General features: G+C 43.6%; 45 protein-coding genes, 3 pseudogenes and 1 riboswitch (1 of these 49 running past the window's edge). Of the genes and pseudogenes, 26 read left to right on the top strand and 22 right to left on the bottom strand.

Annotated features, from left to right (window positions below; all coding sequences use genetic code 11):
* The 14 genes from M2470_RS13480 to M2470_RS13415 all read right to left on the bottom strand — a co-directional run.
* Nucleotides 1–869, bottom strand: the beginning of a protein-coding gene (locus M2470_RS13480; protein WP_280745521.1) for a glycoside hydrolase family 2 TIM barrel-domain containing protein. Its footprint begins 1,582 nt before the window's first position; 869 of the gene's 2,451 nt are visible here — the first part of the coding sequence; the start codon lies at nt 867–869; the stop codon falls past the left edge of the window.
* A 6-nt stretch (nt 870–875) separates the two neighbouring features.
* Nucleotides 876–2,786 carry a GH116 family glycosyl hydrolase gene (locus tag M2470_RS13475; protein ID WP_280745520.1) on the bottom strand — a complete coding sequence of 637 codons (1,911 nt, stop codon included), beginning with the start codon at nt 2,784–2,786 and terminating at the stop codon, nt 876–878.
* Nucleotides 2,787–2,807: 21 nt separating this feature from the next.
* Nucleotides 2,808–4,802 carry a hypothetical protein gene (locus M2470_RS13470; protein WP_280745519.1) on the bottom strand — a complete coding sequence of 665 codons (1,995 nt, stop codon included), beginning with the start codon at nt 4,800–4,802 and terminating at the stop codon, nt 2,808–2,810.
* Nucleotides 4,803–4,830: 28 nt separating this feature from the next.
* Entirely contained in the window at nt 4,831–7,161 is a 2,331-nt protein-coding gene (locus tag M2470_RS13465; RefSeq protein ID WP_280745518.1) for a glycosyl hydrolase family 65 protein, read from the bottom strand.
* A 14-nt stretch (nt 7,162–7,175) separates the two neighbouring features.
* Nucleotides 7,176–8,315 (bottom strand): glycoside hydrolase family 88 protein, encoded by a 1,140-nt coding sequence (locus M2470_RS13460; RefSeq protein ID WP_280745517.1) that lies wholly within the window; start codon nt 8,313–8,315, stop codon nt 7,176–7,178.
* Between the two features lie 209 nt (nt 8,316–8,524).
* Nucleotides 8,525–9,766 (bottom strand): MFS transporter, encoded by a 1,242-nt coding sequence (locus tag M2470_RS13455; RefSeq protein WP_280745516.1) that lies wholly within the window; start codon nt 9,764–9,766, stop codon nt 8,525–8,527.
* Nucleotides 9,767–9,770: 4 nt separating this feature from the next.
* Nucleotides 9,771–10,559, bottom strand: coding sequence for a polysaccharide deacetylase family protein (locus tag M2470_RS13450; protein ID WP_280745515.1), 789 nt, complete (start codon nt 10,557–10,559; stop codon nt 9,771–9,773).
* 71 nt (nt 10,560–10,630) lie between these two features.
* Nucleotides 10,631–12,577 carry a heparinase II/III family protein gene (locus M2470_RS13445; protein ID WP_280745514.1) on the bottom strand — a complete coding sequence of 649 codons (1,947 nt, stop codon included), beginning with the start codon at nt 12,575–12,577 and terminating at the stop codon, nt 10,631–10,633.
* A 33-nt stretch (nt 12,578–12,610) separates the two neighbouring features.
* A complete protein-coding gene (locus M2470_RS13440) occupies nt 12,611–14,809 on the bottom strand; it encodes a hypothetical protein (protein ID WP_280745513.1) in 2,199 nt (732 codons plus the stop codon).
* A 21-nt stretch (nt 14,810–14,830) separates the two neighbouring features.
* Nucleotides 14,831–16,699 (bottom strand): alpha/beta fold hydrolase, encoded by a 1,869-nt coding sequence (locus M2470_RS13435; RefSeq protein ID WP_280745512.1) that lies wholly within the window; start codon nt 16,697–16,699, stop codon nt 14,831–14,833.
* Nucleotides 16,700–16,769: 70 nt separating this feature from the next.
* Entirely contained in the window at nt 16,770–18,281 is a 1,512-nt protein-coding gene (locus tag M2470_RS13430; protein WP_280745511.1) for a RagB/SusD family nutrient uptake outer membrane protein, read from the bottom strand.
* Nucleotides 18,282–18,302: 21 nt separating this feature from the next.
* A complete protein-coding gene (locus tag M2470_RS13425) occupies nt 18,303–21,587 on the bottom strand; it encodes a TonB-dependent receptor (protein ID WP_280745510.1) in 3,285 nt (1,094 codons plus the stop codon).
* 186 nt (nt 21,588–21,773) lie between these two features.
* On the bottom strand, nt 21,774–22,982 hold the full coding sequence (locus tag M2470_RS13420; protein WP_280745509.1) for a FecR family protein: 1,209 nt from the start codon (nt 22,980–22,982) through the stop codon (nt 21,774–21,776).
* Between the two features lie 15 nt (nt 22,983–22,997).
* Entirely contained in the window at nt 22,998–23,255 is a 258-nt protein-coding gene (locus tag M2470_RS13415; RefSeq protein WP_280745508.1) for a sigma-70 family RNA polymerase sigma factor, read from the bottom strand.
* A gap of 440 nt (nt 23,256–23,695) precedes the next feature.
* Nucleotides 23,696–23,756: riboswitch (Fluoride riboswitch) on the top strand.
* Between the two features lie 168 nt (nt 23,757–23,924).
* Between M2470_RS13415 and M2470_RS13410 the strand changes: the two genes are divergently transcribed.
* The 9 genes from M2470_RS13410 (at nt 23,925) to M2470_RS13370 (ending at nt 33,488) form a co-directional block, all read left to right on the top strand.
* Nucleotides 23,925–25,175: a cation:proton antiporter gene (locus M2470_RS13410; RefSeq protein ID WP_280745507.1), complete on the top strand. Its 1,251-nt coding sequence runs from the start codon at nt 23,925–23,927 to the stop codon at nt 25,173–25,175.
* 12 nt (nt 25,176–25,187) lie between these two features.
* Nucleotides 25,188–25,532, top strand: a complete 345-nt coding sequence (locus tag M2470_RS13405; protein WP_280745506.1) for a DUF190 domain-containing protein — start codon at nt 25,188–25,190, stop codon at nt 25,530–25,532.
* Nucleotides 25,533–25,542: 10 nt separating this feature from the next.
* Nucleotides 25,543–27,951, top strand: a complete 2,409-nt coding sequence (locus M2470_RS13400) for a TonB-dependent receptor (protein ID WP_280745505.1) — start codon at nt 25,543–25,545, stop codon at nt 27,949–27,951.
* A gap of 12 nt (nt 27,952–27,963) precedes the next feature.
* Entirely contained in the window at nt 27,964–29,247 is a 1,284-nt protein-coding gene (eno, locus tag M2470_RS13395) for a phosphopyruvate hydratase (protein ID WP_280745504.1), read from the top strand.
* 15 nt (nt 29,248–29,262) lie between these two features.
* Nucleotides 29,263–30,093, top strand: coding sequence for an RteC domain-containing protein (locus M2470_RS13390; RefSeq protein ID WP_280745503.1), 831 nt, complete (start codon nt 29,263–29,265; stop codon nt 30,091–30,093).
* Between the two features lie 317 nt (nt 30,094–30,410).
* Nucleotides 30,411–30,992, top strand: a complete 582-nt coding sequence (locus tag M2470_RS13385; protein ID WP_280745502.1) for a dihydrofolate reductase family protein — start codon at nt 30,411–30,413, stop codon at nt 30,990–30,992.
* Between the two features lie 387 nt (nt 30,993–31,379).
* A complete protein-coding gene (locus M2470_RS13380) occupies nt 31,380–31,772 on the top strand; it encodes a helix-turn-helix domain-containing protein (protein WP_280745501.1) in 393 nt (130 codons plus the stop codon).
* A gap of 40 nt (nt 31,773–31,812) precedes the next feature.
* Nucleotides 31,813–32,088 (top strand): helix-turn-helix domain-containing protein, encoded by a 276-nt coding sequence (locus M2470_RS13375; RefSeq protein ID WP_280745584.1) that lies wholly within the window; start codon nt 31,813–31,815, stop codon nt 32,086–32,088.
* A gap of 140 nt (nt 32,089–32,228) precedes the next feature.
* Nucleotides 32,229–33,488: a DUF3883 domain-containing protein gene (locus tag M2470_RS13370; protein ID WP_280745500.1), complete on the top strand. Its 1,260-nt coding sequence runs from the start codon at nt 32,229–32,231 to the stop codon at nt 33,486–33,488.
* A 128-nt stretch (nt 33,489–33,616) separates the two neighbouring features.
* Here M2470_RS13370 and M2470_RS13365 read toward each other — a convergent pair whose 3' ends face one another.
* Complete coding sequence (locus M2470_RS13365; protein ID WP_280745499.1) at nt 33,617–35,728, bottom strand: type IA DNA topoisomerase; 2,112 nt, start codon at nt 35,726–35,728, stop codon at nt 33,617–33,619.
* A gap of 33 nt (nt 35,729–35,761) precedes the next feature.
* Nucleotides 35,762–37,318: a DUF3945 domain-containing protein gene (locus M2470_RS13360; protein ID WP_280745498.1), complete on the bottom strand. Its 1,557-nt coding sequence runs from the start codon at nt 37,316–37,318 to the stop codon at nt 35,762–35,764.
* Between the two features lie 217 nt (nt 37,319–37,535).
* Between M2470_RS13360 and M2470_RS13355 the strand changes: the two genes are divergently transcribed.
* Genes M2470_RS13355 through M2470_RS13345 form a run of 3 tightly spaced genes read left to right on the top strand, consistent with a single transcriptional unit; the run spans nt 37,536 to nt 40,109 of the window.
* A complete protein-coding gene (locus tag M2470_RS13355) occupies nt 37,536–38,339 on the top strand; it encodes a TIGR02391 family protein (protein WP_280745497.1) in 804 nt (267 codons plus the stop codon).
* A gap of 3 nt (nt 38,340–38,342) precedes the next feature.
* Complete coding sequence (locus tag M2470_RS13350; RefSeq protein WP_280745496.1) at nt 38,343–39,173, top strand: hypothetical protein; 831 nt, start codon at nt 38,343–38,345, stop codon at nt 39,171–39,173.
* 3 nt (nt 39,174–39,176) lie between these two features.
* On the top strand, nt 39,177–40,109 hold the full coding sequence (locus tag M2470_RS13345; RefSeq protein ID WP_280745495.1) for a hypothetical protein: 933 nt from the start codon (nt 39,177–39,179) through the stop codon (nt 40,107–40,109).
* A 59-nt stretch (nt 40,110–40,168) separates the two neighbouring features.
* Here the strand turns inward: M2470_RS13345 and M2470_RS13340 are convergent.
* Nucleotides 40,169–41,470, bottom strand: a pseudogene (locus M2470_RS13340) (TraM recognition domain-containing protein); the annotation flags it as partial.
* Between the two features lie 115 nt (nt 41,471–41,585).
* Nucleotides 41,586–43,397 carry a reverse transcriptase domain-containing protein gene (locus tag M2470_RS13335; protein ID WP_280745494.1) on the bottom strand — a complete coding sequence of 604 codons (1,812 nt, stop codon included), beginning with the start codon at nt 43,395–43,397 and terminating at the stop codon, nt 41,586–41,588.
* Nucleotides 43,398–43,724: 327 nt separating this feature from the next.
* On the opposite strand from M2470_RS13335, the gene M2470_RS13330 reads away from it, so the two are divergent.
* The gene (locus M2470_RS13330) at nt 43,725–43,850 is read left to right on the top strand and encodes a hypothetical protein (RefSeq protein ID WP_280745493.1); all 126 of its coding nucleotides are present in this window, start codon (nt 43,725–43,727) and stop codon (nt 43,848–43,850) included.
* A 142-nt stretch (nt 43,851–43,992) separates the two neighbouring features.
* Here the strand turns inward: M2470_RS13330 and M2470_RS13325 are convergent.
* The 4 genes and pseudogenes from M2470_RS13325 to M2470_RS13310 form a co-directional block, all read right to left on the bottom strand.
* Nucleotides 43,993–44,697, bottom strand: a pseudogene (locus M2470_RS13325) (YWFCY domain-containing protein); the annotation flags it as partial.
* A 61-nt stretch (nt 44,698–44,758) separates the two neighbouring features.
* The gene (gene mobB, locus M2470_RS13320) at nt 44,759–46,012 is read right to left on the bottom strand and encodes a conjugal transfer protein MobB (protein ID WP_280745492.1); all 1,254 of its coding nucleotides are present in this window, start codon (nt 46,010–46,012) and stop codon (nt 44,759–44,761) included.
* A gap of 3 nt (nt 46,013–46,015) precedes the next feature.
* On the bottom strand, nt 46,016–46,456 hold the full coding sequence (gene mobA, locus M2470_RS13315; protein WP_280745491.1) for a conjugal transfer protein MobA: 441 nt from the start codon (nt 46,454–46,456) through the stop codon (nt 46,016–46,018).
* Between the two features lie 430 nt (nt 46,457–46,886).
* Nucleotides 46,887–47,162, bottom strand: coding sequence for a hypothetical protein (locus M2470_RS13310; protein WP_280745490.1), 276 nt, complete (start codon nt 47,160–47,162; stop codon nt 46,887–46,889).
* Nucleotides 47,163–47,226: 64 nt separating this feature from the next.
* On the opposite strand from M2470_RS13310, the gene M2470_RS13305 reads away from it, so the two are divergent.
* The 13 genes and pseudogenes from M2470_RS13305 to traN form a co-directional block, all read left to right on the top strand.
* Nucleotides 47,227–47,982 (top strand): ParA family protein, encoded by a 756-nt coding sequence (locus tag M2470_RS13305; RefSeq protein WP_280745489.1) that lies wholly within the window; start codon nt 47,227–47,229, stop codon nt 47,980–47,982.
* Between the two features lie 7 nt (nt 47,983–47,989).
* Complete coding sequence (locus M2470_RS13300; protein ID WP_280745488.1) at nt 47,990–48,454, top strand: DUF3408 domain-containing protein; 465 nt, start codon at nt 47,990–47,992, stop codon at nt 48,452–48,454.
* A 3-nt stretch (nt 48,455–48,457) separates the two neighbouring features.
* A complete protein-coding gene (locus tag M2470_RS13295; RefSeq protein WP_280745487.1) occupies nt 48,458–49,192 on the top strand; it encodes a hypothetical protein in 735 nt (244 codons plus the stop codon).
* A 153-nt stretch (nt 49,193–49,345) separates the two neighbouring features.
* A complete protein-coding gene (locus tag M2470_RS13290; RefSeq protein WP_118165395.1) occupies nt 49,346–49,648 on the top strand; it encodes a DUF4134 domain-containing protein in 303 nt (100 codons plus the stop codon).
* A gap of 22 nt (nt 49,649–49,670) precedes the next feature.
* Complete coding sequence (locus M2470_RS13285; protein WP_280745486.1) at nt 49,671–50,006, top strand: DUF4133 domain-containing protein; 336 nt, start codon at nt 49,671–49,673, stop codon at nt 50,004–50,006.
* Complete coding sequence (locus M2470_RS13280; protein ID WP_280745485.1) at nt 49,999–52,500, top strand: TraG family conjugative transposon ATPase; 2,502 nt, start codon at nt 49,999–50,001, stop codon at nt 52,498–52,500. The genes M2470_RS13285 and M2470_RS13280 overlap by 8 nt, the downstream gene beginning before the upstream one ends.
* A 12-nt stretch (nt 52,501–52,512) precedes the next feature.
* Nucleotides 52,513–52,827 (top strand): DUF3876 domain-containing protein, encoded by a 315-nt coding sequence (locus M2470_RS13275; protein WP_280745484.1) that lies wholly within the window; start codon nt 52,513–52,515, stop codon nt 52,825–52,827.
* Nucleotides 52,828–52,882: 55 nt separating this feature from the next.
* Nucleotides 52,883–53,503 carry a DUF4141 domain-containing protein gene (locus M2470_RS13270; protein ID WP_280745483.1) on the top strand — a complete coding sequence of 207 codons (621 nt, stop codon included), beginning with the start codon at nt 52,883–52,885 and terminating at the stop codon, nt 53,501–53,503.
* 3 nt (nt 53,504–53,506) lie between these two features.
* Complete coding sequence (traJ, locus tag M2470_RS13265) at nt 53,507–54,508, top strand: conjugative transposon protein TraJ (RefSeq protein ID WP_280745482.1); 1,002 nt, start codon at nt 53,507–53,509, stop codon at nt 54,506–54,508.
* A gap of 42 nt (nt 54,509–54,550) precedes the next feature.
* On the top strand, nt 54,551–55,174 hold the full coding sequence (traK, locus tag M2470_RS13260) for a conjugative transposon protein TraK (protein WP_280745481.1): 624 nt from the start codon (nt 54,551–54,553) through the stop codon (nt 55,172–55,174).
* 4 nt (nt 55,175–55,178) lie between these two features.
* Nucleotides 55,179–55,454, top strand: coding sequence for a TraL conjugative transposon family protein (locus M2470_RS13255; RefSeq protein WP_280745480.1), 276 nt, complete (start codon nt 55,179–55,181; stop codon nt 55,452–55,454).
* Nucleotides 55,438–56,826 carry a conjugative transposon protein TraM gene (gene traM / locus M2470_RS13250; RefSeq protein WP_280745479.1) on the top strand — a complete coding sequence of 463 codons (1,389 nt, stop codon included), beginning with the start codon at nt 55,438–55,440 and terminating at the stop codon, nt 56,824–56,826. The genes M2470_RS13255 and traM overlap by 17 nt, the downstream gene beginning before the upstream one ends.
* Nucleotides 56,827–56,899: 73 nt before the next feature.
* A pseudogene (traN, locus tag M2470_RS13245) lies at nt 56,900–57,583 on the top strand (conjugative transposon protein TraN); the annotation flags it as partial.
* Nucleotides 57,584–57,671 lie beyond the last annotated feature (88 nt).

The raw sequence follows: 57,671 nt of genomic DNA, 5'->3' as shown, positions 1-57,671 counted from the left end.
TTCACTTCAGCAGTATATAATGCCGGAGAATCAGGCGACCAAAGCTTTGGCTGATTTACAAAGAGGGAAAGAACCGGATTAACAGCACTTCCCGAAGAACAACTTATTTTCTCTTCAGCCGAGCCTACTATTTCTCCGGCTTGGTTCAGTATAGAAGCCTGTATTACTACTTCTGATGCCGCATCAGCTCCATTCCGAATAGAGACAGCTACATCCACTTGGGATTGCTTTGCGTCTACCAGAGGTGTCGTTACAAACACTCCCCACGGTTCGATATAGACAGGTTGGCTAACCGATAACCATATATGGCGATACAAACCGGCTCCCGGATACCAACGGCTATTATCACCTGTGTTGAAGGTTTTTATTGCTAGTATATTTTCCTTACCGGCAGGGTTCAGATAGGGTGTCAGATTATAACTAAACGGCGTATATCCGTTGGGGTGAAAACCTAAATGATGTCCGTTCAGCCAGACATCCGACAAGACAGATACCCCGTCAAAGCAAATAAAAACGGTTTTCCCCGCATCTTCTCGTTCAAGAGTAAAGCGTTTACGATACCAACCGGTTCCTCCATCGATATTACCGGTAGAGGTTGAGTCTTTTGTTCCTTTCACAAAAGGGCCGATATGCCTGTCGTCCTGAACAAGAGATGGTTCTATATTCCAGTCGTGGGGGATGCTTAGCTCCCGCCAGTCCGAATCATCGAAATCAACTTTTTCGGCATTGGCTATATCTCCTTTTTTGAATTTCCAGCCGGAATCTAATAAATGTTCACCTATGCTCTGTGTGTCTGTCTGCCCTCCAAACTGACAAGATGCAAGAAGAATAGCCATAAACAAATAGATTGTTGGTTTGAAAATATTCATAATCGTCTATTTTACAGGTTTACGAAGCGGAGGATACGGAATTCCATAATGCCCCGTAACAGCCGCTAATAGAAAATAATAATTATCAGCCAGATAATTGTAGCCACAAGGTGCTCCGCCTTTGGTTCGCCAGTCTACACTTTGCAGATATCCAGGGAAAAGTCCGGAGTGGGTAGGCTCACGTTCAAAGGTAGCCAACATAGAGAACAGGATATGATCCGCCTCTTCCCGCATGCCTGTATGATACAATGCCTGTATGAAGTGATAGGCTGTTTGTCCGCACAATCCGCCATTTTCATAACGTCCCCAGCGGGTCATTTCTTCCCATGTGCCCCGGTCGGCTGGGTCAACAGATATTAGGGGGCCGGGAACGCCATATACAAAATCATATCCTTCTTCCTTTAGTTTAGCAAGCATTTTCTCTAAAATAGACTTCGCTAACGATTTTTCCACCAATCCCTGATTAATAGCCATACCGTTTATAAAGGTAAACATATAATCGTGCATGCGTCCGTCTTCACTAATCCATCCGGCATATACGCCTGTTTTAGGATTAAAAAAAGTGGGATGAAATGCCTTTTTGAACAAAGATAGTTGTTTGTCGATAGCTTGTACATCTTTCTTTAATTCCAGTATATCAAAAACTTCCCGCATATTGCGTAGGGCACGATATGCCAGTATATTTACATATGCATCTTTATGACCGAAAGCAAAATCGTCCCACCAGTTCAGGCTGCTGCGTCGTTCACTAAAGAAATTACCATGATACGAGGATTCAAATATTCCGTCCTTATCTACATCGGTATCAATAACCGAACGAACTACGCGTTGCAAGCTTGATTGATGTTGACGGATAAAATCCCAGTCGTTTGTTGTTATCAGATAGTCATACAAGGATATAAGGACTACTTCTGTACTTTCCTGTCCGTAATCCTTCATGCGTCCAGACTCCTGTATCCGTTCGGTAAAGCTACGATGCAATGCTCGTTTTAAGGCATCCAGCATAGATTCGGCACCTGGCAGGGCAGGGGTGAAGACCAACATATCAGCCTTAAAGCTCATTGCCAGATGTGCAACCCCGTTGAGCAACAAATTATCCCCCATCGCTTGTTGTAAAGGATTAACCGGAAAGGCATTCTGCCAACAACGCTTCAGCCCATTAAAACGATCGGCAGAGAAGTCGCAACCTTCTATTTGAGGATAATTCTCATCCAGAACTGTAAATGTAATTTTAGCTTCTATGAGTGTTTCAGTAGTATGAAAGGAAAGGATAACAGAGCCTTTATGGTATGCACGAAAACCGGAGTGTGCCCCTCGGTTGAATGGGCCTAATGCCAAGCCGGCATTGGTATCATCAGGAACGATATGCTCCTGCATATAGATGGATTTATCTGTTGATTCCACTTTTACCAATCCGTAATCGGGGAAATGCAAGATGGCCGGAAGTTGATGTGAAACTTTAATGATCTTCGGTTTATAAAAGGATACCGGTCTGTCGTATTGTTCGGAAGGAGCTTGTTCGGAAGGCAAAGCCCATACGGTTACAGGAGATATATCGGGAGCTGTACAGATTTTGTAGAACTCACCGCTTAGCCCATCCGTAGCTTGTAATTCAAAAGAGCGTTCATTTATAGCCCGGATGCTGATCTTGTCTTTATCCGTATTTCCAACCGTACACCCGCCCATTCCGGGACGTAGCAATGACTTGTCTAACAGTCTCCTGCTTCTTCCGCCCGATTCAATACAAAAATACGCCATATCTGATGTGTTCTTAACACAGGCTAAGGCATAATAGGGAGAGGTATAGGTGACAAAATCACCCGATTCGTCTACCTTTAATGCTCTGTCATTATCTATTTGTGCATGCAAACAGTATGTCGCACACAAAAGGAATGCTATATGTAATATGTATTTCATATTTAAACTGTTTAGAGTTTGTTAGATCTTATCTACCAATATAATAACCGGCCTTTCACTTACATCTACCGTTACAGTCTGATTATTAATGGAAAGTTCTTTCTTACTTCCGTATTCCAGTTTGTCAATGAGGGATACTTGTGTAGCAGAGTCCGCATTATTGCTTAGCTCCAACTTGTACTTATTTACGGTTGTACCATCAGATGTCGGACACCAAAGTACATATGCTCCTTGTCCTGTTTCGGGATGACGATAGCGATACACCCAAACCTTATCATTTCCGGATGTATATTCATCATGGAATAACATTCCTGTAAGTGCTGTTTTCAGTGTTTTTACATAATACCAGGAAGGCTTGAATTCATTGTCAATTGTAATAAAGCCGCTACTACCATATACTCCGTGTGTATAATTCCTTAAGTCGTTGGCCAGGAACATCTGCAAGCGTTCAAAGCCGGCAGCTGATCCTATCAGGAATGCACGAACCAACCATTGCCCCTGAATTTCATTCATTGTAATCTTATCAGGATACAGCTTGTGCCCAAAGGCCGCTGATTGGTAGGTTGTTTCATCCGTATCCCATCCAAACTCTGTCAGCCATAGTTCTACATGAGGCAAATTCTCGTTACGCCAATGTACCAGCTTTTCCAACTTTTCCTTCATTCGGTCTGCTTCCGGACTTACACCATAGGCGTCTTCTTTCGAGTGTTGCTTACCCATTGTATTGCAGTAATGATGAACATTTATTACATCCGCAGGGAACGAACCATCTCTGTAATAGTCGGACCATAGCTTCATCGCCTGTATATAACTTAACGAAAGTTCGGCTAAACCTCCGAACGAAAATTTAATATTCGGATCGGCAGCTTTTACACCAAAACCCGGTCCCAGCTCTCCCATATGCCCGTCATAAGATGCACTGCAATAAGCGGCAAACTGATAGGGGGTGAAGTGTCCGGCAGGGTTGTCCCACCAGCGGTTTCCTTCGTTCCAGTTTTCATAATAGCGGATCAATCCCAAACCGCTTTTCTTGGGGGCTACTTCTGTGGTACGCAGCAGATGATCGGGCACTTTTGCATGTCCATACCGGGCTACAAACTGAAACGAATAATCAGCCATAATCTTATACGATGCCGGATCGGAAGGATCTCCTCCGAAATTGGGAATACATTCGCGTTGGTTCTTTTCGTCTACATGCCGATGTATACAGGGCATACATTCGATCCCCATATCCAGCATTTTCTTATAATAGGTATCACTATTGCCGTCAGACGGATGATATTTATTGCCTAAAGTAGGTATAGGGTCCCATGATATAGGAGTACTAAGGTCTGTTACCCCATTCCATCCCCAGGCCCGGTATTCGCGGACATTCCCTACGGCTTCATGTACTTTGTCAGGAGTATTAATATACGAATTCATGCCAATATACTGATCCATCGGTACATTGAAGGGCATAAATTGGGTTTTGGCTTTTGCCGGAGGCATTTCTTCCAGCGGATACCCCATAAGTACAACTTCTGTAACCGCCAGATCATAGTTTTCAGGGAAATATCCTTCTTCTTTGTGTACAAGAGTGGGATGTTTTTGAATCTGAAGAAAACGTGTCTCATACGGGCAGTCTACCTTTATCCATTTATCTTCATTTTGCAGAGTAACCGATAAGGAATCACTCCAGTTAAACGGCTCTCCGGATGATATTCTCAGTCTACCACCTTTTACCCGGTGGCTTCCGCTTGCATCATAGATCCAGACGGATTCAACCCTGTATTTCCGTTGCAGGTCGATAACAAGTCCGGCCGGCCAGTAAGTAAGCATGCCGTATGTATCCCAACGAGTTTTGGGTGTTCCGTTAATATCCTGCTCGTCAAACCAGTTCATAAAGACTCCCGAACCAGATTCATCAATCACCATATCCTCGGTTATCGGAATTATCTTTGATTCCGGTTGAGAGCAGGATATCCACATAGAGGATGATAAAATAACTAATGCACAAACTGCTATCCTCCAAAACATAATTGTTTTATTCCCAGTATTCATCTTTCTAAGGTATTTGTATATTAACAAGATTATTCTCTAACGCATCTGCCAGTTTTATGGCATTACCATTTATCCGTTTACCGTTTAGCTCAATCTGGGGTTCTTTAATCCCGGTTCGCGTGATCTGTATTTCAAAATGCTTACCTCTGAAGGTTCGTTTAGCCATTACTTTATCCCATTCGGCAGGTAAGCGGGGATTAAAGACCAGCCGGTCGAAGTCGGGCTGAATACCGATCATTTCTTTACTCAGCACATTATAAAACCATGCTACCGAACCTGTTATCCATGTGAATTCCATTTGCAAGCGGTGATTCTTATGATCCGATCCATAGCAACCATTCGCATAGATGTAAGGAGGCATTTTTAATTTCGGATCATCCTCTTTTCCGCTTACATATCCGGCTGAGTGTTGCTTAAATGCTGCATATGCCTCTTCTATACGTCCGGCCCGTAACAAGCCCAGTATCATCCAGATATTCACATGCGAATAAACCGTTCCGTTCTCACATATTCCCGGCTCCATAAAGCTGATGCGTCCGATATGCGGATCGGGAGCCATGAAGGTAGGAGCCAGTAGTAAGTATCCGATCTCTGTTTTCAGTAACATATTCGCCGATTGTATTAATTGCTCCGTCCGCTTTTCATCAGCAATTCCGGCTATCATAGACCAGCTTTGCGCATTCAGGAATATTTTCCCTTCTTTATTCAGTGCAGATCCTACCGGGCGGCCATTATCATCATAACAGCGAACGTACCACTCGCCATCCCATGCAGTTTCGTTGATGGCTTGCTTGATATCATTATATCGCTTCCGGTACGATTCCTCACGGGTATCTTTTAGATAGGCAAACAGGTCTATCATTTGCCGCAAAGCCTCTGCATAAGCCATACTCAGCCATACACTTTCGCCTCGCCCTTCTTTTCCGATACCAGTAAGAGAGTCGTTCCAGTCGCCGAATTTGATCAGGCATAGTCTGTGACTTCCTTTGTTGGCTTCCAGAAAGCCAAGTGCCCGTTCGATATGCTCTAACACAGAAGCTTCCCCTTCATCAAAGAAAGCAATCAGCTCTTGAAGGAAGTCGAAATCAGCCGTTTCTTTCAGGTATGAAACAAGCGTAAACACCAACCACAAAGCACTGTCGGAATAGGCTTTGGTGTCTACAGGGTTCCAGCCGCGCAAGGCCATACCATTGGCATATTGATGACGCAAGGCCATCTGTAGGATTTCTTTTGTTCGTGTCGGATTAAAAGAGGAAACGCCGTAGCCATGCTGTACGATATCCCGGTATCCCATCCACCCCCAGCGACACCATTGCGAGCCGAAATTCGTCTGATGCTTGATCCAGATATTCAACATGCGGTTCAGGTGTTCATCCGGAGTCTGGTAGTAATTATGATTGATGAATTCCTGGTTTTGTTGCTTTAAATCTTTAAAGCAGCTATCCATTATTGTTAGATATCTGTCCCTTAATGTTGCAATTTTGTCTGTCGATTCCGTGATACCCAATACCATATTGAGCGTTTCGGACTGTCCGGCTTCCAAGATGAGGTCGAACTGTAGAACGCCAACTGTTGCATCACTCGAGCCTATCGATCCACTGCACTTTCCTTCCACTACAGCTTGTGGCTCGTTGAGGCTACTATACAGACCCACAAAGGCATCGCGACTCCCGTCAAATCCGGCTATTTCTCTGTCAGGTGCCATAAAGGCTGTCTGGAAATTGTGTGGACTAACGTGCGGATGCTTATTGGCTACCAAAGCATTGATGTCTTTATTTAAGTAGGTTGTGCGGAAAAACATATCTCCGTAACTGTTAAATCCCCACTTGTAAGAAAATTGTATTTGATTATATATGAATATACTAAGGTTTCGTTTCCCGGAGGATTGATTGCTGAAGCCCAGTGTCCACAGCTCAACCGGGTCTTTTCCTTTGGGGACGAATATCCGGAAATCAGAGGCTATTTGCTCTGTTTCTGATTGGATAATCGTATAGCCCAATCCATGTGTGCATTTGTAGGATGTATAGGTGCGCTTAACCGGCTCCCAGTTTACGTTCCAGAATACTCCGGTATCATTATCGCGAACGTAAATCAGTCGACTCATCAGGTTTTCACGACCAAACACATCAAAGTCACATATCCGACCGATACCCGTAAGTAGTTGGACAGCTTCGGTATCGCCTATCTGATAATCCAGGAACCCTACCCCTGTCTGATGAACAGATGAAAACAGGCTGTCATTCCACATAAAGTTGTCAAAAGCACGAGGTGTTTTAGGATCGGTAACTGTAAACTCTGTTCCTGTCTCGTTAAAGTATCCGTATTTGTATTTCATTGAATATATGATTTTTAGTATAAATTTCCCTGTGATCTTCGTAGTGCCTCCAGATAATAATAGTCGGCATAGGTAAGCGGTACATCTACCTCCGAATTACCCGGAAGATGGCCTACCGAATGTTGTAAAATGAAACCTCCGTTTGTTCCCGGTTTTGCCTTGTAAGGCGGATTGGCTAATGACTGGAGCATCGACTTGGCTGCAGTAGCATAACGGATTGATTTTTCTTTATCCACGTAATACTGAAGTTCCAACAAAGCAGAGGCATTAATGGCTCCTGCCGATGCATCGCGAAGCGCTTTGGGTATATCCGGCGCATGAAAGTCCCAGTAAGGGATCATGTCTTCCGGCAAGTTGGGGTGATTCAGTATAAATTCGGCTATATGTACCGCCTGATCCAGGTATTTCTTGTCTTTTGTAATGCGATACATTACCGTATATCCGTATAATCCCCAGGCTTGCCCACGCGCCCATGCCGAACTATCGGCATAGCCCTGGAATGTTTTCTGTGCCGAAACCCGTCCGCTTTTCTGGTCATATACAACCAGGTGGTATGAGCTGTAATCCGGTCGGAAATGGTGACGGATGGTGGTATTGGCATGTGTGATTGCTATGTCATAAAGTGACTTGTCACCGCTTACTTCGCTTGCCCAGAAAAGCAGTTCAAGATTCATCATATTATCTATAATTACGATGAACTCATTCGGGTCCTGGCTATCCCATGAACGGATGCAGCCTACTGTTGGGTCAAACCGGGAAGCCAGTGACTTGGCACTGTTTATCAGAATTTCTTTGTATTCAGGTTTGGGATCTAATCTATATGCATTGCCAAAACTGCAAAACATCATAAAGCCAAGGTCGTGTGTAGTGGTATTAAATTGCTCTTTTTTTAGTAGTTGGAGCATACGTTTTGCCTCATTATATAGCGTCTGATCCTTTGTTTCTTCGTATAGATACAGAAGTGCCCCAGGATAGAATCCACTACACCACCATTCTGATCCACTGATGGTTAGTTCCTTTTTTTGCTTATCGTATGATTTGGGAAAGACATTTCTTTCAGCCAGTTCTGTTTTCAAAACATGATATTGAGTAGCTCCCTCCTTGAATTCCTGTGTCGTATCCAACCCTTTGGAAGAGCAGGAAAACAAGCACATAATCAGTAAACCTATAGTGAGAAATAAATACTTTTTTCTTGTCAAAAGAATCGCGTGACATATGTGATTCGATCGCGTGACATATGTGGTTTGATCGCGTGACATATGTAGTTCGATCGCGTGACATATGTGGTTCGATTCTTTTGTTATATCTATTGTATTGTAAGATCTGATAGTCATCATAGTATTAATGTGTAATTGAAATGTTGTTATTTAGAGTAATTGTTTACTTTTTTGATGAGCATTTTGGCTACAGGTATCGATAAAGCTTGAATAAGTGCAATAATTAATAACACATATCGCAAGGCAAATTCAGGTGAAAGATATTGAGCTGTAACTAAAAACAACATACAACCCACGAAACGTCCGATAAATAATCCCCCCTCATGATTGAAGATATAAGCAAACTTGTTCCGTTTCTCTATCTCGGCGATATGATCAATTACACCTAACTGAATAGGAAAATAAGAAGCATCCAACAAAGGACGTGACAATGAATTGCATATCTGGTAAATAACAACGCCGATTGCACTGAAGAAGAAGGTGTTTACCAGGCCTCCGGCAAGGAAGATTAGTAATCCGGCAGCAAAGACATAAATGCGATGTTCGGGCTTGGAGAAGCGCCCTATCAGGTATAACACCAAAGCAGTTATAAGCGAGCCTAAAGCGACCAATCCGCCAAGCGATCCTTCTCCTCCTACAAACGTCATGATCAGTAAGATAGGGAAAAAGAAAATAGCGGCTTGGGCAATCCCTTTAAAACCAGCCATAACGAGCATCCAATACCAGTCTTTCTCAAATTTAAGAAAGACAAACCGTTCGTTTGCCGGGTTCGCAAAATCGCCCCGGTGTACCATTATTGAAGCGAAAATGGTAAGAGCAAAGACTAAAATAGTTAGCCCGACATAGGCTGCTTTAGCCGTATACCAGCCATTGAGTTCTCCGGTCGAGATAAGATAACCTGCTATAGCCGGCATAATGATGAAAGTAATTGTGTAGAAGAAGGTTTCCATGCTGAAGTAAAAGTTCCGGTTGTCGTTGTTCGTTGACGACAGGGACAGGAAATCACGGTTGGCCCAAAAGAAGCCATAAGAACATCCCATCACAAAACCGGCTACCGAAATACCGGCTATCCCGACCGACTTTAGCATCATCATTATTGTCATGGCTGTGCCACTTAATAACATCCCCAGCGAGTATAAACGGGCGATTCGTATCCGCCTCAGCAAGATACCGTTGATCCAGAAAGCAAATGGTATGCCCATGTAGACCATCAGCTGGTAAATAACTACATAGGAGGTGTTTGAAGACTCCCTTAATATATATGCACCTACAAATAGCTCTAAAATAGGTAGTACAAGTGCATAGATAAGGTTAGTCATCAATAAAATACGCATATTTCTTGGGAACGAAATAAAGTGCTGGTATTCTTGTTTAATAATGTTTTTCATACGATTACTGCTTTCTTTGTTTTGAGACATGCTCCATAACTTCTCCAAAAGGCGCTACCCATATCTCTGCAGCACGTTTTGCCAGATAATCAACCAATTCCTGATGCACTTCTGCAGATATATCCAGGTAGTCGCCTCCCACTCCATGAAAAACAATGATGCCTAAGCCTTTTTCTTTGACTATTTTATCCATAAAATTGATCAACCTTTCGGACGGCTCACCCGTCTGTGCCGCAAGAGTTGGAACCTTGAAAAAGTTCAGTTTGCAGAAGTCGGTGATGACAGGGTCTCCGCCACCTCCACGGGCAAAGTGAATGAGCCCCGATTGCTTCATGGGGACTGAGTAATCTTCGCCACCTGCTACTGTTTGCCCGCAAGGATATGCATACGTACGGACTGTATTCCCGTCAATGGCATATAGAAACCCATTCATGACAGCTATTTCTCTTAACATACTCTTTACAGAATAGCATTCAAGGGATGAGCAAGGATAGTCGTTGTTCCCCCCGAGGCAAGGATGATATAAAGAGTGATTCCCCAGCTCATGACCACTTTGGCTGATCTTTTTCCATTCCGGGATATCTTGTGATGTAAGAGTTTGCCCAAACAGGAAGAATGTACCTTTGATTCCTTGTGCATCCAGTTGTGGTATCACGATATTACGATGTGTTTCCAACCCATCATCATACGTAAGGACAATTGCTGCTTTTTTGCCATCCGGCCATTTTATCTGAGCATGCATAACTACTGATAAAGAAAGGCTGATGAGTAATAGTATCTGATATCTTTTCATAAGTCTGTATTTTTCGAGAATAAAATCATCAAATAGACCATAATTGAGTTGCTGAATTATTGTTATACACCTCAGGATGCAGGTTTCACAATGAAAGTAAATGAGTCTTTATTCCTGGGGTTGGATACTTTAAAGTTGATCCGGTGAATCGTATCGCCCCATTTGTGTAATACTCCGGCATCTTCTTCCGACTCAAGTTTGATTTTTTCCACTGATGCCTCCATTTGCCGGGGATCATACGTGATGGTAAAGTCAATGGCTTGTCCTTCTTTTGTTTTATAATGAACCGTAACTTGTCCTTCTTTTTTTATTTCAGAAGGATAACAAGTCATAATATGCTGTGTGACTGATTGGGCTTTAGAAAGGTCAATGTCGTCTTTGATCCGAACCTGCTTTCCCCTTTGCAGTTCAACGGTGCGCATCCATTTATTGATTCCGGCTTCTGATGGATAAGCCTTAGCTATATCTACGGAAAAAGAGGGAGTCTGTCCAGGTTTATACGAAGCATTAGTTGCTCTATGCTCAATGGAACAGCGTTGGTTTATGCCGTTAACAGTCGGCAAATTGTGATAGTCGGAACAATTAAACCAGATCTCATATCTCCGGCTATTAAATGTCCGTGCCGTATACGTTCCTCTCCCTACGTCTATCAATAATGGCTGTCCGTTATAATACACTACAAACGAACCGACATCATTGTGATTATGGGCTTCTGCATTATGCCCACCTTTGGCCGCCACGTAAAAACCGTCTGTTGTCCCCGCCTTATCACGGGCAACCATTACCTCTAAATCGGGTAACCAGACATCTTTCAGAAGCGGAAGACGTTTGGGCGCATTCTTTAGCTCTGCCTGTGTAAATAACGCAAAAAAGTTCATATAAAAAGCATTAGAGCGGAATACAGGAGCGGGTTTTACATAATAAGCGCCAAATTCCATCATATCTTTATCCTGTATATCTTTCCCATACAGATAGACCTGAGCTGCAGAGATATCTACTTTCGGGTCGGCGTCGGCAAAGTTGAGAAAATACTCCTCGCTGATCTGGGCCCGATAGATATATCGTCCCATATTCTTTATCTTTTCATCATCGAATACATAGCGAAAGGCATCATTACTTGCCAGGTTTAAGAGTGCAAAACAACTATACATACGTGAGGCTGCCCCTCCCCAATAACTGGGACCCTCATCACAACCTCCGTCTTGCGGATACCAGTTGATGAACTCATCCAGTATTGCCAACGATCTGGAGATCATAGAACTTCGTTTCTCTTTGTCTTTTTCAAGTAGTAGTACAAAGTTGATCCAGTTGGAGCAGATCCATGGATTCCAGTTGTTAGGCCCTCTTCCGTCATTACTTTCTCCCATCCACCAATGATATTTAGTCATAAAAGGTTGAAACAGCCGATGATCTACCTCATTGTAAATCCGTTTGCGGATTTGTGGAGAAATAATATCTAACTTTTCTCCCAGATAATAATCAGTCCAGGCCAAGAGCAATCCTGTTTCAGAAGCGAATAAATCAACAATAGGCTGAGTTACATCCATTAAACCGGAATATTCTTTGCTAGGAGGTAAATGAGCGGAAGCTCCCCACCATGACTCTTCACAGATAGACCATACGCCATTAACGATCTGATCGATAAAACGCCCTTTATTCTCGGCTATTTCGGCTAATAATAAGGTGCCTAGTGTCGCGCGTTTGCTGAAGCTGATATTCTCGTACACCTGACGGTTTCCTGTACGGGCAATAGCCAGAGATGCTGTTGCCGGCACAGTAGGCCATTCATAATCCAAAAGTGCTTCGGCATCTTCAATATACTTCTTTAGCATCGTTTGATCTGCCTTTGCCCAACCGGCGCGATCGTCCAATGTTGGAAAGGGTGTCCACTGATTATGCGGGATGAGTAACTCTTGCAAATCCTGCAAGGTATATTTTTTGCTGAGTAAGTTTCTCCCCTGGCCAAAAACACAGCAAGAAGTGACAATAAGAAGAAGGCATAATACTGTCTTTTTCATGATATTCTTATTTAAGTGTCTTAATTTGAGTTGTTAATAATTGATTAAAAAACCTGCTATATCATTCAGCTCGTTGTCTGATATGTTTATTTTCAATTCGCCGTTTTTCCATATCCAGTCTTTTTTCTCTGTTTGAGAATGTATTCCAACTGATAGGACTTTTTTAGGTTTAGAGCGCACTTTCATTGATATAGTACCGGAATCAAAAGGAACTACTGCCACACTAGACGATTCCGTAATGGACTTATCATCTTGTGATATAATAGCCCACCTGCCTGTCCATTCATAAGGAGCTAGTATGTCATAGGTGGAGTCTTTTTCGCCTCTTAATACCAAAGCTGTCAAGTTTGTACCTTCTTGTCTTCCCCAACATTTTAATTCAGCCATCTCCTGCAAGTCGCCTAAATGGCTGTTAAGCCACACAGGTTCCCATTGTATGCTACGACGAAACCATTTATTGACAGCCAATCTACGGTTCAGATACTTGTCGGGAACCGGACTTCCGTCGGGCATTTCTGTTCCCAATACTGCATTGGCACTACCCAAAATAAAGGTGTTTAATATCACCTCGTCATCTTTATGCCATTCATAAGAAGATGAGCCGGTAATTGCTAACTTGCTGTTTGACAATAAAGATGCCCAGATGCTCCACAAGTCATGTCCTTCTTTAATAGCATACCATATATCTCCCTGATCGTCAAGTGAGATAATGTCTACATATTCGTGAAAGATAGGATTGATACCATAATATAAAATAGTGACATCCGGATCCACACTTTTGGCCGTTTCACTGATTAACTTTATAAGTTCATACGAATGTCTTTCTCCTCTTAACGCCGGATTCCTCGGAACACCCATTTGAGGACCGGGTATACCATATCCAAAGTCTAATTTAATTACTTTGGGTTGGAAGAATTTCATTTCTGCTAATGTTCTTCTTTTTAGGTAATCACGGGATTTTTCAGAACTTAGATCAATAAAATAGAAACCTCCTGAAAGTGGATTGAAATTCCAGCTGGTCAGACAGGGGTATCCGTTTTTATCAAGGATTAAGTCTTCTTTTGACAAACCACAGGAAGCTGGGTCTTCAATCCACCCCAACGTTTCCCAAAAACCGGATTCCATCCTTTGTTCTTTGATATACTTCAGATCATTTTCAAAATGAGGAAACCGTTCTTTGCTATGCTCTATGCTCCCTTTTGTTTTTTGCCAGGGATCGTCGAGTACAAAGACCTCAACATCTAATTTGCTGGCAAAATCGACCATCGGTTTGATATCATATTTTCTTTCTTTCCAATTCCCCCAGGTGTTCCAGGTTGCTTTCTGATGCTTAACCGATGGTGTACCTTTCTTTACCGGGAAAGAGGTCATATATTTTGTAAATGCTTGATAGGCATTCGTTCCAAATGTAATTTTTAATGGATTATTCCATACTCTTTCTTTCTGTCCGGATGCGCCCCATAAATCTTCCCTGTAACTATATTTTATCATTCCCAGTCCGGATTGTAATTTTAAAGACATGGCGGCATCGGGTAATTCGCCGACTCCAAAACTGATCCAGCCTCCATTATCTCCCATTGCGAAAAACAAAACAGGGCGAGGGAATGCTGCGCCATAAGGTGCTCCTAAAGAAGGCCCGAAGCTTCCTAAAGCAATATTGGAATGTCCGAAATCCCAGTTCCGGAAATAACTTTGAACGGTACCTTCTTTTGCCCCCGGAACACAATAACCAGCTGCATCCCAGTCTGGTGTAAACGGACGCTGTTCGTCGGCTAACATCGACAATCGTTCTGCCGGAACCGTTGTTGTCCCCCAATACATCTCTATAATCCGGGGTGTTTCGATTTCCCATTGAATCTTTAATTCGGAGAAACAGATTCCCCATTCATTTTTATCTATTAGTAAACTACCGTTTCCCCAGTTTGGAATGCGTAACTTTAATTGGGATTGGCTATTATTAATTTCAGAGAGAGAGGTTACTTCCGCTTTTATATATAAGTGTTCTCCATTCTTGTTTTCAATCCAGAAAGCAGGTAATAGTCCGCCTTTCCAGAATACTTTGCCTGTTGGTGATTGAATCATGCGAGCCTGATCATGATTTAATTCCCACTCTAATTGATATGACTGGTATTTATAAGACCATGTTTTGCCTGAACTACCTTGGGCAAGCATCTGCCAGGAGACAATAATGCAGAAGAACAAATAGATTGTCCGTATACTAATTCTTATCATAAAAACTCTTTATAATGTCTGTTATTTCACTACAATCCTGACTTTTCCCCACACCACCTTCCGGTGAATAGGCATAAATGTTTTCGTTTCGTAATGAGCTAAAAATTCTATTGTGTGACCAGAAGGGCAATTATCAGCAATTTTTATTACTGAACTGAGTGTGTAACCATCCGGCCATATGCCGGAGGAGATCATTTCATCATATAGTATTTCTGAGTTGTTTTCTACATATGGATCATCGGTGTAAAGGCGTAGCCGTTGGTAATTTTCATATAACATTAAGCACTCTGATGGCTCGGCTAATCCATTTCCATTGCCGCTACCTATTGCTTTATCCCGAACGCTTACTCCGTCATCAATTCTGATGTGTGAAAAATAAGGCACATCATAAAATACCGGAACAGTTATTGCATCATAAAATACTTCATTATCACATAGTATTTCAATATCCAGTTTTACCCAGGGAGGAGAAGCATCTTGTGGAGGGCTCTTATGACATAAAATACCAATCGCTTGTACCTTGGATATTTTTTCTCCTTTTAGAGGGAATATCTCTTGTGTAGTATTGGAAAGACTAATTGCGCTATCTGCGCAAGATGCAGTTACATATATTTTCTTATCGCTATATTTCGAAAATCCTCTTTTAAGGAGCGTTATATCTATCTTATTTTCTTTATTAGCCTGAATGAATTTACTATTATGCTCTAACCGATATTGCAATACTACAAAATCGTTTGTTTGTGCTTTATCAGAGATACTTACCTCGTAACCATCTTCAGGAAATTCGATATGTAAGCGGCCTTCCTTATCTGCTTTTTCCTGTTTTAAGACAGGCTTTTCTTCATTCTGTTTGTAAAATGCGATTTGATATACTCCTCCCTTTTTATAGATCGGAGCTGTAGAGACGGTAGCTTTACATCCTATGGAGGGGCCATCCGGTAACCATTTATGCGTGTAAAATCCAAAACCGCTTGGTGATACATTCCGAAGATATAAGAAACCGGGTTCCGATTTGTCGCTAGTTACTGAATATCCCCACAAGTCAAAATCGGAATACAAATCATAATGTGACCAACTTCTGTTAGGCTTTATAGGAGTCTTGAAGCGCTTACATATAAATTGTACTGCCGACTCAAATACTTTTGTTTCGTCCGGATCATCTACTTTATGATCTCCATTACCTAGCCAATAGTCAAACTGAGTTAAACCTTCCCATTCTGCAGCTTTCTTTACTTCCAGGTTCATGTAGTATAACGGGCAGTTATCCATATTATGAAGGCGTACTGAGACGTCTTTCAAATTATCAAAGGTATAGCGAACCGGGTATAATGTGTGATTATCTGGATAGCCGACAAAAAACTCAGGACTACCTACCATATTTACAATTGCTGATACCTTGTCTGGATATTTCCCGGCAATGAAAGAAGACATAAAGCCTCCCATACTAAAACCTATGATTCCCCGGTAATCTCGCTCTGTAAGCGTTCGGTAAGTAGAGTCAATGTGACTAATAAGTTCTGGGAAATAATCCTTCATCTGTATCCGGAACTTCACATCCTCATGATTCCCGATATTATAAGGTCGAGGTTCCGATTCGTCTAGGTTTCCATCCCACATCACCAGAATAAACTGATATTTATTTACTAAATCTTGCAGTTTTTCATATTCAAGTTTGGCGCTATCATCCTTAAAATGGCGACCTCCCCATCCATGAAAGAAATAAATAACCGGATACCGGACTGTTGATAAATGGTAGTTTTCCGGTAGATAAAGCCTGAATGTTTTAGTTTTACCAAAAGTATTGCTTTCATGGTTCAAATCCTGATATGGTTTTGTTTGAGCAAAACAATAGGTGGAAATAAAAAGTAATATGAAGACTAGTCTAATCATCTGTGGGATGTTAGGGATGGATTAAGTGAGTGATGAGTTTAAACTCATCACTCATTATTTATTTAATAAATTACTTTTGAAGATTCGGATTTAACAGCACTTCTGTATAAGGGATAGGTGCTAAATACCTGCTTTCGTCAATCGGATTCAAAGGTTTAAAATCAACTTCATCTTTATAGTTATTCATTTCTGCTACTTTTTGTGTCCGAACAAGGTCAAACCAACGAGAGTATTCACCACAAAATTCCCAACCTCTTTCATCAATAACAGCATCACGGAACGCTATTTTACCTAAACCGGGAGTCAGATTGTCTAGCCCGGCACGTTTTCTTGTCGCGTTGATGCATTCGTAGGCTTGAGCATTAGGTGCTCCGTCTGCCATACATTGGGCTTCTGCATAAATCAATAAAATTTCCGCGAATCGTAAATAATTAACATCTCGTCCGCCCATATGGTCACTATCTCCATTCCAGCTTGCTTCTCCGGGAACATATCCGTCTCTGTATTTTGCTAAGAAAGGATGCTTTTGCTTACTTTCTGAAAAGTGGACATAGCCTGTGATATCACGGTCTCCCGACGTTTCACGTACTTCGAAATTAGTCCAGAATGTCGCATCTTTTCGCGGACCTTCCGGGAATCGATTGTAGAAACCTACTTCACAGAATACCTGATCCCATCCTCTTTCCTCGCTAGGCTGTGTGTTGAGTCCTATAAAGGTACAGCGTACGGCTAATCCACAATCTTTCATTGTACAGAACTGAATAGACCATACCACCTCATCATTATTGTCTGATGAATCGAGCCACAAGTCTTTATAGTTGTCCAGCAGCCTGTAAGGCCCATTGTCAATTACATCTTTCGCCAGGCTGGCCGCCAATGCATATTTGCTTTCATCTTTGAGTGGCCATCCGGCCATTGTCAGGTAAACCTGAGCTAAAAGCCCTTTAGCCGACCATGCAGAGGGGCGTCCGATATACGTATCTCGTTCTGTAGAAAGATGCTTGATGGCAAATTCAAGATCTTCAACAATCAGAGCATAAATATCTGACACAGGAGATAAAGGCAAATTGTAATCAATTTCTGTTGAAGTAACTAATGGTATTTCTCCAAAAGTTCTGACCAACCAGAAGTAGGCCCAGGCTCTCAGGAAGTGAGCTTCAGCAGCTCTTTCCAAAATGAATCCTTCACTTCCACCTTCTACCCGATGATAATTGTTGATCACACTACTTGCTTCCCTAACAACACCGTATGATCTGGTCCAGGCACACGATTTCATTGGTGCATTCAGGTTGGTGACAGCAAAACGATCAAAAGCGATATAATCGGCTCTGTCGCCTGCTGTCGTAAGATCATCAGCTCCAAACATTGTTGTCCAGATATTTGTATGGCCAAACCCTCCCCATGTGTCGGCTACCAATTGATAGTAAACAGCTGTAACTGCAGCATCTAAGTCCGCCGTAGTTGTGAAAAAAGATTCGGCAGCTAGCGTACCGGCCGGATTTTCGTCCAAGTCCTGGCAGGAAAAGGCAATCACTGTCAAAAGTGACAGGATGATATTTCTTATATATATTATCTTTTTCATATAGTATATTCTTATAATTAATTAAAAACCGAACTTAACACCTACTGTAAAGGATCTGGTTGAAGGATAACAGGCATCATCAAGCCCCTGCATCGTATCCATAGAATCCTTTGTTATTGATGATTCAGGATCGAAACCTTTATATTTGGTGATAACAAAGAGATTCTGGGCACTTACATATAGTTTTGCTTGTTTAATGAATGTATTTTGTTTCAGCTTGTCGAATGTGTACCCTAGTGTAATATTGCTTAAGCGTGCAAAGCTTCCATTTTCAACATATTGACTGGATTGCTTCCGGTTGTTGTTCGTGGCGCTAAATCCTGCAATATCCGTATTTTCATTTTGAGGTGTCCAACGATTCAGTATTTCTTTTGATGTTGGAACTTTTACGTCGATATGACCGCTAACCAACCAAAAACGAGTCAGATTCCATACATCATTCCCTTGCGAACCATTGAAGAAGATACTTAAGTCAAAGTTTTTATATGTGACGTTTGTATTCCATCCCCAGGTAAACTTAGGTAAAGCATTTCCTATGACTTCCATGTCGCTACCATCAATAACGCCATCATCATTTAAGTCTTTGTATTTTGAGTCGCCCGGTACGTTATTATACCTTTTTGCAGCTTCCGCTTCATGGCTTTTCCATACGCCTTCGTATACAAGACCCCTGAATTGGCCGAGGGGTTTCCCTTTCTGCAATACCAAATACCCATCGCTACCTGTATCGGAATCAGTAACAAATAGTTCTTCTTCTTCTCCCATATCCAGAATTTTATTTCTGTTGATACTTAAGTTTGCGCTAGTTGTTAACTGGAAATCTTTACGATCAAAGATGACTCCTGTCACCATAAACTCCCATCCTTTATTCCGCATAGAACCGATATTCTGGGTAATAGATCCGCTTCCATTATAAATAGGAACAGAAACATCAAAATGTAGATCGGTTGTCTTTTTGTAGTAATAGTCAATCGTACCACTCAAGCGTCCGTTGAAAATACCAAAGTCAAGCCCAATATTGGTTTGAGCTGTTGATTCCCATTTCAGGTCGGGGTTCGGAGCTCCTCCGGTACCAATACCGATTGATTTTTGCATATTGAAATAATAATCCCGTTCCAATGCCATTGCAGCAAGCGTTTTATATGGGTCGATAGCCTGACTGCCCACTACACCATAACTTGCTCTCAGCTTTAAACTTTGGAAGAGATTCAAATTTTTGATAAAACTTTCTTCAGATGTTCTCCAGGCAATTGCACCGGAGGGATAATAGCCGTATTTATTGCCATCAGCAAACTTGGAAGAACCATCGGCTCTCATAGCGAAAGTAAATAAGTATTTTTCAGCCAATGTATAGTTTATTCTTCCTAAATATGACTGCAAAGCCCATTCGGAATAACCGGAATTCACCCTTGGTGCCGAACCTAATTGCAAACCATTATATTTTAACGCAATAGTTGGGAAGCCCGAGGAGTAGGCCCAGGATGATCGTGAAATAGACTTTTGTTGCTCATATACAACAGATGCGTCAAATCTGTGGATGTCGGCAAATGTCTTTTCATAAGACAGCGTGTTTGTATTCTGATAAGTATAAAACATGCTATTGGCATGATCGGCTTCAGAAGAAGAGACTGAACCTAATGGCTGATAACGTTTAAATGTACGATTATTATTAGCGCCAATATCGATACCTCCGGCAATAGACAATTTTAATCCGTCAATAATTCGCCAGGTTAGTTGTACATTGGATAACGCACGGATACCATTTTTATCAAAAAGTCCTTCTTTTGCCTGGAAAACAGGATTGGAAGCAATTGGTCCATAGCCGGCAGGAGAAGCTGAGTAATCTCCGGTAGTGGCATCCATAACCGGAATATTCATCGGGAAGATAAGTGCCGATCCGGTTATTCCACTTCTTCCGCTTTGTATATTGTTATTCCGGGCATCCGTAAATGTACCATATATATTGAACGTTACATCTACCTTTTTAGCAATTGTTGAACTCAGGTTAGAACGTATACCATATCTTTTGTAATATGAGTTTTCGATAATACCCTCCTGGTCTACATATGAGCCCGACATATAATATTTTATTTTAGGACTACCTCCTGAAATAGCTACCTGGTGATTCTGTGTCAGGCCGGTACGCATTACCTCATCCTGATAATTGACTCCTCCGTTTTGTCTAATGTCGTCAATCTGGTTTTGAGTAAAGAAATGGTCTAAGCCGAGCGCATCCTGACGTGCATTCGCTACTTCCATGTATTGGGTTGCCGACAATAGATCCATCTTCTTGGCAGCCTTTTCCCAGCTAAGGAAACCGTCATATTCAATTTTAGTATCTTGTTCTTTTGCCTGTTTGGTAGTAACCAATACAACTCCGTTTGACCCACGTGATCCATAAACAGCCGTAGAGGAAGCATCTTTCAAAATGTTGATTGTTTCAATATCATTCGGATTCAAAGAGGAAAAATCGCCTCCTACGAAACCATCAATTACGTATAGGGGTTCGTTTTTTCCGTTCACGGAATTAGCTCCTCTAATCCTTATCTTCATACTTGCTCCCGGTGCGGAATTTTGTTTCAGTATCTGTACACCGGTAGCTTTCCCTTTCAACGCATCTTCCACGCGTATAACCGGTTGCTTGTCTACATCAGCCAAAGTCACTGAAGCAACAGAACCTGTTAAATCTTTTTTTCTGACTGTACCATAGCCTACAACTACTACTTCTTCCAAACCTAATTCATCCGCCTGTAAAACGATTTGTAAATTCTGTTGATTCCCAACTCTCACTTCCTGGCTCTTAAAGCCAATATAAGATGCTACAAGTACTGGGTTTGGTTGGTTGGTTGATAAGCTGAATTTTCCGTCAATATCCGTAATTGTACCTACAGTAGTACCTTTTATAAGGATATTTACACCGATTAGGGGTTCTTGTGCATTATCTGTGATTGTGCCGGTAATTATCCTACTCTGTTGTTGCACGATTGCACTTTCCGGTATGACTGTCTTTTTCGAGATAAATATTTGCCTGTCTTCAATCACGTACGCATTATTTGTTGATTCAAACAGCTTGTCAAGTATTTTGTCTACAGTCTGATTTTTAACGCTTAGACTTACTTTGCGATTAATGTCTAATACGTTATCATAATAGAAAAAGATATATTCGCTGTTATTCTCAATCGCATCAAAAACTTCTTTTACTGTTTTATTATTTAAGGTTATCGACAAGTGTGTCGATTGAGAATATGTTGCGGTAGCATTACTGATACCTATTCCGGCGATCAAGAATAGAATCGTTACTCTCATAATGTTTAATGTTTTTCTTAAATTAGCTTTTGTAAAGCTGATTTCTCGTGGATTTATCATACATTTGTAATGATTTTAATTTTAGTAACTCCGTTTGTTTATTAAAATGAAATTGCAACCGGATGATATGAGGGTATTGTCCGGTTTTTGCTTTTTAGAGAGGGGTTATTTCATAGGCTGTTCTTTTTATTTGTTAGTAATCAGGTATGCTTCATCTATTATTTCATATTTAATAGGAGCTGTTTTAGATATGCCTTCCAATACTAGCTGCAAATCGTCTTTCAGATCCAATTTGCCAGAGCACTTTAAAAGTGAGGTTTCTGAGGTACATTTGATTTCTTTTCCGTAATAGCGTGATAGTCGTTTTAGTATTATCTCTAAAGCTTCACTGTTATATTGATATATACCGGATTTCCATAAAATATGGTCTTCTATATTTACTGTTTTTACCTGATATGAGTTGTTGGAATAGGTGTACATTTGATTGGGAGACAAATGGGTCTCTTCCTTATTGCTCGAATTGATTTTTACACTTCCGGAAACAAGAACAATGTTTTGAACTGAATCTTTTTCATAAGCCATGATGTTGAATGATGTGCCCAGTACTTTAATGCTCAAATCTTTGGTTTTTACAATGAAGGGGCACTTGTCATCGCGTGATACATCCAAGAAAGCTTCTCCATCAACAAATATTTCTCTTTTCTTTTTATCAAATGTAGTAGGATAAACAATACGTGTGCCGGCGTTTACCCATATCTTGCTCCCTTCTGAAAAAGTAAGCATAGAGCGCTTTCCCATAGGCACTATCAATTGATTGTATGTAACACTCTGTTCAGAAGAAGTTATTTCATTTTTTAATTCGGTTTCTTTGTTGTTAATGGCTATTCTATCTTTGTTGTATGTGATTTCAGCTTCTTGTCCTTCTAAAGAAACAGTTTCATTATCAGACAGTACCAGTTGGATGTCCATGACTGGAGTTTCCGGTGCTTTTATACTTTCAATTCCATTTTGACTGATTTTGTTTTCAGGAAGCAAAGCTATATTATATAAAGAGAATAAGAGTATGAATAATGCGGCGACTCCAGCCGTAGCTGACCAATAGAAGAACAAACGTTTTTTCTTTTTCTTAAGATTGTATTTATTGGCAACTTCTATATTTTCCCAAAGTTCAAATTTTTCTTCGTTTGAAACTTTTTCATTTTCTACTTGAACTGAATTAATAAAATAGCGAGCAAGTTTATAGTCATGAAGATCTATTACTTTGTTGTCTATTGCTTTCTTCCAAAATTCGTCAGTCTCCTTTGTCGGATTAATCATGGAATGAACAAAATAGTCATCTTGTAACAACTCTTCTACTGAATACGATCGGTACTTTTTGTGTGCCTCTGTTAACATTACATTCTTTTTTTATTATAAACAGCGAGAAATGAATTTTATACTCAATACGCTTTTGTCTTTTTGAGAAAAAGTGCTCCGAACCTTTTTTATGGAACGTTGGATAAGGTTTTGTACAGATTGGTAATTCATCTCCATTAACTTGCAGATTTCATCTATTTTCATCCCTTCTACATAACGATAATAAATAACTTCTTTTTGCCGTGGTGTTAGTGATTCCAGAATAGCATTCATTTTGTCTTGCCTTTCTTGTTCCTGTTCATCAGCTATCATTTGCTCTTCAATGCTATAATCGGCACTGAACACAGGTTCGATTGTGTCTATGTGATATGAGTGTTTATCTTTTTGAAATATCAGAAATAGAAAAGTAGGTTATTGAAAATCAGAATGTGCGCGTAGTTGGATTGACAGGGCGGTTATGGATAAGTTACAGTTAAGCAACTATGAACCACAATGTTTTGCACTACTTCAAATAACTTATTACAAAGGTAGTCAAAATGCACGACTTTGCATAATTAAACCAAACTTTTATTGTGCAATATTCTTGTCTTTGCAAAAAAATCCTCCACACTCAACTACATATTTACCCTCCCGCAAGGACGTTTTAGTAAAAATGCAACTCTTATACTTACAGAAATTTTGTTCTGTTATCATAGTATAAAATATAATAATATGATTGACTAATCCAATAATTTTTATATCTTTGCACAGTAATTCAAAAAGGGAATGGGACTTCCCTAAAACCGCTTAAAAGCTGATAGTTCCTACTGAAACTTAATCTTAGAAGATTATGATCGGTAGGATATTTTATTTTTATAGCTTTCCATTCTTTTGCGGACAACTTTTTAAACATTCTTTAACAGGCAATGACCCGCCGGGCGATACTGTGCGGGATAGCCCCGTTATGCCTTTTTCTCAACGTATCATATTAAAATCAAAATCATGCTAACAAGTCTCGCATTAATATTTCTATTAGGGTTGTCGTTGGGTTATATCTTTAATAAACTGCGGCTACCCGCCCTGCTGGGGATGCTTATTACGGGTATTGTTCTCGGCCCGTATGTGCTAAATCTAATTTCTCCCTCGCTGCTTGGTATTTCGGTCGAATTGCGGCAGGTTGCTCTCGTCATAATACTTATGCGTGCCGGGCTTGCGCTCGACATTAAGGATCTGAAAAAGGTCGGCCGCCCAGCTATCCTGATGTGTTTCCTTCCGGCCTGTTTTGAAATTGCCGGAATGATACTGATTGCACCAAAATTATTAGGGATTTCGGTTTTGGATGCCGCTATTATGGGTGCTGTGGTTGCCGCCGTTTCCCCTGCAATCATAGTCCCGAAAATGCTGTATCTCATGGAAAACAAAATCGGGACAAAAAAAGGTATTCCGCAAATGATTATGGCCGGGGGGTCGGTAGATGATGTTTTCGTTATTGTGATGTTTACGGCCTTTACAACGCTTGCAACGGGCGGCGAGGTTTCGGCGGGGAGTTTCGTTCAAATACCTGTTTCCATTATTACCGGACTTTTCCTCGGCATAGCTACCGGGTGGGGCTTGGTTAAATTCTTCAAACGATTCCATATGAGAGATTCGATAAAGGTGCTTATAATGATGAGTTTCGCTTTTTTGTTTCTCGCTGTGGAAGGGTGGCTGAAAGGAACGGTTGCCGTTTCCGGTCTGCTGTCGGTTATGGCTATGGGGGCTACTATATTAAAATTCTATCCCGTATTAGCTAACCGCATATCGCCCAAATTCTCGAAATTGTGGGTGGGTGCGGAAATAATCCTCTTCGTCATGGTGGGCGCGACTGTCGATATAAAATTCGCAACGGCGGCAGGTGTGGCGGCGGTAGCCGTGATATTCTTTGCGCTCGTGTTCCGCATGGTCGGGGTGTTTATGTGCATGCTTAAAACCAAACTAAACATGAAAGAACGGCTATTTTGTATGATAGCCTATATTCCCAAAGCCACCGTACAGGCGGCAATCGGTTCGCTCCCGCTGGCGATGGGGTTGCCCTGTGGTAAAATCGTACTTACCGTTGCTGTGCTTGCCATATTGATAACTGCTCCCCTCGGTGCATTTGGTATAGATATGACCTACAAAAAGCTACTTATCCATAACAGCAAAAAAGAGTCTGACGAGCCGATACCGTCCGACACTTTAGGGGAATTTGGCGAAGAAAACCGCAACGAATAAAACATATAGCGTATGAGAACAATACGAATTTATTTTGAATACGGCACGAAAGCCGGGGGACTTACCCGATGGCAACGTGCATGGAACAACAGGCTTGCCAATCGCTTAATGAAACGATGCAAAGAGGCAGGGTTACAACAGGTAATATTCTTTAATGTTGAGGCGGGCTACCTGAATGGGCAAGCAATCCAATGGGGCATTAGTGAAATTCCTTCGCCCCGCAAGCCGCAATGCCTTGAAATAACCGACACCGCCGACAACATTAGTACATTTCTAAAAACCGCCAAACAACTGCTGGAAAATACCCGGATAATTGCGGTGGAAAAACAGGAAATAATCGAATTGTCAAATTTATAAAATCGAAAAAATGAAACTCCAAATTATTTTCTTTTTCATGTTTTGTGGAATGTTCTCTGGTCTTTATGCGCAATCAGTCGTTTCCGGCAGGGTAATGGATAAAGCATCCAAAACTCCTATGGATTATACCTCTGTTTCGGTTCTTAATAATAATGGTAGTATGTTAACAGGGGTAATTACCGGAACTGACGGTCGTTTTACTGTAACTGACCTTAAAAAAGGTACTTATACATTCCTGTTTTCTTATATTGGTTATCACTCGGACAGCCTGACGGTAGCGATTGGTGAGATAAACAATATTTATGACATCGGCGATATAATGCTTGCCGAGAATGTCGCTTTAATCGGCGAGGTTGTCATAACAGGACGGGCGGATATTGTTTCGGGCAGGCTCGAAAAGAAAACGTATAGTTTGCAAGATAATATATCGCAATCCGGCGGTTCGGTACTTGAAGCAATGCGCAACCTACCGGGTGTTACGGTTGATCAGGAGGGTAAGGTATTGTTGAGGGGAAGCGACAAAGTATTGGTGTTGATTGATGGACGACAATCGTCGCTGACCGGATTTGGCAATCAAAAAGGGCTTGATAATATTTCGGCCTCCAATATTGCCCGCATAGAGATAGTCAATAACCCGTCAGCGAAATTTGACGCGCAAGGAATGGCTGGCATCGTCAATATCATATATAAGGAAGAAACAAAAACCGGATTTAATGGCGAGGTCGGGTTTAATTTCGGGTTGGGCGAACTGACAAAGAGAAAAAGCAATTTGCCCGGCATAATGGATAAGTATTCGCTCACGCCCAAATACAACCCTTCCGTCAGTCTTAACTACCGTACCGATAAAGTAAACCTGTTCCTGCAATCGGACGCAATGTTCCGCCGGAAAGTGAATTGCAACGAGTTTACCACCCGGAAATATACGGACGGGACGGACGACGTTATCTCCCAGTTTCTCGAAAACCGAAGCCAGCAACAATATACCGTAAAATTCGGTATGGATTGGTTCATCGGCGATAACGACCAGCTTACGTTTTTCGGACTGTTCGAGGATGAATACCATATAGATCGGGGTCATGTACCTTATGACTATGTGGACGGTAGCGGGCGTAAAAGGTTTTGGACGTGGGCGGAGGACGAGCGCACTTGGGCCATGAATTACAGTGCGAACTACAGGCACAAATTCGCACAGGCAGGGCACGTACTCGAAGCCACGATCCTTTACACTCACGGCGTGGAAGATGAGTTATTTCCTTTTACGGATTCGACCGCCGTGCGCAATTCGACCGATGAAACCCGGCTTATCGCCAAGGAAAAAATAGCCAGCCTTAATATAGATTACGTTAAGCCACTATTTGCTGGTCGCATCGAAGCCGGAACGAAAGTGCAGTTGCGCTCAATCCCTATCACTTATGATATATTCCCCGGCGCAAATTCCATTCTCGACCCTGACCTCGGCAAATGGTCTGAATATAAGGAAGATATTTATGCTCTGTACGCCAATTATGTTTTCGAGTCCAAATTTATTGATGTGGAGGCGGGATTACGGGCGGAAGAAGCGGTTATTAAATATCATATCGACCCCGCCAACGCCTATTATAACCGCAATCAGTCATACGATAAACTTTCGCTGTTTCCCAATGTTCGCGTTTCGTTCCGTTTGGCCGAAGATCATAAATTATCCTTGTTCTATAATCGCCGGGTAGATCGTCCGGGAGAATTTGACCTGCGACCGTTTCCTAAATATGATGATCCGGAAATATTGAAAACGGGCAACCCATATCTGAAACCGCAGTTTACCCAGCTTTTTGAAATCGCGTACAAAACCTCCTGGAACGGAGGCTCGGTGTTCGTCTCGGGTTATTATAAAGACATCAGCGATATATTTACTCGAATATATGCCAGCGACCCGTCTCAGCCGGAAATAATAAATGCTGTAACACAAAACCTCAACAAAGGGCAAAACTATGGGGCAGAGGTAATAATTGAACAGCAGATAACCAAAAAATGGAATTTCAATGCAGGGTTTAATTGGTACAGAAATATTATAGACGCTTTCGAGGGCACTATAATTTACCCTGTCGATCAACCTTTCTCGTTCGGGAAAACCAAAGGTAATACATGGAATTTGAAACTGAATACTTCGGTAAAACTCCCTAAAGATTTCGACTTGCAAGCCTCTTATATCTATTATGCAAAAGATATTATTCCGCAGGGGGAGATTGCCGGACGAGGTTCATTCGACTTAGGTATTCGCAAAAAGGCTTTTGGCGGCAAAGCGGAATTTTCCCTATCGGCTACAGACATACTTAATACCTTTGAGATCAAACAGACAATTAACGGGCAGAATTTAACAATGCAGAAAGAGAATTACTACGAAACGCAAGTGGTAACGCTCGGAATGAAATATAATTTTTAAAAAATTAATGTCATGAAAATTACGAATTTAGAAGCAATCGAGATACTCGATTCAAGAGGCAATCCGACTATTGAGGCGGACATTACATTAGAGGATGGAACACAAGCACGGGCAATGGTTCCCAGCGGTGCATCGACCGGGGAACGTGAGGCCGTAGAATTACGGGACGGCGATAAACAACGCTATGGCGGTAAAGGGGTATTAAAAGCCGTTGAAAATGTAAACAAAACCATTGCCAGGGCAATAGTTGGAGAAAGTTTTGCCAGTCAGCGGGAACTGGATTATGCTATGATCGAACTGGACGGAACGCCTAACAAGGCGAAATTAGGAGCAAATGCCATTCTTGCGGTATCAATGGCCTATGCACGTACAAAGGCGCAAAGTATGAGGCTGCCGCTATATCAGTATCTCGGCGGGAGCAACGCCTATGTATTGCCCGTGCCGTGTATGAACGTGATAAACGGCGGTAAACACGCCGATAATAATGTGGACTTTCAGGAGTTTATGATAGCCCCGCATAATGCCCCGTCTTTTGCCGAGGCTATCCGCATGGGCGAAGAGGTTTTCCATACGTTAAAGTCAGTGTTGAACGCCAAAGGTTACAGCACGGGCGTAGGTGATGAAGGCGGTTTTGCGCCTAATCTTAAATCCAACGAGGAAGCGGTAGAAGTAATATTGGAAGCAATTACAAAAGCAGGCTACACGCCTGGTACTGACGTTAGTATTTGCCTCGATCCGGCGACGAGCGAATTATGGGAGAACGGCAAATACAAACTGTTCAAAAGTACAGGGAAACTGCTTACAAGCGACGAAATGATAAAACTGTGGGAGGATTGGGTGCGCCAATATCCGATAGTATTGTTAGAGGACGGACTGGCAGAAAATGACTGGACGGGTTGGCAAAACCTTACAAAAGCCCTCGGTAATCGCGTGGAACTTGTCGGGGATGATATTTTCTGCACTAATAAGGCCATTTTACAGGAGGGCATAGACAAAGGCGTTGCCAATTCTATCCTTATAAAGCTGAACCAGATCGGCACGGTTAGCGAAACGCTGGAAACTATGGAATTAGCAAGGCAAAACGGCTATAACTGTTTTGTTTCGCACCGCAGCGGAGAAACTGTCGATACATTCATTTCTGATCTCACAGTAGGATTGAACGCCGGACATATCAAAACTGGAAGCGGATGCCGAGGAGAACGGATTGAGAAATTTAATCAATTCCTGCGTATTGAAAAACGACTTAAAGGCAATTCCGTTTTTGCCGGAAAGAAAACTTTTAAGCGGACATACTAATAACCTGTAAATAATATGTTAGATGACTTCCTGCATAATTTGAATAAAGAAACGGCACAAAAAATCCGTCAATTAGAAACAGTGGAAAAAGATGTTTTGAAAAGGGCGTTTTCGAGCGCCCTTGTTCTTGCCGAGGCTAATTTGGAATTAAAAACCTTTATCATCGAGTATGATTTTAAGGATGAACAGGAAGAAATTCACTTTTTCAAGAACGCTAAACCCTCCTTAATATCACAAATGATTTACTATTGCCAGATATATAATATAGAAATGAACCGTCCTGTGGGTGGCGTGTCAATACAGCGAGATTACCTTAACAAAGAACTGGAGAATTTGCAGGACTATATTGACCGGAGGCCGGAATTTTACAGTTATTATCGTTTAGGGGCAACTGAAAACGATGTAAATTATTTTACCCGTGATAAGTTTGTTTTGGGTTTACAGTATTTGGAGCCTTCTTTAAGTGAGCGAGAACCTAAATATTCAACCAACTGTGATTATAAAATGGCGAAGATGATAGCTAATGAACGGTTGGAGATATTAATAAAATCGCAACTGGATGAATTGGAGCGTCCGCATGAAGATAAGGCACAACTATCCTGGACTACCAAAAAAACATTTTTGATCGAACTTCTTTATGCTCTCGATTCATTTCGGGCTTTTGGCAGCATACCTCTAAAGAGGGTAGTTACAGTAATTCAACGGCTTCTCGGTGTGGATTTGGGTAATGTATCGAGTGCCTTTGCGGAAATGAGAACACGCAACGACCCGACACCTTTCCTGGACGCTTTGAAAGATGCACTATTGCAGAGAATGAAGCGGAGTAATGAAAGGAGAAGGAGATAATGCGTATATGGAGAAAATAATGTAAATTTGTACCACCAATTAAAATTTGCCTTTATGATGTAAATTAAAGATATGATACGGTATGCTACCTTGCGAATCTTATCCGCTTGGGGCTGCCGGAAATGAATATACGCTTTTTCTTTTTATCGGGAAAACTGACATTTAACGGATAAACGAGGATTAACAAGCGCGATATTCACGCATTTTGGCGTGGAGTTGCGTTGTCTCGTTTAAGGTATTGTCAGTACCTCCCGATAAGCGGCGTGATTTCCACGCCTCTTTTATTATCGGGAATAATTTGGGTAAATGACAATGCAATGAACAAAACAAATAAGATTAAGACCTTCTCCTTTATGTCGCTGGATGGGTATGTGCCAAAGGCAGGAGATTATACCGCTTGGCTCCCGGAAGGCAGCCAACCGATTGAGAACGGTTACGGCTTTCATCAATTCCGGGATTCCGTAAGCTGCGCTGTAATGAGTGGAATATATCATGCAACTTTACAGGCTTCGGATGTTTGGCCTTTTGGGGATAAAATGTGTTATATACTTACGCCCCGGAGTTTCAACCTTGCCCCGGATGTAAAAGCCGACTTTATCATTACGGATGATAATGGTTATGACTATAAAAAGGTTGTCGATCAATTACGCGAGAGAACGGACGGGGATATTTGGTTGGCTGGCGACCAGGGTATTATTACCCGGTTTATGTCGCAAGGGCTGATAGATGAAATTATCTTAAATATTCTTCCTGTAACCTTCGGCGTTGGCCTGCCGATGTTCAGCAATGTAAAACAGATACAGGACTGGACGCTTCAAAATCACACTATTTACAGTAATGGAGTGGTACAGTTACATTACACAGCCGACCGTATCTGCGGCTGTCTGGAAAATGGCTGAAAATAAAGCCGCTGACGCATTATTATACCCAGCCTGGGTATTGCTGTCATAAAGCAAAATCAAGACGAAATTAACCTGTATTTCTTCCTGTTTCCCAGGAAAAAGTGCAGGTGTATTTTTTTTCGGGCAAATTGTAAAAAAGGGTGTGTTTCGCCTTTCTGTTGATTAGTGGCTCAATCCCTTTTCCGACAAGACTTTGCAAGCCCTTCGCAAAAAACTATACCCTATTTTTTCATTTCAAAAAAACCGACCGCTAAAAAAAATATGGCGGTCATCTCCCTTGTGTGTGCGGCTTCGGGACGTGCCTTCAAAAAAACTATACCCAGCCTATTTATCAGGTGCTTATAAGTTACGGAACTTTGCAACATCATCAGTAAAATAAGGCTTATGAAGGTAATAACAATAGAAGATGAAGCATATAAAAGATTGGTGCGGAAAATCGAACGGATTTACTCTTATGTGGAAAAACAGGCGGAAAAAGAGGCGGTAACGCCTCCCGATCCCCGCGAGATACGGGTAAGCAACGACGAAGCTGCCGAACTGTTGGAAGTAAGCACCCGGACGCTTCAACGCCTGCGCTCCAATGGAGAAATAACCTACTCAATCCAGGGAGGCCGGACGTGGTATACGCTGGACGAAATACAGCGGGTTATGTCCGGGCGGCTAGTGGCAAGTAAATACAGGAAGGAGAACGATTTGCTCCGGGCGCATCAGGATTATCAGAAGCGTAATAAGCCTGCAAGCACTAAAACCCTAAATAACCTGCGATATGGAAAATGACGAGTTAATGGATTGGTTACAGGGGTGGTTTGAGCGTTTTATGGGGCGTTTTGACCGTTTAGACAACAACATGGAAAATATGTCGGGCAGGTATCATTTTTTAGGCGGCGAACGCTTCCTGGATAATCAGGAAGTTTGCCAGTTACTCCATGTAAGCAAGCGCACTTTACAGCGTTACCGTTCTTCGGGCGAACTTCCCTACCAAATGATATATCATAAAACTTATTACCGGGAAAGCGATGTAGAGGCGTTTATCCGAAAGAATTTTGCCAAAGGAGAACCCGGAGAAGAAACCGAAGAAGATTCCGGGGAGTAAATTTCTTTTTGTTCTTTATCAGCGTCCCGTTTTGTCGTGAGATAAGGCGGGACGTGCTTTAAAATAATTCACTTCTTTATACGGTTTATGATTCAGGCGGAAAACGTATCTTTGCTGTATGAACCCTAAGCAGAAATGATATGAATATAAATGAATTAAGAGAAGCACAAGCGAGATTCCAAAATCGCCTTGAAGATATAATTAAAAGCCGAGAAGAATTATACCAAATTCGTGATTCATTTGCAAAGTATTTCAATCGAGATAAAATCCGCACAATGAGAATAGACGATTATGTTGCGGGGGTTGATCTTCCTAAAAATGGATATAATTTCTGTTATACTTTGGAACGTCAGCTTGACGGACTTGGTAGAATCATTGGAGCGACCGCATTTAAGTTTGGTGTTTATTACGGGAGGACTAAATCTGATGCAAATTACGAGTATCGTTTCACGAAAAAGTTTGGTAGCACTTATCAGGAAGCCTTTAGTAATGTAAAAAAATCAATCTTAGATTTACTTACCGCAGGAGGAAATGGCAATATTAATTTAATCGTAGAAAATCCTCTTTCGCCAATGTTTAAAGGTAAGATTCTTTGCTCGTATTATCCTGAAAGATATTTAAATGTATTTTCTTCCGATCATTTGAATTATTTTTTAATACAACTTGATTTGGATACAAAGGAACTACTTAGAAAAGATCCTGTATATAAGAGGGAGGCATTAATCTCCTTCAAGAATCAGGATGTTATAATGAAAAAATGGTCAGTTGATTTGTTTTCTCATTTTTTATATACAGAATATCCAGGCAGACCACCGAAAGAAGGTCAAAGTTTTGATGGAAATGATATGCTTTCTGAATATCAAATGCCTGCCTTTCCTGCTGATTTTGACATCTCGTTAGTTGATTTAGAAATTGTTCCACCTGAACAGTCTGAAATGCAAGCCAAAAAAGCAAAATCTAAATCAAGAAAAAAAGATTATGAGAAGGATGCAAAAAAAATGAAAAGACTTGGAGATAGAGGCGAAAAAGTAGTAATGGATTTTGAAATAGGAAGGTTGATAGATGCAGGAAGAACTGATTTAGCAAAGAAAGTTAAAAGAGTATCTTTAGAATCTGACTCTTTCGGTTATGATATACTATCATTTGACATTGATGGAGCGAAGAGATTTATTGAGGTTAAAGCAACAAGCCTTAAAGTTGGGCGGACAAATTTTTACTTGTCTGTAAACGAGCTTTATACAGCCAAAGAATTGGATAATTATTATATTTATATGGTTTATGATATTATTTCAACAAATCCGCGAGTTTGGATAATGGGAAACCCTTTTAGACCTCAAAATGACGATATACAGATAAAGCCAATAAATTTTAAAGTAACGATCAATACAAAGAGAAAATAATCTTCCTCTATAAAAAAGCGTCCGGAGCATTGCCCCGGACGCCACCACTAAAAAAATCAGAGAAGTTAAAAGCAAACATCCCTATCTGCAATAACCTCAAAGACTTTTTCAGTGGCAAAGATAGTGATTTACCTGGATTTGCGTTTGTTTCCTCCCTTGCCTTTCTTATCCTCGAACTCGAACACGGTTTTATAATCGGCGTCGAATTTCAGAGCAGCCTCGAACGTCTTGCCCGTCTTACTGCTTACAAAGCCCTTAATTATCCCGGTCTTTCCGTCCATGAGCAGCGACGTAATCTGCGTATCGGATAACTCTTTTTTTGCAATACATCGCCATACAGTCAGCCCACAGGCTTCACTATTACACTTGGCTACCTTTTGATAGATAACCACGCTACCTTTTTTGCATTTAGGACAAGGGCATGACTGGCGGTTATCCTGCCGCTCGAAAGGCATATCCAGTAACTCGGCTGTGATCTGCGACGCGTAAACCTCTATCGAGCGGTGGAACGTGCCTGCATCCATATCGCCCGTACCGATCTTTGCAAGGGCGTATTCCCATTGCCCGGTCATTGCTACGTCGGCTATCTTCTTCTCCCTAACAGCAAGATAGACGACAAGCCCCTTGTTCGTAGGAACGAGGGCTTTTTTCTCACGCACGATATACTCACGGGCAAACAGGGTTTCGATTATTGCCGCCCTTGTCGCGGGTGTTCCTATCCCTGCGTCCTTCATGGCCTCGCGTTCTTCCTCGTTCTCCACCTCTTTGCCTGCCGATTCCATTGCCGAAAGTAAGGAGGCTTCCGTGTGCAGGGGCTTGGGTTTGGTCTGCTTTTCCTGCACCTCCGTATCACGGACGGCCAGTTTATCGCCTTCCGTCAGGTCGGGCAGTATGGTTAAATCCTCGTCCGCTGTTTCTTCCTGGTTGGCTCCGAAAACATTACGCCAGCCGGGATGTAACATTATACTGCCCTTTGCGCTAAAGTGTACGCCGCCAGCGTCAAGCGTTACGGCGGTGTTCTCTTTGGTGCAACGCTCTCCGAAGGCTTCAAGCATACGTCCGGCAACCATGTCGTAAATAAGCTGTTCATCGGCGGATAATCCCGTCGCGGGATCTTCCGTAATAATCAGCGCATGGTGGTCGGTTACTTTGGCATCGTCCACCGGGCGGGTATTAAGCGAAGTATCAAACCTGCTGTCGATATACGCCCCGAATTTAGGGTGCGCCCGTAAAGTCGCTATCAGGTGCGGTATTTCCTCCAGTACGTCGGCGGAGATATACCGGGAGCCAGTACGCGGGTAGGAAATAATCTTTTTTTCATACAACGCCTGGGCTATCGTCAGCGTTTTATCCGCTGAAAAGCTGTACCGCTTGTTGGCGTCCTTCTGTAATGTTGTGAGGTCGTACAAAAGCGGCGGTTCCTGGTGGACTTCCTTTTTTACGACGGACGTAACGGTAAGCCCTCCGGCGGCATTTACCGCGCTGGCCGTTTCATCGGCGGCGGTACGGGTGTCGTACTTGTCAGCCGAAAGGACTGCAAAAGCCGTCGCGTCTTTCGACGTATGCACCTTCAGGCGAAAATAGGTCTGCGGCTTAAAGTCCTTGTTCTCCAGGTAGCGCGAACAGATCATAGCAAGGGTCGGGGTCTGTACCCGTCCCAGCGACCATACGCCGCTCCCGGCGGTAATGGAAAGTGCTTGCGAGGCATTAATACCTACTATCCAATCCGCCTGGCTGCGGGCTTTGGCGGAGTAATAGAGGTTATCGTAATCGCTCCCTGGACAAAGGGACTGGAAGCCGTCGCGGATTGCCCTGTCGGTAAGTGAGCTTATCCACAGGCGACGGAATGGAGTACGGCATCCTACATAATTATATATATAGCGAAATATTAACTCGCCTTCCCTTCCGGCGTCGGTCGCTACTATAATTTCATCGGCGCGGCAGAACAGGTCTTTAATGACTTTTATCTGTTTGAGTGCGCCGGGGTCGGGTTTATACTCTTTGCCTTCCCTGACTTGCCGGGGAACAAGGGTAAAATCCTTCGGAAGTATCGGCAGGTTTTCACGCTGGAAACCTGTAAAGCCATAGGCTTCGGGCATGGCAAGTCCGACCAGGTGGCCGAACGCCCATGTTACGGTATAACCGTTCCCTTCGATAAATCCGTCTTTCTTATTGGTTACGCCTAAAACGCTGGCAATATCTCGCGCAACGCTGGGCTTTTCTGCTATTATAACTTTCATCTTTGATTTTTTTAGTGGGTTTGAAAATTTGAATTATAAGCCCCCTACGTCTTTGCTTTTGCCTTTCTTCGGAGCCGCCGGGGACTGCTTACGCTGCTGGCTCTCTTTCTTCTTCTCGCCCTGTTTGGCAGTGGGATTAGTCTGCCCAGACTTCAAAGGTTCGCCCTTGCCCTGGGCGTGCTTGGTGGCTTCGTTGGTTTTACCGTCATTATTTACCGCTACCTGTGTCTTATGGCCTGCGGCGGGTTTGATGTTCTGACCCTCTTTTGCGGCTTGTTTCGCTTCGATAGCCCGTATTTGGTCGGGGTGCTTGGAGGTATGGCGAACGTGGCCTTTCTCCGGGTCAGGCCATATCCAGGCATTGTATTTCTGCCCTTTCTTGTCGGTGGCTTCGACCTGTTGCGCTCCTTCCTGCTGTTTGGGCTGGGGCTTCTGCATACCCTCCACCCAAATAGGCTTACCTTCACATAGCTGTTTGAATTGTTCGCGGGAAAGTTCCACCCCGCCCTGAATGGGACGTACCCAAATATCGCCAACCTTACGGGCTTTAAGCGGTTTATCTTCTCCGCTTTGTTCCTGCTTGGCCGCCCGCTCCTGGCGGTGCTGTTCCCGCTGTTCCAGGGTAAACCGGAAATCGAAATTGCGGTTTGCAGCATTGTACTGGATAATGCGGTCGATTTTAGACGGTTCTTCGCCGGGCTTTACCTTTTTATCCATACCCTCGACCAGCACGCCCTCGCCCGCTTTTAACTTCGTTTGCTGTTCTTCGGAAAGTAGGGCGTTCTTCAATGTCTGCGGGATATTAATTTCAGACAGAGGCATAGCCTCGAAGCGGTTAGTCTGCTTGTCGAGCGAAACGAGCGAAGGCACTTTTTCGCCGCCCGGTACAGGCTCCAGGTCGAATACACGGCCACCGTTACCCGTCTGCTGGAATTGCTTTATATCCTCGTCGGTAAACTTCACGCCCATAAAAGGCTTATCGAAATCGGGTTGCTGTTGGTAGGGGTGCGTTTGGATTTTGATAGAGCCGTCGGGCTGTTGTTCCAATGACAGGCGGGCTTTGACCGTAATTTCTTCCCCGTCGATGTTTGCCTTAATATCCACCAGGCCGGGGGATTTATGCCCGTAGGCCATTGCTTTGAGTGCGTCGCGGAAATCGTCGGCTGAAATACCCAGCTTTTCGGCCTCCTTCCAATCGACTTTATTAAGGTCAAGCGGTTGGTACTTTCCCTGGGCTTGTTCCTGCGCTTCGCCTTCGGGTTTAACCTTGTAAGGATCGAGTACCTTATCATCAGGATTAATCTTGATGATCTTGTCAAGGAAGCCGGAAATTTTATCGACCGCGCTTGCCATGACTGCATAAAGCCCTATATGCGAAGGGGTTTCATACTGCCCGGAAAACTTCTGCATGAAATTCTCCAGCGGGTTGCCGTTGGAATTAATTTCAAAGAATTTGTCCGAGTTCTCTTTGGTGGGATTGACGGTGTTAAGTGTACCGTCTTTGTTCATCCCGGAAACGACTTTTAGATTGCCGTCTGCGCCGATAGACAATAAGACTAAAGGCTCGTCTTTTTTGATTTTTTCGTCCATGATAAAATGGTTTTTAATTCTGCATTACTATTAATGCAGAACGAAGGTAAACCGAAGTAATGGACTGATTGCAAGGTTTTAAGACAGCGGCAGCTTGTGTCCGGGAGTGGCGTCGAAATCAAGAATAATCTTTAGTTGTCGGGGCGATTCATTGTTACGCAAAACGCTGGGTCATATCCTGCGTTTTTTCTAAATTTGTATTTTATATCAGTAGATTATGGCAACACTAAGAAAATGTTTTACACAACCCACTTTAGAAGGTATTTCTAAAATTCTTGGGGATACAAATTCGGGCTTAACAGGTAGCGAAATACAGCACTTATTAGCGCAAAGTAAAATAACCGATATATCGCCGACTTCTACTAAATGGAAAAGGATATATGATGCTTTTGCTGTTTATCAAAACAATAATCAATGCTCTAATAATATATTGAACTTCATTGCACTTGCATTGGCTCCAGCAAAATATGTTAATAGCCCGGAAGTTTTTGCGGAAAAACGAAATCAAATCAACCAGCAATTAAGTTTTATCGGATACCAGTTTAATGAAAACGGCAGTTTTAGCGAGATAAAACAGGCATCGACAATTTCAGAAGCCCAAAGGAAAGCGGATGATCTGAAAACAAAATTAGAGCAAAGGAAGGCACATAGAGAAATCTTCAATTATTGTAAAGCTGAACTACTAGCAAATAATTATTTTCATTCAGTATTTGAAGCAAGCAAGGGTTTATTCCAAAGAATTAGGGATATATCCTTATGCAATGAGGACGGGAGCAAGCTAATCGAATATGTATTTAGCAGTAATCCGGTCTTAATAATAAACAACTATCAGTCAAAATCAGAGCAAGACGAGCATAAGGGATTTTGTAATATTTTGAAAGGCTTGTGCGGTATGTTCCGTAATCCCGAAGCTCATGAGCCTAAAATCAGTTGGGAGGTTTCAGAGCAAGATGCTCTCGAAATATTGTCAATGATTTCATATTGTCATAGAAGATTAGATAACGCACAAAAAATAAGATAAGTTATGAGCAAACTATACGAACTATCATACCGTACAAATATCAATACATATACATTCCGTGATAAGCATATTATCCTGTATGACGATCATCGTACACTATTAAATATACTGTTTGAAGCTAAAAGGCTGGGAGAACTTACAGAAACGCCCAATCTTATTTATTTTGATCTTCATGATGATGCTTGCGAGTTGCTCCCGAAAAGTCAGTTGTTAGCCCGAATGGGAGTTAAAGATTTGTCAGAAGCAACAAGTAAACAATTTTGGTCTTTTGTGGAATTTGATTTGGGCGTATTGGATGATGATTGGTTATTGGTTGGAATGGAACTGGATTTAATAAAGGACGCCATTCTAATCGGACAAGAAGAAAATCATCATATTCAAGACATGGGAGGTCGCTATGTGTCGGAAGATGAGATAGAACATGAATTATACAGTATTTCTCATTTGAAATATAGTCTTAATAATAGAGGTTGTTTAGGGGATAGCATTATAAAAGAGCCTTATTTTCAAAATGTTCGTGATATTATGCAATACCATAACAGGCGTTTTGATGAGGGAGATATAAAACCTTTTGTTTTAGATTTTGATTTAGACTGCTTTACAACAGAATGTCGAGAAAAAACTTATGCATGGCCTGAAAAAATCTTCATAGATGAATATTTTGAAAGTTCCAATGCGAGATACTTTATGGAAAGTTTATTAAATAGAACATCGTTTATTACTATATGTAGAGAGCCTGAATGTTGTGGCGGTATCGGTGAAGCAAACAAAATTCTCAACTATTTAGACCGATATTTTTTTGATGGTGCATTAAGAACAGAACCAATATATTAATCTATGAGTTATACCCCTGAATACTTTTGGAAAAACTTTCGACTTGGTACTGAGATACAGATTTCAGGAGCGTTCATTTATAATGCTCTCTATTTCTTTGACCAAATGGAACATTTCTGCAATGATGAGGAAATATTTGAGTTTTTATATAATACTTCTGTCGGATTAGAACGATTAGAAAAGATTGCAGTTATTTTATTAGAACACGAAGCCGCTATAAATCAGGATGATTTTGAGAAATCTTTGATTACGCATAGTCATTTAGACCTACTCAACAGGATAAAAGAGAAGAAGGAGATAAATCTGGGTAAAATTCACAATAAATTTATTCAGTTATTATCCAATTTTTATAAATCAATGCGCTATAATAGGTATAACCTATCTTCTGTCTATGAACCAAATAAAGATGCACACGAGTTTATAAATCTCATCCAGGAAGGTCTGAATATCGAAATTAAAACCGATATGATATTTGCAACTGCTAACGATGAAAATATTAAGAAATTCATCGGCAAGTTAGTCGGGAAAATAGTAACACAGATATATCAGGTAGTTAAGGAGGAGTCCCGGAATTTGAACCTATACACTTACGAAACAGCGTTTAATTCAAAAGCATATAAGATATTTATGTGTGAGGAATTTACGTTCCAAAAGGAAAACCTTTTTAAGAAAGAAATTCTTATACATCTGCTAAACAACAAAGAAGAAAGCGGCTTTATTGAATTTATAAAGAGTATAGAACCGATACCTTTGGATATGGGGGATGTTCACGAATACGTTAAATATCTTTTGAAGCCCCACAAGAATATTCAAATGCTTGATGAACTGGAAAGCATATATGAAGATGATTTTGATAAAGAGAGAATGGAGATTGTGGAAGTTATCGGCAAAGACAATGTTTCCTTTGAAAGTGAAGATGAAGATTTTTATACTTAAAATACAGAAAATCATGGATTAAAAAATTATAGCCGCAAATTTGCGGCTATAATCGTTTTTTATTCCTCCTTCGGCAATAGGTGGCAAAGGTCGGGATTGTCTTTAATACGCTGTATTTCGTCCTCGACTATCTGCCTGGCCTCGGCTTTGATACGGTCGTAATTCTCCTGTATCTGCTCTTTCAGCCTATCCACGCCGTTCTCATCCTTAAAATCTGTAATAACGGGAATTTTCTTATAAGCCTTTTCTTCGGCGGCGACCCGCTGGCTATCCACTACAATCTCGGCATGGAAAATCTTTTGCTCTATCCGCTCGTCGAAGTTATCCGCAACGGCTCCCACAAACATACCCTGGGTCAATGTAGAAATCTTCGAGGGAGGAATAAGGCTATCCATTTGCGTACTTATGGAAGTGGATTTATCGTTGCGGTTTATTGTCATGGATTGCCGTTTCTGTAATACCTTTCCGAAACGCTCCGAAAGGGTTTTAGCCGTATCGCCGACAACCTGCCCGGAAAAGATATTACCGACTGTGTTCATTATAACCTTCGCCTCCTTGTCGCCGTAATCGCGTACAAGCTGCGAATTATCCTGATAGCCCAAAAGAACACAGACTTTATTGCTTCGGGCGGTGGCTATGAGGTTATCCAACCCCTTAAAATAAATAGTGGGTAACTCGTCAATTATGACGCTGCTTTTCAGCTTTCCTTTTTTGTTAATGAGTTTAACGATACGCGAATTATACAGACCCAAAGCCGCCCCATAAATGTTCTGGCGGTCGGGATTGTTGCCGACTACAAGTACCTTCGGTTCGGCGGGGTTATTTATATCCAGCGTAAATTCATCGCCCGACATGACCCAATATAATTGCGGGGAGATCATGCGCGAGAGTGGTATTTTCGCGCTTGCAATTTGACCCTGGAGCTGATCGGCCGCACCGCCCAACCAGGCATCCATAAAGGGAGAAAGGTAATTTTCCAGTTCCGGGTAGCTTGTCAGGATTGGAAATATTTTCTCGTAGGGCTTGTTCAAAAACTCTATCGCGTGCGGGAAAGTACAATACCGCCCGTCCTGGTAAATCCGCAGAAACCAAATAATTGCTGCAAACAGGATTATCGGCGATTCTACGAAAAAATCGCCCTGCTTGCTGACCCAGGTACGGTTTAAGTTAAGCATGATCGTATAACTACTTTCGTATGCGTCCGAAATATCCTCCATGAAAGAGGGGTTTATGGGGTTACAGCGGTGCGACCTGGAAGGGTCGTCAAAGTTAATTACATAGAACGTCGGCGTAATTTCGTAGCCTTCGCGGTTGTTCAGTAAATGGTTATAGGCAATAGTCGAGAGGTCGGGAAACTTAAAATGTAGGCTAAGCACCCGGCGCCGTACCATATTGCTATAGTCGGTTTCCCAATGCTCGCCTCCGAACCGTACGTACACCTTCCAGCGTATACGGCTCTCCACCAATATATTCAGTCTAAATTGTTCCATAATGGATTTTCTTATGACAACTACCACATACAGCTATCGTTTTCCGCTGTCTTGCAATCATATGTTTCTCCCATTCTTCTTTACCTTGAAGATTTTTGAGTTTACGCACATGGTGCATTTCCAACTTGTCTTTAGCTCCACATAACTCACATTTTTCAGCTTTCAGCCTGTCTATAAGACTGGTAGTGCTGGTATGTATCATTATATTGGGTAAATTGTCTACGCTTTTATCCGAAAATGGACTTTGACGTTTGAAACCTTTCTTGTAAAAACACATTTCTTTTTCCTTTCCTGATTTTGTTTTGTATTTCACGCAGAAGACATTGTTATGCTTGTATTTCTTGCATATTTTCTTCACTTTTGTGCGATACTTGGCAGCAAAGGTCTTGTACATACTGTATTCCATGATGTACCCGAAGTTTGACATTTGTTTAGAACAGTTTTTGGCAATTCCAAAATAATTGTACAGCCCGCGAATTTCAGAATTATACCTTTCGAGGATTTCAAGGTCGTCATTGTGATTAAATTCCGGTCTTGCTTTGGGTTTCCATACTTCCTTTCCATTGTGCTTCTTTATTTGTACAACATCATAGGCAAGCAATTTCTTCTTAATCGCATCTCGTGGAATCTTTATCTCTACGGTTTTACTATAACACCGTTTCAGTCGTCCAATGCTATCCCTTTTGGTATGGTCGGACTTGCGGTTTCGGATATGAAAACCAAGAAAAGCGGCAGGTGTTTCCGAGTGGGTTATAAGCGTTTTCTCGTCAGATAACTCAAGTTTGAGCTTTTCAGAGAGGAATTTCTTAATATCCTCTTTTATAGCTTGAGCATCTTCTTTGCTTCCGATTATACCACAGAGAAAATCATCTGCGTATCTCACATATCTCAATCTCCTATACTCGCTGTCCATTTCATCATTCGGTTCGGTCTGCAATATTAACTTGTCATACTTTTTAACTCTTTCTATTATTGCTTCCCTTTCGGCTTGTGTCGTTACAGATTTCAATTCTTTAGTAGCTCGACCTTTCTTACGTTGATAATGCCTGTACTCTGTTCTCTTCTTTTTTCGTAGCCCTTTTTCAAACTTTGCCGCATATTCAGCCATGTATTTATCTAACCTGTCAAGATATATATTAGCCAGTATCGGGCTAATAATACCTCCTTGCGGAGTTCCGCTATAGGTTCTGTTAAATACCCAATCCTCGATGTATCCTGCATTGAGGAACTTTCTTATTAGCCTGATAAAGCGGTCATCTACTATGCGTTCTTCAAGGATGTTAATCATAATATCATGATTGATATTATCAAAGAAACCTTTAATGTCGCCCTCGACATACCATTTTACCCCACAGAAAGTTATTCCGATTTGTTTGATTGCAGTATGGCAGCTTCGGTGGGGTCGAAAACCATGAGAGCAGTTTTCAAACTGTCCCTCGTATATAGCTTCCAACACCATTCTAACCACTTCTTGCAACAGTTTATCGTTTATTGCAGGAATACCAAGCGGACGCTTTTTTCCATTTCTCTTTGGGATATAAGTCCTCCTTGACGGAATTGGCTGATACGTTTCATCTTTCAATGAATCAATCAGTTTTTCAATACGGGCAAGGCTCATTCCGTCGATGGTTTCACCGTCGGAACCTGCCGTCATGTTGCCTTGTTTCGCATACATACGTTGGTAGGCAACATGATACATTTCCTCGTTAAAGAGAATACGGTACAAACGCTCAAACTTGTAATTCAAGTCTTTGCTATGTCCCATTAGACTGTTTAATACTTTTTCTGGACTCCTCATAATGTCTCTCACATTTTCCGTTAATTGTATTAAAAAATATTGGCTGCCCCCCTTCGCCATTGTGAACCGAACTGTTGCCCAATTCACGTGTACAGGTCATTAACCTGCTCGGACTACTACGGAGGCTCCGTTACCATATCGGATATTCAGGGGCAAACCCCATAGCCTTTACAGGCGTTCCAATTTAGGTAATCCCAGTTTATAGTATGATTAACATTGGCACGACAGATTGTCGGATATGATTTCCACCCTTTACTATATATTATAGTTGCGTCATGATAAGTTCTCGCTCTTCCTACTCTACGACTGCAAAAAGAGTATCATGATATGACGAGTATAGTTACCTTACGTCAAAGTTTCTACAGGAACCGCTTGGATTATCATTCAATCAATTCGGATTTTATCCTCATATCTGCCATTTCATCTACCATTCAGTCGCAGTTTGGTAACTAACTGACTTAGGCGTTTCCGGCGTGCTACACTCCCTGTCGTCTTTCGTTGAACAGATAAGCCGGTGATGATAGGTCGTTTTCAAAGAACACTTGCCTAATCCTTGCCAAAGGGACGATTAATATACTACCTTGACTGGCGCACCATATATATACATTGTGAAGCCCTTTTCTATCTGTTGTTTAATGAATTGGTTTATCACAGCGTATGATTTTCCGCTCCCCGGCGATCCGATACAGACACAGCCCCTCGCAGGATTTACGACATTCGCCCAGCCATTATTCCACTTCTTTTTATAGTAAAAGCGGGTCGGTAGATTTACTGAATATTCGTTTGTAATAAGCCGCGTTTCCTGTTGGAATGATTCGTTTTCAGTATTGAAAACGTCGTCGAACATATTATTTTTAAGTAACCGGGAGAGCCATACGCCGCCCATGAGAAGCAGTATATAACCTGCGGTCATGGTAAAAACGTAAAGCCCTGCGTTTGCCTCCGACGGGAACGGCAGGGCAAGCAGCCACCAGTTAAAGAAAAACAGTATAAAGCCTGCGGTAAGGCTGGCAATGATTTTCGGCCAGGTAATTTTTTCGTCTTTTACGCCCCGTGTGCCGAGGCAGGAAAGCGCGAGGAAAACCACCGCAAAAAGTTTCGTCCACAGGATAGAGGTAAAAAGTCCGGCGGTACGGTTAAAATTCATCAGGATTTTATCGACCACGCCGATATTAAAGCCCAGGTCATGTATTGCCCCGTAGCAAAACCAATATATGTTTATCACTACGAACAATATGGATAGCGCACGCATAAAGTCCATGACTTTAGCCAAACCGCGCAGATCATCTTCATTTTGCATAATCTTAATTTTTTAATGTTGTTTTTACTGTTAAAAAGAATAATAAAAGACACTGCGTGTCCTACATCTGCCTGCCGTAACGCCGTTTCTTCTTCTTGCGGCGGCGGGGTGCAGGTTGGTTATTCTGCCCTTCGGTTTCGGGCGTGAGAATAGAAAGCAGACTGCCAGCCGCTTTACCGACATCGGTAATGCCGGTCTGGGGCTGCTTGTCTTTTCCTTCGGAAGCGGGTACGTTCGGGATATTCTGTGCGGGCTTTTGCAGATCCTCGCGGGGCGAATTATCTGCAAACCGCTGATTAAGGGCGTTGGCCGAAAACTCTTTACCCAGGCGGGAACCGTTTACAACCGTGCGGCTGTTGTGGTCTATAAAAGTCGCTCCATAAATGCGCCCCTGGTCGTTGCGGCGCAATACCACGTCGATACCTTTCTTTCGTAAAGCATCCCGTAACTGACTTTCAGTACGTGATGCTTTAAGGGCGTCGGAAACGGCGGCCTTTGTTCCTTCGGCCAGTTTGCCGGACTTTATCGCCTCCCCGGAACTCTGCATTTTTTCCTCCAGGCGGGCGACCCCTTCACTCTTGCCGAACAGGGAAGATTTAAGGGGCTTGCCGACGCGGTTTCCTTTCTCGTCAAGCGCGGAGTAAACTACCCCCTCGTACTTATTCCCCTGGTTGCTGCCCTCGACCTTCTCCACACTTATATTATATAAGGAGAGCAGGGCGCGGTATTCAGTAATAGACTGGAAGCGGTACATTTCGGAAAGCGGCTTTATGACGTTGGCAACCTGTTTTTTCAGGTTGCCTGCCGAAGCGTCCACCGGGGAAAGCTGCCAGGCTTCCTTTTGGCTTTCGCCTTTGGGGTGCAGACCGTATTTCTGCTCCAGGGCATCGGTAATCTTTTTGCTCCGCTCGTAATCTTTGCTGTCGCTGATTATGGAGCCGTCGCCCCGGACACGGGTAGAAATAATATGTACGTGCTGGCGGTCTATATCCTCATGCTTAAATATCATGTAAGGCTGTCCGCCGAAGCCCATTCTTTCGAGATATTCCCGTGAAATGTCTGCAAGCTGCGCGTCGGTCAGGCGGTCGTCCGGGTGCGGATTGAGCGAAATATGGATTACGGGTTTGCCTGTTGTAATCTGCGAAGGCATAGCCCGCTCGAAATCCCGCACACAATCCGACACGCGAAACTGTCCGTCATGGGGAACAAATACCCGGTTTGTTTCCAGTATTTGCCCTTTTCCCCGGTCTATTTTGTCCTGGTTATAGGCCAATGCGCCGTAAAGGTTGTTGCCTTTGTGAATATCCGCGACCATTTTTTACGGCTGTTCGGTTAAGATTTTACCCTTAAATTCTTCGCAAAGTGTCAGCACTCCGCGACCGATCTGCGCTATTTCTATCGTCTGTTGCTCCAAATTGTAGAGCATCGAAAGCGCTTTTTTCTCGCCGAAAGTCGTATGCAACTGCTTTACGACCTGGTTATAATTCACTCCGACGGAGCGAATTTGCCCGTAAAAAGCGGATAACTTCATTACAAAATCGACTGCCGAGGCGTCGGTTTGTATGACCCGGAACTCCGCCCCGAAGATGCGAGCGGCAATAAAACCGGACAGCGAAGCGACGCCGGACTGTTCGTACATGGTTAAGAACTCGGCGTGCTGGGTGTCTGTCAGGTTTACCGTCAGGCGGTGGGTTGCCGGGTTGTCTTTCGGGGGTCTGCCCCCTTTACCCCGCTGACGGGGTACATTCTTTTGATTCATACTACGGATTTTTTTAAGTGAAACATAAATCCGTTACGGCTCGGCATGGCCGACGCCTATCGAGCGCCGACTTCGGAGGCAAGCGACGCCCCCCGGCAGGGGCAAGGGTTAAGTGCTGCAAAACTCGTTTTGCGATGCACTTAACATACCTTGCTATTTGCCAAAATGCAAATGGATTTTGCCCTGCGGAGGGGCAAAGATTACCCTTAACATTAGCGGGTAAGATTTGTACCGGGGGGCAATGGAGAGAGGGGTACTCCAGGCTTAAATGTGCCCCGAACGAAAGCCGTAACATTTCATGCTGCAAAGTTATCGGCTTATTTAATGCGTTGTATCTCAAAGATTAGCGCCACTCGAAGCCACAAGCGGCCACCACCTTAAAACATGATGTAAGTACCAAAAAGAAGGGTTTAATTTGCCGGACAATCGGCTATGCGGAGGTATGCAGATACGGACAAACGACTGTCCGTAAAAACATATAATCGGCTGTCGGGAAGTACGGATAACCAACCGTCGGGAAATGCGGACGGAGGTAAGAGCGCAAAGCTGAAAAGTCAATCATCCGTTCGTAGGGAGGCCGGGATATACGCCCGTCGGTTGTGAGGGATTGCCGGACGCCCCGGCGACTGTATGGCCGGACAAACGGCACAACGTCCCTACGGTTGTATGTACCAACGCCGGGACGTTGCAACGCAAATACATACATACCTACCTACGTCGGGAGGTATGGCGAGATAATTAATTGATTGTACCACTAAAAAAATCAGAGAATGAAAAAAGAACCGAAGTACGTGGCTTTCTCCACGCAAAAAGGGGGAGCAGGTAAAACAGCCCTGACCGTTTTGGTCGCAAGTTACCTGCATTATGTCAGGGGCTACAATGTGGCCGTTATCGACTGCGACTACCCGCAGCACTCCATTAATGAAATGCGGGAACGCGACCTTAAAATGGTCGAGAGCGACGAGTATTACAAAGGCATGGCCTATGAACAGATTACCCGCCTGGAGGGTAAGAAGTTTTATCCCGTCGTGGAGAGCAGCCCGCAGGAAGCACTAAACGATGCCGAGGCGCAATGCGGACAGGAGGATTACGACTTTGTGTTTTTCGACCTGCCCGGAACGCTCAATAACCGGGATTTAGTGATAGCCCTTGCCAATATGGACTATATCATTGCCCCGATTGCCGCCGACCGGGTTGTAATGGAAAGTACCCTTAATTATATGATCTCCGTAAGGGATAATATAATGAACACGGGCAAGACAAACATTAAAGCCATGTATCTGCTTTGGAACATGGTGGACGGGCGCGAAAAATCCGAACTGTACGACGTGTACGAAAAGGTTATTAAGGAATTGGAGTTTACAACCCTTAAAACCTTTATCCCGAACAGCCTGCGTTTTCGGCGCGAACAATCCGAAACGCGCCGCCCGCTGTTCCGCTCCACCCTGTTCCCGGTGGATAAAACCCTTGTAAAAGGCAGTAATATCGACGCCCTGGCCGATGAACTGCTGGAACTGTTAAAGTAGTCCGGCAATGGCAAAAAGGATAGATACAAACGGGATAGACCCGGATTTAGTGATTAACAGCGCGAAGCCGAGTTACAGGGAAAAGACTTTGACGCCTTACGATCCGTCCGCGTCCGCGTCCACTCCTTCGCCGGAGCCGGAACAAGTGCCGGAGCAACCGCCAGCGGCGGAAGCTATACCCGTGAAAGAAAAAGAAACGCCCCGCGAGGAAACCAGGCGGCGTAAACCGAAGGCGGAGCCGCAGGACTATGTTACCCTGTTTCTCCATGAGGCGGCGATTACGGCGCGAAGCGGTAAAACGGTTTACATCTGCCAGGAGCATCACGACCGGATTGCCAATATACTCCATGTTATCGGCAAAAAAGAAGTGTCGCTGTTCAGCTATATATATAATGTACTGGAGCAGCATTTCGCCACCTATCAGGATGAAATTACCGAACTGTACGAGGGTAACATCAAAAAGATATTTTAAGCTATGGGACGGTATTTCATCTATGCAGTTATGCTTTACGCGCTTGTCGTGGTTATTTACCTGCTTTGGGAGCGGGGCGTAAAGCGCAAGAAAAACGCAGCGCGGAAAAAGGGATATAACCCTTTCAAGACTTCGCCGAAAGAGGATATAATAGGTAAAAGCAAATTTACCCTGCGCCACTCGAAGCCACAAGCTACCACTTTGGAAATCAACGAAAAAGGGATGGAAAATGCCTCTATATTTGCAAATGAAAACGGGCAAACCGTCATACAGGACACTCCGGGCGAAGTCCTCCAAAACCAAACCGGAACGGGTGCTTTACCCGGCCAGTCGGAAGATAATTCAGGCGAGATTGATTTAGTTATCGAAAACGAGCCAGAGGGGGAATTAGATAACGACGAGGACGGGGATTTAGATACCTGGGAAAGCGAGGCGGAGGGGGACGGAGCCGGGAGTAGTATGGCGCAGGGCATTGGCTTCGAGGAACTGGCCGGAATGGTGCGGACGGTAGAAGCTGCCGGAACTGCAACAACCGGGGAGAGGGAGGAAGCCGGGCGGGTGCTGGTCGAGATTCGCAAGACTGAAATCTTTGAACAGATCGCAAACGACGAGCCGAAAAAGAAAGTGGTGTCCTCACTTATGGACGATTACTTTACCGCTTTCTACCGCCAGACGGAAGCCTTACCCGACGGAGCGGTAAAAGCCCCTGCCGATTTTAATGTACGCGGTTTCGCCTAATGTCGAATGTAAAAGTAAAAAAGATGAAAGAAAGAGATTACGGATAGCTGCGGCTACCAACCACTAAAAAAATCAGAGAAGTAAAAAAGTAACAAAAATCCCGGCGGTAAGGGGGAATAATCCCACCCCCTGCCGCCTTAAAAAAATCAAGCAATGACAAAAAAGAAAATCTTATTGTCTGCGGTAGTAATTGTAGCCGCAGCAGCAGACGCTTTCGCCCAGGGTAACGGTGTAGGTGGTATTACGGATGCTACAAACATGGTAACATCGTATTTCGACCCAGGAACGAAGCTGATATACGCCATAGGTGCGGTCGTGGGGCTTATCGGAGGCGTAAAAGTTTACGGCAAGTTTTCCAGCGGCGACCCGGACACGGCAAAAACCGCCGCGTCGTGGTTCGGAGCCTGTATTTTTCTTATCGTGGCCGCGACTATCCTGCGCTCCTTCTTCCTTTAATCACTCCATAAAAAGCAATATTATGGAGTACAATGTAAATAAAGGCATTGGAAAAAGCGTCGAGTTTAAGGGGCTTAAAAGTCAGTACCTTTTCATATTTGCGGGCGGCCTGCTGTCCGTGTTCGTCCTGTTCGTCATTTTCTATATGGCGGGGGTCGATCAGTGGATATGTATAGGTTTCGGGGTTATCTCGGCCTCGGTACTGGTCTGGTTTACCTTCCGGCTCAACGCGCAGTACGGCGAATACGGGTTAATGAAGCTAATGGCAAAACGCCAGCACCCCCGTTACCTTACTAACCGCCGGAACTCGCGCCGCTTTTTCCTCTATCCTAAACGGAAGGAGGTGGCTTATGCGTAACACAATGAAAGCCGCCACCATAGAGAGCAAATTTCCACTGTTGGCGGTGGAAAACGGCTGTATCATCAGTAAGGACGCGGATATAACGATAGGCTTCCGGGTGGATTTGCCCGAACTTTATACCGTTACAAACGCGGAATACGAAGCAATACATTCCGCCTGGAACAAGGCAATAAAGGTGCTTCCCGATTATTCGGTCATTCATAAGCAGGATTGGTTTGTAAAAGAGAACTACCGACCTGCCACCGATCAGGAAGATATGAGTTTCTTATCCCGAAGTTTTGAAAGGCACTTTAACGAGCGCCCCTACCTTAATCATACCGCTTTCCTGTTCCTGACAAAGACGACGAAAGAGCGTATGCGTATGCAGTCGAATTTTTCCAGTCTTTGCCGGGGCAACATTATCCCGAAAGAGGTAAACAAAGACACGGCGCAAAAATTCCTGGAGGCGGTCGGACAGTTTGAGCGGATCGTAAACGATAGCGGGTTTGTAAAGCTGACCCGGCTTTCGTCGGACGAAATTACGGGAACGCCGGATGCTCCGGGGTTGGTGGAAAAATACTTTGCCCTTTCGTTGGACGATACGACCTGCCTGGAAGATATGGAACTCGGAGCGGACGGCCTGCGCATTGGTGCAAAACATATCTGCCTGCACACGGTTTCGGACGTGGAGGACTTGCCGGGAACGGTGGCAACGGATATGCGCTATGAGCGTCTTTCTACGGACAGAAGCGACTGCCGCCTTTCGTTTGCCGCGCCTGTGGGTTTGCTATTGTCCTGCGACCATGTGTATAATCAATACATTTTTCTGGACGATTCGGCAGAAAATTTACGGAGGTTTGAAAAGTCAGCCCGCAATATGCAGTCCTTATCCCGTTACAGCCGGGGCAATCAAATAAATAAGGAATGGATAGACAAGTATCTGAACGAAGCGCATAGCTTCGGGCTTACCTCTGTCCGGGCGCACTTCAACGTAATGGCGTGGTCTGACGATGCGGAGGAACTAAAGCATATCCGTAACGATGTCGGCAGCCAGCTTGCGCTAATGGAGTGCAAGCCCAGGCATAATACAGTCGATGCCGCTACCCTCTATTGGGCGGCTATGCCGGGCAATGCCGGGGACTTCCCTTCAGAGGAAAGTTTTTATACTTTCATAGAGCCTGCCCTGTGTTTCTTCACACAGGAAACGAACTATAAAAGCTCTCCGTCGCCTTTCGGTATCAAAATGGCCGACCGGGTTTCGGGCAAGCCTATCCATGTGGATATTTCGGATTTGCCGATGAAACGCGGAATTACCACCAACCGAAATAAATTCGTGTTGGGGCCTTCCGGCTCCGGCAAGTCCTTTTTTATGAACCACCTTGTAAGGCAGTATTGGGAACAGGGCACACACGTAGTCCTGGTCGATACGGGTAACAGCTATCAGGGGCTTTGTGAAATGGTGCGCCGGAAAACCAAAGGCCAGGACGGTATCTATTATACCTATACCGAAGAAAGCCCCATATCCTTCAATCCCTTTTACACGGACGATTATGTTTTTGACGTGGAAAAGAAGGACAGTATTAAAACGCTGCTCCTGACGTTGTGGAAATCTGACGACGACCGGGTAAGCAAGACGGAAAGCGGGGAACTCGGCAGTGCGGTATCGGCCTATATCGAACGGATCAGGGCAGACCGCACTATCGTACCGTGCTTTAATACTTTCTATGAGTATATGCGGGACGACTACCGCCGGGAACTGGAACAGCGCGAGATAAAAGTAAGCCTCCAGGACTTCAATATCGACAATATGCTTACCACCCTGCGGCAATACTACAAAGGTGGCCGTTTCGACTTCCTATTGAACTCGGCGGAAAATATCGACCTGCTGAATAAATCCTTTATCGTCTTTGAAATTGATTCCATAAAAGAGAACAAAGAATTGTTCCCTGTGGTAACAATTATCATTATGGAGGCTTTCATAAACAAAATGAGGCGGTTAAAGGGTGTCAGAAAGCAACTGATCGTCGAGGAAGCCTGGAAAGCCCTTTCGTCCGCGAACATGGCGGAATACCTAAAGTATATGTATAAGACTGTCCGGAAGTATTTCGGGGAGGCCATTGTCGTAACGCAGGAAGTGGACGACATCATTGCCTCGCCGATTGTCAAGGAAAGCATCATAAATAACTCCGACTGTAAAATCCTTCTCGATCAGCGCAAGTACATGAACAAATTTGATTCGATACAGGCGCTTTTGGGACTGACCGAAAAAGAGAAGGGGCAAATTCTGTCTATCAACATGGCGAACAATCCGAGCCGGAAATATAAAGAGGTTTGGTTTGGCCTGGGCGGGGTGCAGTCTGCGGTTTACGCTACCGAGGTAAGCATGGAGGAATATATGACCTACACGACCGAGGAAAGCGAAAAAATGGAGGTATTCAAAAAGGCCGAGGAACTGGACGGAAACTATGAACTGGCAATAAAACAGGTTGCCGAGGCACGGCGTAACGGATAAAAGGAGGTAGCCATGTTCAGCAAGTGTAATATATCCGACCCGTGCGCCGTGCATTTGGATTTCAACCTGTGGGAAATCACGGGACGTTGGGTAAGCCCGGACGGTATGCCTGCGGTAACTGTTTACCGCAACACTTCCCGCAAGCGGGGAGGCATCCGGCTCTGTCTTACTTACAACAACCCGCAGGTAGTCTGCGACTGTACTGTGTATTGTGTGTTCGGTCAGTATTACATAGACCTGTACGGGCGTATCGGAATTGCCTACGACCGGGAGCGGGAGATGCTATTGCTTTCCTCTTTCGGCGAATATGTACGGGCGCAGGAGTAACCTACGGGCTACTCTCGCCCTTCAATCAAGTATTAACGAATTAATAAGTAAAACAATGAAAAAGATAATTGTATGCCTCACGGTAGCCCTTGCTTTCTGTGGATTCGAGGCAAAAGCGCAATGGGCGGTTATCGACCCGTCCAACCTGGCGCAAAACATTCTTACGGTCGGTAAAACGGGAACGACTGCCACCAACGTAATTAACTCCTTCAAGGAAATGCAGAAGATATACAGCCAGGGAAAGGAGTATTACGACAAATTGCAGGCGGTACACAATATCATAAAGGACGCCCGGAAGGTTAAGGAAACGGTGGCAATGGTATCGGAAATTTCGCAGATATATTCCAGCAATTTCAATAAGATGCTTTCGGACAAAAATTTTACTGTCGCGGAACTGGAAGCCATATCGAATGGATATACGATACTGCTAAAGGAGAGCGGCAACCTTATTACCGATATTAAAAATGTTGTTTCCGGCTCTAACGGGCTTTCCATGACGGACGCCGAGCGTATGGGGATAATAGATAATATCCATACGAAAATGCTGGAATACCGAAACCTGGTTAAATACTTTTCAAAGAAAAGTATATCCGTTTCATTCATCCGCAGCCAGGAAAAGGGCGATATGGAACGGGTACGCGCCCTGTATGGTGATCCTTCCGAAAGATATTGGTAAGCCATGACATTATTAGCAATAGATTTCGATAACCTGCATCAAGTTCTACGGAATTTGTATCAGGAAATGATGCCCCTTTGCGGCGACATGATAGGTGTCGCCAAAGGGGTGGCAGGATTGGGTGCGCTGTTCTATGTAGCGTACCGTGTTTGGCAAGCCCTTTCGCGGGCGGAGCCTATCGACGTTTTCCCGCTCCTACGGCCTTTCGCTATCGGGCTTTGCATTATGTTCTTCCCGACTATCGTGCTGGGGACTATCAATGCCGTTATGTCGCCCGTAGTGAAAGGTACGCACAGCATTTTGGAAAGTCAGATAACAGACGTACAGAGTTTACAGGCGGAAAAAGACCAACTGGAATACGATGCGCGGGTACGCGAGGGAAAGGCATGGCTTGTCGATGATGAGGTGTACGACCAAAAGATGAAGGATTTGGGGATATGGGACACGCCGGAGATTATCGGTATGTGGGGCGAAAGGCTTTGGTACGATATAAAGATGTATTTCCGACAGTTAGTCCGGGACTTTTTCGAGTTACTGTTTAATGCCGCTGCCCTGACTATTGACACGCTGCGTACTTTCTTTTTGGTAGTGCTGTCAATATTGGGGCCGCTGGCATTTGCCCTGTCGATTTATGACGGCTTCCAATCCACACTTACAAACTGGATTTCCCGGTATATCAGCGTGTATCTATGGTTGCCTGTGGCCGACCTGTTTTCGGCTGTCCTCTCCAAAATACAGGCGCTTATGCTGAAAGCGGATATAGCCTTACTCAAAGACCCGTCCTATGTGCCGGACGGCGGAAATGGCGTGTATATAATCTTCCTGATTATAGGAATAATCGGTTATTTCTCAATTCCGACCGTTGCGGGCTGGATTATTCAGGCCGGGGGCGGCACGGGTACGCGCGGAGTAAATACGGCGGCAGGCAAAGGGGCTGCAATGGCCGGAGGTGTTGCCGGAGCCGCTGCGGGCAATATATCGGGCCGCTTATTAGGTAAAAAATAGACAGACACATAGTGTCCTTTATTATTGAAACACTTAAAAATCATGGAGTTCAAAAGTTTAAAGAATATAGAAACATCATTTAAGCAAATACGTCTTTTCGGTATTGTGTTCCTGGTGTTGTGCGCTGGCATTACGGGTTATTCCGTATGGTCGTCGTACAGCTTCGCCGAGGCACAACGCCAGCGTATTTATGTAATGGACGGGGGCAAAAGTTTAATGCTTGCGCTTTCCCAGGATATGACACAAAACCGCCCTGTGGAGGCACGCGAACACGTCCGCCGCTTCCATGAGCTGTTTTTTACTCTTTCGCCCGATAAATCGGCCATTGAAAGCAACGTAAACCGGGCTTTGTTCCTGGTGGATAAAAGTGCTTTCAAATACTATCAGGATATGGCCGAGAAGGGATATTACAACAGGATTATATCGGGGAACATTAATCAGATCGTACAGGTGGATAGTATCGCCTGTAACCTGGACGTGTACCCCTATACTGCGGTAACATACGCCCGGCAAATGATTATCCGCCAGTCGAACATTACCGAGCGCAGCCTGGTAACGCGCTGTAACCTGATTAATTCTGTAAGGAGCGACAATAACCCTCACGGTTTCACTATGGAGCGTTTCGAGATCGTGGAAAACCGGGACATCCGGGTAACAGAAAGGTAAAGTTATGGCAAAGAAATTTTTTAAGAACATCGGCGAGCATATAGAGGATTTCCTGCGGGGTATATGCGGCAGGATAACGCCCGACAAAAGGGTAATCGTAATCCTTACCATGCTTGTCGTGTTCAGTGGCCTTTCTATCTACATGACCGTTTCCTCGATTTACAATTTCGGTAAGGATAAGGGCGAACGGATGCAGATAGAAGCCCTTAAACTCCAACTGGAGCAGCAAAGGGACAGTATTAACCAACAAAATTTATATGAGTATGAGCCAACAGAATAATAACGAAGGGCAAAAGCCACAGGAAGCGCCCGCGCCCGAAGTAAAGCAGGAGGTTAAAAAGGAGCCTCCGAAGTCGGCATCGGGCAAAAAGGAACTGACGCCCGCCCAGATGCAGAAACGGCGGAAAATGCTGGTAATGCCTCTTTTCTTCCTGCTTTTTGCCGGGGCAATGTGGCTGATCTTCGCCCCGTCGAAAAAGGAGGGCGACCAGGCCACAGGTCAGGACGGCTTTAATTCGGAGATACCGACGCCCAAAGACGAAGGTATTTACACGGATAAGCGGACAGCCTACGAACAGGAAGCCATGCGCCAACGGGAACAGGAGAAAATGCGGAGTTTGCAGGATTTTTCCACCATGTTCGAGCAGACCGAAGAACAGAACGAAGGCCAGATACGCATTGCTCCCGAACCACCGGAGTATTACGAAAACCCGGAACTGTCCGGGGGTAATTCCTCCCGGACGCGGGGTAACTCTATCCAGTCCTCCGCAGCCGCTTATCAGGACATAAATAAACAATTGGGCTCGTGGTATGAAGAACAGGCTACGGTGGACGACGGGGCGCAGCTTGCCGTCGAAGCAAGGGTAGAGGAACTGGAGCGCCGACTGGAAGAAGCCGAGGCGGAGAAGGCCGCCCAGGACGAACAAACGGCACTATTGGAAAAATCCTACCAAATGGCTGCAAAGTATATGCCCCAGGGAGCGCAACAGACGGCGGACGAAACGGCTATCGCCGCAACGTCGCGGGATAAGGTAAATATTCAACCCGTGCGCCAGGTGCATCACAACGTCGTTTCGCTACTGACCGCTCCTATGGAAGACCAGGAGTTTATCGACGCCTGGAGCCAGCCCCGGAACATGGGCTTTTATACTGCCGCCGGGAACGAAGGCATAAAGGATAAAAACAGCATCCGCGCCTGTGTCAATCAGACCATTACCCTGACAAGCGGGAAAGAACTGCAAATACGGCTACTGGAGCCGATGATAGCGGGTAATATCCGCATCCCGGCAAATACTATCCTTGTCGGTGCTTGCCGCATAGGTAACGAGAGAATGGAGGTTACAATAAACTCGATACACTATGCCGGCAACATTATCCCGGTCGAATTGCAAGTATATGACCTGGACGGGCAGCGCGGAATATCCGTGCCGGGCAGCGACGAGATAAACGCGGCCAAAGAGATTGCTTCACAAATGGCGCAATCTGCCGGGTCAAGCATTACGATAACCGACGATGCCGGGTCGCAGTTTGCCGCCGATATGGGGAAAAGTCTTATACAGGGAGCGTCGCAGTATGTGAGTAAAAAAATGAGCGTGGTTAAAGTAACCCTGAAAGCCAATTATCAACTGCTCTTACTTCCAAAGACGCAATAAGCGGATAACAAAACGGCCTGTGGCCGCCACTAAAAAAATCAGAGTTAAAAACAAACATTAAAATTATCAGGCAATGAAAAAAATCTTTTTGGTACTCGCCCTTGCGGTGGGTGTAATGACTGCCAACGCGCAGGAGGTCGAAACAAGCGAAAAAACGACGACTACAAGCCCCTCGACGGGCGACTACTTCCAGGGCTACACACGCCCGCTGACTTTTAACCGCATGATACCGCCGTATGCTTTGGAGGTAACATTTAACAAGACCGTACACGTCATTTTCCCGTCGGCAATCCGCTATGTGGATTTAGGTAGTGCGGATCTCCTGGCGGCTAAAGCGGACGGTACGGAAAATGTGTTGCGGGTAAAAGCAGCCCTGCGGGACTTTTCGCGCGAGAGTAACCTGGCTGTAATTACGGAGGACGGTGCATATTATACGTTCAACGTCAAATATGCGGACGAGCCTGTAAAGCTGTCCGTCGAAATGGCGGACTTCCTGCATGACGGCGAGGCGGTAAACCGTCCTAACAATGCCCTGGAAATATATATGAAAGAATTGGGGCAGGAATCGCCGCTGCTGGTAAAACTTATCATGCAGTCGATTTATAAGAACGACCGCCGGGAAATAAAGCATATCGGTAGCAAGCGTTTCGGCGTACAGTACACGCTAAAGGGTATCTATACCCATAACGGCCTGCTGTATTTCCATTTGCAGCTTAAAAACTCGTCGCACGTACCTTTCAACGTCGATTATATCACTTGTGCGCCCGTAAAGGTATCATGATAAATATCTCAATAGCAAGAGATTAGGTAAGTGTTCTTTGAAAAACCTATCATCAACTGACTTA

It is taken from the genome of Parabacteroides sp. PH5-46 (assembly GCF_029892785.1).
Lineage (GTDB): Bacteria > Bacteroidota > Bacteroidia > Bacteroidales > Tannerellaceae > DFXE01.
Note: the sequence above shows the minus strand (reverse complement) of the source record. Positions and strands in the feature narration are given on the sequence as shown.

What these genes read in the sequence shown, in the direction of transcription:
- M2470_RS13465 (WP_280745518.1), bottom strand. Translation starts at nt 7,161, where the DNA reads ATGAAATACAAATACGGATACTTTAACGAGACAGGAACAGAGTTTACA.
- M2470_RS13470 (WP_280745519.1), bottom strand. Translation starts at nt 4,802, where the DNA reads ATGTTTTGGAGGATAGCAGTTTGTGCATTAGTTATTTTATCATCCTCT.
- M2470_RS13430 (WP_280745511.1), bottom strand. Translation starts at nt 18,281, where the DNA reads ATGAAAAAGATAATATATATAAGAAATATCATCCTGTCACTTTTGACA.
- eno (WP_280745504.1), top strand. Translation starts at nt 27,964, where the DNA reads ATGAAAATTACGAATTTAGAAGCAATCGAGATACTCGATTCAAGAGGC.
- M2470_RS13385 (WP_280745502.1), top strand. Translation starts at nt 30,411, where the DNA reads ATGAACAAAACAAATAAGATTAAGACCTTCTCCTTTATGTCGCTGGAT.
- M2470_RS13410 (WP_280745507.1), top strand. Translation starts at nt 23,925, where the DNA reads ATGCTAACAAGTCTCGCATTAATATTTCTATTAGGGTTGTCGTTGGGT.
- traJ (WP_280745482.1), top strand. Translation starts at nt 53,507, where the DNA reads ATGACATTATTAGCAATAGATTTCGATAACCTGCATCAAGTTCTACGG.
- traM (WP_280745479.1), top strand. Translation starts at nt 55,438, where the DNA reads ATGAGCCAACAGAATAATAACGAAGGGCAAAAGCCACAGGAAGCGCCC.
- M2470_RS13365 (WP_280745499.1), bottom strand. Translation starts at nt 35,728, where the DNA reads ATGAAAGTTATAATAGCAGAAAAGCCCAGCGTTGCGCGAGATATTGCC.
- M2470_RS13290 (WP_118165395.1), top strand. Translation starts at nt 49,346, where the DNA reads ATGACAAAAAAGAAAATCTTATTGTCTGCGGTAGTAATTGTAGCCGCA.
- M2470_RS13280 (WP_280745485.1), top strand. Translation starts at nt 49,999, where the DNA reads ATGCGTAACACAATGAAAGCCGCCACCATAGAGAGCAAATTTCCACTG.
- M2470_RS13390 (WP_280745503.1), top strand. Translation starts at nt 29,263, where the DNA reads ATGTTAGATGACTTCCTGCATAATTTGAATAAAGAAACGGCACAAAAA.
- M2470_RS13305 (WP_280745489.1), top strand. Translation starts at nt 47,227, where the DNA reads ATGAAAAAAGAACCGAAGTACGTGGCTTTCTCCACGCAAAAAGGGGGA.
- M2470_RS13405 (WP_280745506.1), top strand. Translation starts at nt 25,188, where the DNA reads ATGAGAACAATACGAATTTATTTTGAATACGGCACGAAAGCCGGGGGA.
- M2470_RS13440 (WP_280745513.1), bottom strand. Translation starts at nt 14,809, where the DNA reads ATGATAAGAATTAGTATACGGACAATCTATTTGTTCTTCTGCATTATT.
- M2470_RS13400 (WP_280745505.1), top strand. Translation starts at nt 25,543, where the DNA reads ATGAAACTCCAAATTATTTTCTTTTTCATGTTTTGTGGAATGTTCTCT.
- mobB (WP_280745492.1), bottom strand. Translation starts at nt 46,012, where the DNA reads ATGGTCGCGGATATTCACAAAGGCAACAACCTTTACGGCGCATTGGCC.
- M2470_RS13300 (WP_280745488.1), top strand. Translation starts at nt 47,990, where the DNA reads ATGGCAAAAAGGATAGATACAAACGGGATAGACCCGGATTTAGTGATT.
- mobA (WP_280745491.1), bottom strand. Translation starts at nt 46,456, where the DNA reads ATGAATCAAAAGAATGTACCCCGTCAGCGGGGTAAAGGGGGCAGACCC.
- M2470_RS13460 (WP_280745517.1), bottom strand. Translation starts at nt 8,315, where the DNA reads ATGTGCTTGTTTTCCTGCTCTTCCAAAGGGTTGGATACGACACAGGAA.
- M2470_RS13310 (WP_280745490.1), bottom strand. Translation starts at nt 47,162, where the DNA reads ATGTATGTATTTGCGTTGCAACGTCCCGGCGTTGGTACATACAACCGT.
- M2470_RS13370 (WP_280745500.1), top strand. Translation starts at nt 32,229, where the DNA reads ATGAATATAAATGAATTAAGAGAAGCACAAGCGAGATTCCAAAATCGC.
- M2470_RS13275 (WP_280745484.1), top strand. Translation starts at nt 52,513, where the DNA reads ATGTTCAGCAAGTGTAATATATCCGACCCGTGCGCCGTGCATTTGGAT.
- M2470_RS13285 (WP_280745486.1), top strand. Translation starts at nt 49,671, where the DNA reads ATGGAGTACAATGTAAATAAAGGCATTGGAAAAAGCGTCGAGTTTAAG.
- M2470_RS13445 (WP_280745514.1), bottom strand. Translation starts at nt 12,577, where the DNA reads ATGAAAAAGACAGTATTATGCCTTCTTCTTATTGTCACTTCTTGCTGT.
- M2470_RS13450 (WP_280745515.1), bottom strand. Translation starts at nt 10,559, where the DNA reads ATGAAAAGATATCAGATACTATTACTCATCAGCCTTTCTTTATCAGTA.
- traK (WP_280745481.1), top strand. Translation starts at nt 54,551, where the DNA reads ATGGAGTTCAAAAGTTTAAAGAATATAGAAACATCATTTAAGCAAATA.
- M2470_RS13380 (WP_280745501.1), top strand. Translation starts at nt 31,380, where the DNA reads ATGAAGGTAATAACAATAGAAGATGAAGCATATAAAAGATTGGTGCGG.
- M2470_RS13350 (WP_280745496.1), top strand. Translation starts at nt 38,343, where the DNA reads ATGAGCAAACTATACGAACTATCATACCGTACAAATATCAATACATAT.
- M2470_RS13375 (WP_280745584.1), top strand. Translation starts at nt 31,813, where the DNA reads ATGGGGCGTTTTGACCGTTTAGACAACAACATGGAAAATATGTCGGGC.
- M2470_RS13255 (WP_280745480.1), top strand. Translation starts at nt 55,179, where the DNA reads ATGGCAAAGAAATTTTTTAAGAACATCGGCGAGCATATAGAGGATTTC.
- M2470_RS13425 (WP_280745510.1), bottom strand. Translation starts at nt 21,587, where the DNA reads ATGAGAGTAACGATTCTATTCTTGATCGCCGGAATAGGTATCAGTAAT.
- M2470_RS13360 (WP_280745498.1), bottom strand. Translation starts at nt 37,318, where the DNA reads ATGGACGAAAAAATCAAAAAAGACGAGCCTTTAGTCTTATTGTCTATC.
- M2470_RS13455 (WP_280745516.1), bottom strand. Translation starts at nt 9,766, where the DNA reads ATGAAAAACATTATTAAACAAGAATACCAGCACTTTATTTCGTTCCCA.
- M2470_RS13330 (WP_280745493.1), top strand. Translation starts at nt 43,725, where the DNA reads ATGACGAGTATAGTTACCTTACGTCAAAGTTTCTACAGGAACCGCTTG.
- M2470_RS13345 (WP_280745495.1), top strand. Translation starts at nt 39,177, where the DNA reads ATGAGTTATACCCCTGAATACTTTTGGAAAAACTTTCGACTTGGTACT.
- M2470_RS13295 (WP_280745487.1), top strand. Translation starts at nt 48,458, where the DNA reads ATGGGACGGTATTTCATCTATGCAGTTATGCTTTACGCGCTTGTCGTG.
- M2470_RS13420 (WP_280745509.1), bottom strand. Translation starts at nt 22,982, where the DNA reads ATGTTAACAGAGGCACACAAAAAGTACCGATCGTATTCAGTAGAAGAG.
- M2470_RS13415 (WP_280745508.1), bottom strand. Translation starts at nt 23,255, where the DNA reads ATGATAGCTGATGAACAGGAACAAGAAAGGCAAGACAAAATGAATGCT.
- M2470_RS13270 (WP_280745483.1), top strand. Translation starts at nt 52,883, where the DNA reads ATGAAAAAGATAATTGTATGCCTCACGGTAGCCCTTGCTTTCTGTGGA.
- M2470_RS13435 (WP_280745512.1), bottom strand. Translation starts at nt 16,699, where the DNA reads ATGATTAGACTAGTCTTCATATTACTTTTTATTTCCACCTATTGTTTT.
- M2470_RS13335 (WP_280745494.1), bottom strand. Translation starts at nt 43,397, where the DNA reads ATGAGGAGTCCAGAAAAAGTATTAAACAGTCTAATGGGACATAGCAAA.
- M2470_RS13355 (WP_280745497.1), top strand. Translation starts at nt 37,536, where the DNA reads ATGGCAACACTAAGAAAATGTTTTACACAACCCACTTTAGAAGGTATT.
- M2470_RS13475 (WP_280745520.1), bottom strand. Translation starts at nt 2,786, where the DNA reads ATGAAATACATATTACATATAGCATTCCTTTTGTGTGCGACATACTGT.